This window comes from Paenibacillus glycanilyticus NBRC 16618 (genome assembly GCF_004000805.1).
GTDB lineage: Bacteria > Bacillota > Bacilli > Paenibacillales > Paenibacillaceae > Pristimantibacillus > Pristimantibacillus glycanilyticus.
Map to the genome: position 1 here is coordinate 1 of NZ_BILY01000018.1, position 56,334 is coordinate 56,334.

The 56,334-nt window shown below is 51.0% G+C and carries 61 protein-coding genes and 1 other annotated feature (1 of these 62 only partly in view); of the genes, 20 read left to right on the forward strand and 41 right to left on the reverse strand.

What is annotated here, in order from left to right; translation table 11 throughout:
* The 4 genes from PGL01S_RS15740 to PGL01S_RS15755 form a co-directional block, all read right to left on the reverse strand.
* Positions 1-947 (reverse strand): FtsX-like permease family protein (locus PGL01S_RS15740; RefSeq protein WP_127495557.1); only part of this gene is annotated, 947 nt, incomplete at its 3' end.
* Entirely contained in the window at positions 922-1,698 is a 777-nt protein-coding gene (locus PGL01S_RS15745) for an ABC transporter ATP-binding protein (protein ID WP_127495558.1), read from the reverse strand. The genes PGL01S_RS15745 and PGL01S_RS15740, both read right to left, overlap by 26 nt.
* Positions 1,699-1,843: 145 nt before the next feature.
* A complete protein-coding gene (locus PGL01S_RS15750) occupies positions 1,844-2,902 on the reverse strand; it encodes a sensor histidine kinase (RefSeq protein ID WP_127495559.1) in 1,059 nt (352 codons plus the stop codon).
* Positions 2,899-3,621: a response regulator transcription factor gene (locus PGL01S_RS15755; RefSeq protein ID WP_127495560.1), complete on the reverse strand. Its 723-nt coding sequence runs from the start codon at positions 3,619-3,621 to the stop codon at positions 2,899-2,901. The genes PGL01S_RS15750 and PGL01S_RS15755 overlap by 4 nt, the downstream gene beginning before the upstream one ends.
* Positions 3,622-3,869: 248 nt before the next feature.
* Between PGL01S_RS15755 and PGL01S_RS15760 the strand changes: the two genes are divergently transcribed.
* The 4 genes from PGL01S_RS15760 (at position 3,870) to pstA (ending at position 8,050) form a co-directional block, all read left to right on the forward strand.
* The gene (locus PGL01S_RS15760; protein WP_127495561.1) at positions 3,870-5,201 is read left to right on the forward strand and encodes a TolB family protein; all 1,332 of its coding nucleotides are present in this window, start codon (positions 3,870-3,872) and stop codon (positions 5,199-5,201) included.
* 39 nt (positions 5,202-5,240) lie between these two features.
* A complete protein-coding gene (locus PGL01S_RS15765; protein WP_127495562.1) occupies positions 5,241-6,107 on the forward strand; it encodes a phosphate ABC transporter substrate-binding protein in 867 nt (288 codons plus the stop codon).
* A gap of 87 nt (positions 6,108-6,194) precedes the next feature.
* Positions 6,195-7,145, forward strand: coding sequence for a phosphate ABC transporter permease subunit PstC (gene pstC, locus PGL01S_RS15770; RefSeq protein ID WP_127495563.1), 951 nt, complete (start codon positions 6,195-6,197; stop codon positions 7,143-7,145).
* Positions 7,145-8,050: a phosphate ABC transporter permease PstA gene (gene pstA, locus PGL01S_RS15775; RefSeq protein ID WP_127495564.1), complete on the forward strand. Its 906-nt coding sequence runs from the start codon at positions 7,145-7,147 to the stop codon at positions 8,048-8,050. Before pstC ends, pstA begins: the two co-directional genes overlap by 1 nt.
* A gap of 496 nt (positions 8,051-8,546) precedes the next feature.
* Here pstA and erpA read toward each other — a convergent pair whose 3' ends face one another.
* Complete coding sequence (gene erpA / locus PGL01S_RS15780; protein ID WP_127495565.1) at positions 8,547-8,903, reverse strand: iron-sulfur cluster insertion protein ErpA; 357 nt, start codon at positions 8,901-8,903, stop codon at positions 8,547-8,549.
* 297 nt (positions 8,904-9,200) lie between these two features.
* Between erpA and mqnE the strand changes: the two genes are divergently transcribed.
* A complete protein-coding gene (gene mqnE / locus PGL01S_RS15785; RefSeq protein WP_127495566.1) occupies positions 9,201-10,304 on the forward strand; it encodes an aminofutalosine synthase MqnE in 1,104 nt (367 codons plus the stop codon).
* A gap of 71 nt (positions 10,305-10,375) precedes the next feature.
* Entirely contained in the window at positions 10,376-11,443 is a 1,068-nt protein-coding gene (locus PGL01S_RS15790; RefSeq protein ID WP_127495567.1) for an NAD(P)/FAD-dependent oxidoreductase, read from the forward strand.
* Here the strand turns inward: PGL01S_RS15790 and PGL01S_RS15795 are convergent.
* On the reverse strand, positions 11,440-11,676 hold the full coding sequence (locus PGL01S_RS15795; protein ID WP_127495568.1) for a YuzB family protein: 237 nt from the start codon (positions 11,674-11,676) through the stop codon (positions 11,440-11,442). The genes PGL01S_RS15790 and PGL01S_RS15795 overlap by 4 nt on opposite strands.
* Before the next feature lie 87 nt (positions 11,677-11,763).
* On the opposite strand from PGL01S_RS15795, the gene PGL01S_RS15800 reads away from it, so the two are divergent.
* The gene (locus PGL01S_RS15800) at positions 11,764-12,006 is read left to right on the forward strand and encodes a NifU family protein (RefSeq protein WP_015846404.1); all 243 of its coding nucleotides are present in this window, start codon (positions 11,764-11,766) and stop codon (positions 12,004-12,006) included.
* Positions 12,007-12,056: 50 nt separating this feature from the next.
* On the opposite strand, the gene PGL01S_RS15805 is transcribed toward PGL01S_RS15800, so the two are convergent.
* The 17 genes from PGL01S_RS15805 to PGL01S_RS15885 all read right to left on the reverse strand — a co-directional run bounded on the left by PGL01S_RS15805 (position 12,057) and on the right by PGL01S_RS15885 (position 30,197).
* On the reverse strand, positions 12,057-12,842 hold the full coding sequence (locus tag PGL01S_RS15805; protein ID WP_283094707.1) for an SDR family oxidoreductase: 786 nt from the start codon (positions 12,840-12,842) through the stop codon (positions 12,057-12,059).
* A gap of 19 nt (positions 12,843-12,861) precedes the next feature.
* On the reverse strand, positions 12,862-13,569 hold the full coding sequence (locus PGL01S_RS15810) for a Cthe_2314 family HEPN domain-containing protein (protein ID WP_127495570.1): 708 nt from the start codon (positions 13,567-13,569) through the stop codon (positions 12,862-12,864).
* 26 nt (positions 13,570-13,595) lie between these two features.
* Positions 13,596-15,362: a UbiD family decarboxylase gene (locus tag PGL01S_RS15815; protein ID WP_127495571.1), complete on the reverse strand. Its 1,767-nt coding sequence runs from the start codon at positions 15,360-15,362 to the stop codon at positions 13,596-13,598.
* Entirely contained in the window at positions 15,359-16,291 is a 933-nt protein-coding gene (locus tag PGL01S_RS15820; RefSeq protein ID WP_127495572.1) for a COX15/CtaA family protein, read from the reverse strand. The genes PGL01S_RS15815 and PGL01S_RS15820 overlap by 4 nt, the downstream gene beginning before the upstream one ends.
* Before the next feature lie 174 nt (positions 16,292-16,465).
* Positions 16,466-16,813 (reverse strand): thioredoxin family protein, encoded by a 348-nt coding sequence (locus tag PGL01S_RS15825; RefSeq protein ID WP_127495668.1) that lies wholly within the window; start codon positions 16,811-16,813, stop codon positions 16,466-16,468.
* 32 nt (positions 16,814-16,845) lie between these two features.
* A complete protein-coding gene (locus PGL01S_RS15830; protein WP_127495573.1) occupies positions 16,846-18,423 on the reverse strand; it encodes a copper amine oxidase N-terminal domain-containing protein in 1,578 nt (525 codons plus the stop codon).
* A gap of 107 nt (positions 18,424-18,530) precedes the next feature.
* Positions 18,531-20,168, reverse strand: coding sequence for a putative polysaccharide biosynthesis protein (locus tag PGL01S_RS15835; protein WP_127495574.1), 1,638 nt, complete (start codon positions 20,166-20,168; stop codon positions 18,531-18,533).
* Between the two features lie 40 nt (positions 20,169-20,208).
* Positions 20,209-20,934 carry a ThuA domain-containing protein gene (locus PGL01S_RS15840; protein ID WP_127495575.1) on the reverse strand — a complete coding sequence of 242 codons (726 nt, stop codon included), beginning with the start codon at positions 20,932-20,934 and terminating at the stop codon, positions 20,209-20,211.
* A 13-nt stretch (positions 20,935-20,947) separates the two neighbouring features.
* Positions 20,948-21,433 (reverse strand): DUF456 domain-containing protein, encoded by a 486-nt coding sequence (locus PGL01S_RS15845; RefSeq protein ID WP_127495576.1) that lies wholly within the window; start codon positions 21,431-21,433, stop codon positions 20,948-20,950.
* Positions 21,434-21,440: 7 nt separating this feature from the next.
* On the reverse strand, positions 21,441-22,193 hold the full coding sequence (locus PGL01S_RS15850) for a Cof-type HAD-IIB family hydrolase (RefSeq protein WP_127495577.1): 753 nt from the start codon (positions 22,191-22,193) through the stop codon (positions 21,441-21,443).
* Positions 22,194-22,613: 420 nt separating this feature from the next.
* Complete coding sequence (locus tag PGL01S_RS15855) at positions 22,614-23,486, reverse strand: metal ABC transporter permease (RefSeq protein ID WP_127495578.1); 873 nt, start codon at positions 23,484-23,486, stop codon at positions 22,614-22,616.
* A complete protein-coding gene (locus tag PGL01S_RS15860; RefSeq protein WP_127495579.1) occupies positions 23,483-24,439 on the reverse strand; it encodes a metal ABC transporter permease in 957 nt (318 codons plus the stop codon). Before PGL01S_RS15860 ends, PGL01S_RS15855 begins: the two co-directional genes overlap by 4 nt.
* 10 nt (positions 24,440-24,449) lie before the next feature.
* Positions 24,450-25,262 carry a metal ABC transporter ATP-binding protein gene (locus tag PGL01S_RS15865; protein WP_127495580.1) on the reverse strand — a complete coding sequence of 271 codons (813 nt, stop codon included), beginning with the start codon at positions 25,260-25,262 and terminating at the stop codon, positions 24,450-24,452.
* Positions 25,263-25,286: 24 nt separating this feature from the next.
* On the reverse strand, positions 25,287-26,252 hold the full coding sequence (locus PGL01S_RS15870) for a metal ABC transporter solute-binding protein, Zn/Mn family (RefSeq protein ID WP_127495581.1): 966 nt from the start codon (positions 26,250-26,252) through the stop codon (positions 25,287-25,289).
* A gap of 197 nt (positions 26,253-26,449) precedes the next feature.
* Positions 26,450-28,501, reverse strand: coding sequence for a peptidoglycan D,D-transpeptidase FtsI family protein (locus PGL01S_RS15875; protein ID WP_127495582.1), 2,052 nt, complete (start codon positions 28,499-28,501; stop codon positions 26,450-26,452).
* A 27-nt stretch (positions 28,502-28,528) separates the two neighbouring features.
* Positions 28,529-29,686: a transglutaminase domain-containing protein gene (locus PGL01S_RS15880; protein WP_127495583.1), complete on the reverse strand. Its 1,158-nt coding sequence runs from the start codon at positions 29,684-29,686 to the stop codon at positions 28,529-28,531.
* A 52-nt stretch (positions 29,687-29,738) separates the two neighbouring features.
* Positions 29,739-30,197: a hypothetical protein gene (locus PGL01S_RS15885; RefSeq protein WP_127495584.1), complete on the reverse strand. Its 459-nt coding sequence runs from the start codon at positions 30,195-30,197 to the stop codon at positions 29,739-29,741.
* A gap of 268 nt (positions 30,198-30,465) precedes the next feature.
* On the opposite strand from PGL01S_RS15885, the gene PGL01S_RS15890 reads away from it, so the two are divergent.
* The 3 genes from PGL01S_RS15890 (at position 30,466) to PGL01S_RS15895 (ending at position 32,382) form a co-directional block, all read left to right on the forward strand.
* On the forward strand, positions 30,466-31,626 hold the full coding sequence (locus tag PGL01S_RS15890; protein WP_127495585.1) for an MFS transporter: 1,161 nt from the start codon (positions 30,466-30,468) through the stop codon (positions 31,624-31,626).
* Positions 31,627-31,755: 129 nt separating this feature from the next.
* Positions 31,756-31,887 carry a hypothetical protein gene (locus PGL01S_RS31460; RefSeq protein WP_280525713.1) on the forward strand — a complete coding sequence of 44 codons (132 nt, stop codon included), beginning with the start codon at positions 31,756-31,758 and terminating at the stop codon, positions 31,885-31,887.
* Between the two features lie 141 nt (positions 31,888-32,028).
* Entirely contained in the window at positions 32,029-32,382 is a 354-nt protein-coding gene (locus tag PGL01S_RS15895; RefSeq protein ID WP_127495586.1) for a toprim domain-containing protein, read from the forward strand.
* On the opposite strand, the gene PGL01S_RS15900 is transcribed toward PGL01S_RS15895, so the two are convergent.
* From PGL01S_RS15900 to cyoE, 3 genes are read right to left on the reverse strand one after another with little or no spacing between them, the layout of a single operon-like run.
* Positions 32,360-33,298: an AEC family transporter gene (locus PGL01S_RS15900; protein ID WP_127495587.1), complete on the reverse strand. Its 939-nt coding sequence runs from the start codon at positions 33,296-33,298 to the stop codon at positions 32,360-32,362. The two genes, PGL01S_RS15895 and PGL01S_RS15900, sit on opposite strands and share 23 nt — an antisense overlap.
* A 3-nt stretch (positions 33,299-33,301) precedes the next feature.
* On the reverse strand, positions 33,302-33,931 hold the full coding sequence (locus PGL01S_RS15905; protein ID WP_127495588.1) for an SCO family protein: 630 nt from the start codon (positions 33,929-33,931) through the stop codon (positions 33,302-33,304).
* Positions 33,932-33,976: 45 nt separating this feature from the next.
* Complete coding sequence (gene cyoE / locus PGL01S_RS15910; protein ID WP_280525715.1) at positions 33,977-34,852, reverse strand: heme o synthase; 876 nt, start codon at positions 34,850-34,852, stop codon at positions 33,977-33,979.
* 394 nt (positions 34,853-35,246) lie between these two features.
* Between cyoE and gerQ the strand changes: the two genes are divergently transcribed.
* A complete protein-coding gene (gene gerQ / locus PGL01S_RS15915; RefSeq protein WP_127495590.1) occupies positions 35,247-35,813 on the forward strand; it encodes a spore coat protein GerQ in 567 nt (188 codons plus the stop codon).
* Between the two features lie 3 nt (positions 35,814-35,816).
* On the opposite strand, the gene PGL01S_RS15920 is transcribed toward gerQ, so the two are convergent.
* Entirely contained in the window at positions 35,817-36,149 is a 333-nt protein-coding gene (locus PGL01S_RS15920) for a hypothetical protein (RefSeq protein ID WP_244935615.1), read from the reverse strand.
* Between the two features lie 78 nt (positions 36,150-36,227).
* On the opposite strand from PGL01S_RS15920, the gene PGL01S_RS15925 reads away from it, so the two are divergent.
* Entirely contained in the window at positions 36,228-37,214 is a 987-nt protein-coding gene (locus tag PGL01S_RS15925; protein WP_127495591.1) for a metal-dependent hydrolase, read from the forward strand.
* Positions 37,215-37,368: 154 nt separating this feature from the next.
* Here the strand turns inward: PGL01S_RS15925 and PGL01S_RS15930 are convergent, their stop codons facing one another.
* Complete coding sequence (locus tag PGL01S_RS15930; RefSeq protein WP_127495592.1) at positions 37,369-37,590, reverse strand: alpha/beta-type small acid-soluble spore protein; 222 nt, start codon at positions 37,588-37,590, stop codon at positions 37,369-37,371.
* A 130-nt stretch (positions 37,591-37,720) separates the two neighbouring features.
* On the opposite strand from PGL01S_RS15930, the gene PGL01S_RS15935 reads away from it, so the two are divergent.
* Complete coding sequence (locus PGL01S_RS15935; protein ID WP_127495593.1) at positions 37,721-37,903, forward strand: DUF5325 family protein; 183 nt, start codon at positions 37,721-37,723, stop codon at positions 37,901-37,903.
* Positions 37,904-37,934: 31 nt separating this feature from the next.
* On the opposite strand, the gene trpS is transcribed toward PGL01S_RS15935, so the two are convergent.
* Positions 37,935-38,924: a tryptophan--tRNA ligase gene (gene trpS / locus PGL01S_RS15940; RefSeq protein WP_127495594.1), complete on the reverse strand. Its 990-nt coding sequence runs from the start codon at positions 38,922-38,924 to the stop codon at positions 37,935-37,937.
* A 69-nt stretch (positions 38,925-38,993) separates the two neighbouring features.
* Positions 38,994-39,264 (reverse strand) — a binding site (T-box leader).
* Positions 39,265-39,396: 132 nt separating this feature from the next.
* Between trpS and PGL01S_RS15945 the strand changes: the two genes are divergently transcribed.
* On the forward strand, positions 39,397-40,479 hold the full coding sequence (locus PGL01S_RS15945) for a permease (RefSeq protein ID WP_127495595.1): 1,083 nt from the start codon (positions 39,397-39,399) through the stop codon (positions 40,477-40,479).
* Positions 40,476-40,889 (forward strand): DUF1980 domain-containing protein, encoded by a 414-nt coding sequence (locus PGL01S_RS15950; protein ID WP_164775491.1) that lies wholly within the window; start codon positions 40,476-40,478, stop codon positions 40,887-40,889. The genes PGL01S_RS15945 and PGL01S_RS15950 overlap by 4 nt, the downstream gene beginning before the upstream one ends.
* Positions 40,890-40,954: 65 nt before the next feature.
* Here the strand turns inward: PGL01S_RS15950 and PGL01S_RS15955 are convergent, their stop codons facing one another.
* Positions 40,955-41,389 carry an O-methyltransferase gene (locus PGL01S_RS15955; protein ID WP_127495597.1) on the reverse strand — a complete coding sequence of 145 codons (435 nt, stop codon included), beginning with the start codon at positions 41,387-41,389 and terminating at the stop codon, positions 40,955-40,957.
* Between the two features lie 240 nt (positions 41,390-41,629).
* On the opposite strand from PGL01S_RS15955, the gene PGL01S_RS15960 reads away from it, so the two are divergent.
* Together PGL01S_RS15960 and PGL01S_RS15965 are read left to right on the forward strand one after the other, a co-directional pair.
* Complete coding sequence (locus PGL01S_RS15960) at positions 41,630-42,895, forward strand: methyl-accepting chemotaxis protein (protein WP_127495598.1); 1,266 nt, start codon at positions 41,630-41,632, stop codon at positions 42,893-42,895.
* Between the two features lie 124 nt (positions 42,896-43,019).
* The gene (locus tag PGL01S_RS15965; RefSeq protein WP_127495599.1) at positions 43,020-43,823 is read left to right on the forward strand and encodes a polysaccharide deacetylase family protein; all 804 of its coding nucleotides are present in this window, start codon (positions 43,020-43,022) and stop codon (positions 43,821-43,823) included.
* Positions 43,824-43,853: 30 nt separating this feature from the next.
* On the opposite strand, the gene PGL01S_RS15970 is transcribed toward PGL01S_RS15965, so the two are convergent.
* The 4 genes from PGL01S_RS15970 to PGL01S_RS15985 form a co-directional block, all read right to left on the reverse strand.
* Entirely contained in the window at positions 43,854-44,498 is a 645-nt protein-coding gene (locus PGL01S_RS15970; protein ID WP_127495600.1) for a 3D domain-containing protein, read from the reverse strand.
* A 134-nt stretch (positions 44,499-44,632) separates the two neighbouring features.
* On the reverse strand, positions 44,633-45,445 hold the full coding sequence (locus PGL01S_RS15975) for a CAP domain-containing protein (protein WP_127495601.1): 813 nt from the start codon (positions 45,443-45,445) through the stop codon (positions 44,633-44,635).
* Between the two features lie 397 nt (positions 45,446-45,842).
* Positions 45,843-46,862: a Gfo/Idh/MocA family protein gene (locus PGL01S_RS15980; RefSeq protein WP_127495602.1), complete on the reverse strand. Its 1,020-nt coding sequence runs from the start codon at positions 46,860-46,862 to the stop codon at positions 45,843-45,845.
* Between the two features lie 38 nt (positions 46,863-46,900).
* Positions 46,901-47,671, reverse strand: coding sequence for a sugar phosphate isomerase/epimerase family protein (locus PGL01S_RS15985; protein ID WP_127495603.1), 771 nt, complete (start codon positions 47,669-47,671; stop codon positions 46,901-46,903).
* A 419-nt stretch (positions 47,672-48,090) separates the two neighbouring features.
* Between PGL01S_RS15985 and PGL01S_RS15990 the strand changes: the two genes are divergently transcribed.
* Positions 48,091-48,318, forward strand: a complete 228-nt coding sequence (locus tag PGL01S_RS15990; protein ID WP_015846443.1) for a hypothetical protein — start codon at positions 48,091-48,093, stop codon at positions 48,316-48,318.
* 121 nt (positions 48,319-48,439) lie between these two features.
* Here PGL01S_RS15990 and PGL01S_RS15995 read toward each other — a convergent pair whose 3' ends face one another.
* The 4 genes from PGL01S_RS15995 to PGL01S_RS16010 all read right to left on the reverse strand — a co-directional run bounded on the left by PGL01S_RS15995 (position 48,440) and on the right by PGL01S_RS16010 (position 52,428).
* Entirely contained in the window at positions 48,440-49,126 is a 687-nt protein-coding gene (locus PGL01S_RS15995; protein ID WP_127495604.1) for a hypothetical protein, read from the reverse strand.
* Positions 49,127-49,262: 136 nt separating this feature from the next.
* Complete coding sequence (locus PGL01S_RS16000; RefSeq protein WP_127495605.1) at positions 49,263-50,504, reverse strand: MFS transporter; 1,242 nt, start codon at positions 50,502-50,504, stop codon at positions 49,263-49,265.
* A gap of 145 nt (positions 50,505-50,649) precedes the next feature.
* The gene (locus PGL01S_RS16005; protein WP_127495606.1) at positions 50,650-50,991 is read right to left on the reverse strand and encodes a hypothetical protein; all 342 of its coding nucleotides are present in this window, start codon (positions 50,989-50,991) and stop codon (positions 50,650-50,652) included.
* Between the two features lie 156 nt (positions 50,992-51,147).
* Positions 51,148-52,428, reverse strand: coding sequence for a glucuronate isomerase (locus PGL01S_RS16010; protein WP_174806570.1), 1,281 nt, complete (start codon positions 52,426-52,428; stop codon positions 51,148-51,150).
* A 167-nt stretch (positions 52,429-52,595) separates the two neighbouring features.
* Between PGL01S_RS16010 and PGL01S_RS16015 the strand changes: the two genes are divergently transcribed.
* Entirely contained in the window at positions 52,596-53,447 is an 852-nt protein-coding gene (locus PGL01S_RS16015; protein WP_127495607.1) for an AraC family transcriptional regulator, read from the forward strand.
* A 25-nt stretch (positions 53,448-53,472) separates the two neighbouring features.
* Here PGL01S_RS16015 and PGL01S_RS16020 read toward each other — a convergent pair whose 3' ends face one another.
* From PGL01S_RS16020 to PGL01S_RS16030, 3 genes are all read right to left on the reverse strand, one after another.
* Positions 53,473-54,048 carry a TetR/AcrR family transcriptional regulator gene (locus tag PGL01S_RS16020; RefSeq protein ID WP_127495608.1) on the reverse strand — a complete coding sequence of 192 codons (576 nt, stop codon included), beginning with the start codon at positions 54,046-54,048 and terminating at the stop codon, positions 53,473-53,475.
* 26 nt (positions 54,049-54,074) lie between these two features.
* Positions 54,075-54,803 carry an MBL fold metallo-hydrolase gene (locus tag PGL01S_RS16025; RefSeq protein WP_127495609.1) on the reverse strand — a complete coding sequence of 243 codons (729 nt, stop codon included), beginning with the start codon at positions 54,801-54,803 and terminating at the stop codon, positions 54,075-54,077.
* A 282-nt stretch (positions 54,804-55,085) separates the two neighbouring features.
* On the reverse strand, positions 55,086-56,039 hold the full coding sequence (locus PGL01S_RS16030; RefSeq protein WP_218032372.1) for an NADP-dependent oxidoreductase: 954 nt from the start codon (positions 56,037-56,039) through the stop codon (positions 55,086-55,088).
* Between the two features lie 178 nt (positions 56,040-56,217).
* On the opposite strand from PGL01S_RS16030, the gene PGL01S_RS16035 reads away from it, so the two are divergent.
* Positions 56,218-56,334, forward strand: partial view of a TetR/AcrR family transcriptional regulator gene (locus PGL01S_RS16035; protein ID WP_127495610.1) — the beginning only. Its footprint extends 483 nt past the window's final position; 117 of the gene's 600 nt are visible here — the first part of the coding sequence; it begins with the start codon at positions 56,218-56,220; its stop codon lies beyond the right edge, outside the window.

Sequence of the window (56,334 nt, forward strand, 5' to 3'; positions counted from 1 at the left end):
TATTGGTAAATTTGATGCTTCGCACTGATCTGCATCAGATAAAACGTACCTGATGCGGTCAGAATAACCGCGCTCATAATCGAAACCATAAACAGAATACGCGCGTTATCCTTCAGCTTGTAGCCCAGCTGAGACAGAACCACCATATTCGTACGGTTATAAAAGAAAGAATGGCGTTTCTGCAGGAAACGGATCAGCAGCACGCTGAACTGCGTGAATAAGAAATAGGTACCGACCGTCACCGTTACAAGAATGAGCAGGGCCATATAAAAGAAGTTAAACGAATTTAACATAATCGCCATGACATAGCCGGAGCCCAGCGACAAAAGAGCGAGCGCAACAAGCCATGGCGAGTACAAAAGCGTCCCTTTTGGCTTGCGGCCGGCCTTAAAGAGCTCGATCAGCTCGGCTTTGCCGATCCGAAGCGAGGTAAGGACCGCGATCGCGACAAACAGAACAAAAAATCCAAGCCCCGTCATTCCGACCGCCTTCAGGGGCGCGGCGAACGGGATCGGGTCCGTGACCTTCAAAAACACCGATAAAGCCATAAAGAACAGCTTGCTGAATAACATGCCTAGTCCGATTCCGACGCCGATGGACAAAATGGCCAAGGCAATGCTTTCATAAATAACGAGCTTTCTCAGCTGCGCTTTGGTCATCCCGAATAAGGACAATAAACCAAATTCCTGCTTCCTTGTTTTAAGAAAAGCCGAGTTGGAGTACAGGACAAACAGGAAGGAGAAGATCCCGATAATGTACAGGCAGAACAACATTCCTCTTCTTACCTTCGCCGCCTGCTCAATATGCCCGTTTACCACATCCGGATGAAAAATAAACGACGAATACATATAGAAGATCAGTACGGAAAATACGCAGCTTAGGAAAAAGGCGCTGTAGGAACGCCAATTTCCTTTCATATTGCTAAGCGCGAGCGAACGGAACGTCATCGAAATTACCTCCCAGTACACTCAAAGAATCCAGAATCTGCTGGAAGAACGCCTGACGGTTCGTTCCTCTCCGGATCTCGCTGAACAGCTTGCCGTCCTTGATAAAGACAATGCGTTTGCAATAGCTTGCCGAGAACGGATCATGCGTTACCATCAGAACCGTCGCGCCTAGGCGCTCGTTCATATTTTTCAGCGCGTCCATAACATCCTTCGCCGCTTTGGAATCGAGATTGCCGGTGAGTTCGTCGGCAAGCACCAGCGCGGGCTGATGAATGATTGCCCGGGCAATAGCGGCACGCTGCTTCTGTCCGCCGGACACCTCATAGGTTCGCTTGTCCAGAATTTGATGGATATTAAGCATAATCGCAAGCGGCTTCAGCTTCTCTTCAATAACACGCGGCGCTACGCCTTCCAGCACCAGCGGCAAAATAATGTTTTCCTTAATCGTCATCGTGTCCAGCAGGTTAAAGTCCTGAAACACAAACCCAAGCTCCCTGCGGCGGAACAACGCCAGCTTCTTGTCGCTCAGCTTGCCGGGCTGTATGCCGTTAATCTCCAGCTCGCCGGATGTCGGACGGTCAATCGTGGCCAGGAGGTTGAGAAGCGTTGTTTTCCCGCTGCCGGAAGGCCCCATGACGCCAACAAACTCTCCCGCTTCAATATTAAGATCGATATCCTCAAGTGCCCGATAGGACATATTCCCTTTTGAGTGATAAATCTTTCCAATCCCTTTCGTACGCAATACACTCATCGTAACTGCCTCCCCAAGACTTTCTCATTTGTTTTGATTATGGACTCAGTATAGCTCCATCAGCCCTTATCAACCCATCGATTTACCTTTCAATTGGAGGCTTTGAACCTTACGATTTTGTCATGTTTCGATCGCATTTGCGTATTTAACGCAACAAATGGATCCCTTCAGGTCGAAACACAACCGTAACCTTCGTACCGGAACCAACCTCTGATTCGGCATGCAGCTCAAGACCGAGATTGCCGCATACCTTCTTCGCCAAGTAAAGCCCCATCCCCGTTGACTCCTCAACCGCACGTCCATTCTCTCCGGTGAAAAACGGATCGAAAATCCTTGGCAGGTCATGCGCCTCAATCCCGATTCCTTCATCTATAACTGACAGCCTGACGGCACTTAAATCGGGCTCCTTCTCAATGCTGACAATCAGCTTCTTCGAGCCCGACTTGCGCTTTGAATATTTAATTGCATTGCCGATCAGCTGGTTCAAAATAAACGTCAGCCATTTCTCGTCGGTCTCCACCACCGCTTCCCCGTCAATTCTCGGGAATATAGCATGCCGGATGCACAGCTGCTTATGCGCGTTTATGACGCTGCGGGCCGCTTCATGCAGGGGAACCGAACGGGGATGCAGATCAAACTCGATCTTGTCGAGCCTCGCCGTATGCAGCATCATATCGAGTCCCCTTGTCATTCTGCCGGTCTCCTCGCGAATGCTTTGCAGTCTTTCCGTATGGGCAGGCGGAGCATCCTGTTCCTGCAGCGCCTCCTGGACAAGCAGATCAATAACCGACACCGGAGTCTTCATATGATGCACCCATTGCAGGACGAAATGATTATGCTGCTCCTGCTGCCGGCGGTATTGGCTAAGCTCGGTCAAGTATGCGCCGTATTGCGCGGCCAATAGCTTTTGCACGGCAATCTGTTCATTGGTGATCCCGGAAGTAATCACCATCGAAGCCTTGAGCTCCGTTCCGTGTTCAATCGCATCCCGAAGCTGCTTATAGTAGCTGCGCTGACGAAGGAAGTCAACGGCTAGTCCAATAACCAGCAGGAAGCCCGCAAGCTCGGCGTAATAATAGACAAGGCCCGCGTCCGCTCTCTCATAACGAAGCTTATCGAGAGAAAACATCGCGCAAGCCAGAATGGAGCCTAACAGGTAGGTTGCGATTAGAACTTTACGGTCCCAGAGATAAGCACGAATCATGCTTGGGCCTCCCGCAAGGCGTCGGCGCTCAGCCGGTAACCTTGTCCGCGTACCGTCTCAATCGCTTTTATGATGCCGATTTCTTCGAGCTTCTTGCGCAGCCGGGTTACATTAACGGTCAGCGTATTGTCATCCACAAACTGAACATCATCCCATAACGCCTCGAGCAGCTGCTCTCTTGCCACGATTTCATCCGGTTTCTTCATAAAAGCTTCGGCCAGCAGCCGTTCGTTCTTCGTCAGCTCGGTCCGCTCTCCCTGCCATTCCAGCTCGTTGCGGCTAAGATTAAGGCGCAGTCCGTACAATTCGAGCTCCGAGGATGCCGCTGCCGAAGCGGCGGAAGCCGCGGCATATTCCCCGTAAGCCCGGCGCAGAGCTCCCTTTACCTTCGCGAGCAGCAGATCAAGATGTATAGGCTTCGAAAGATAGTCGTCCCCGCCATTTTCGATAGCCATCACCTGATCCATCTCCCCTTCGCGGGCTGATATAAACAGAATCGGGACGTTAGACCTTGTCCGAATCTGTCTGCACCAATAAAAGCCGTCGAAATAAGGCAGATTGATGTCCAGCAGCACAAGATGCGGATCATAGGACGCAAACTCCCCCAGCAAATCCTTGAACTGAGCAGCCCTTTCCGCTTCAAACCCGTATTTCTCCATCGTTGATTTCAGTATAGCTCCTATTTTGTCATCGTCCTCGATGATAAATATCCGATACATTCCGACATTCCTCCTCTTGTCATTTTTAGGATAGCAATTTCGACATTCCCTATCAACTTAGGTCTTTCTTCACAAAATCATTACAATTTCTAAATAATGGGATAATAATCCGCTGTTAGACTAGCTTTGAAATCGAAATAGTTCCGACGCGGCTTGACGGGGGGAGAAATCAAGGCCATTCATACATACCGGCGTAGTGCCGTCGGACCTAGCAACTATTCGAAAATAAGAAAGGTGACGAACTACAAATGAAAAAAGCAGTAGTCATTTCCGTGCTCGCAACAGCAATTGGAGCAGCAGCCGTTACACCAGTAATGGCGCAATCGGCCGTACAAACGGCACAAGCGGTTCAAGTCGGTTCCATTACCGTCTCCATCAACGGCAATTCCGTCGCAATCCGCACGATTGACGCGCAAGGCGTAACGCTCGCTTCCGTTCGCGACCTGGCGAAAGCTCTTGAAGCTTCCCTGAACGTTACAGGCAGCACCATTACCGTTCAATTGAACCACAATGTTGTTAAGCTGAGCGATGCCGTGACTGTAAACGGTACAGCATTCGTTGAACCGGTAAGCTTCCTTGGCAAACTGGGCGTAGGCTACTCCAACGGCAACATCACTTCGGTCAAATTCCTCGAGAATGTCGATCAAGTGACATGGGTAAACGCTTCGAAGCTGATCGCATCGATTTCTGGCGAGAACGGCCGCGAAGATTACCTGGTTGACGCTGCGACAGGCAAAAATGAACTGCTGCTTACTTCGTCGGATACATCCGAGCTGATCGTATCCCCGGACGGTTCGAAAGCCGCTTATTCCGAAGAAGACGGCACGGTTAACGTTATCGATCTGAGCACGAAACAATCGACAAAAGTAAGCACGGATACTTCGATTAAAAACGAAATGGTATTCTCGGCTGACGGAAGCTCGATCTTCTTCTTCCAAGGCGACAAAAACTCCGTTATCTGCAAGCTCAGCCTGGCTGACGGCAGCGTAACGAAAGTTCTGGAAGATAAAGTCGACTACAAAGCTAACCTTACGGTATCCGCTGACGGCACTAAAGTCGCTTACTTCCAAATCAAACAACCTGTTGTTAAAAATGACGCTACGGACGTAAGCAAGGACGATGTTACGATCGACCCAACAGGTACGGAAACGCAAGCTTTCTTCTACGACTCGGCTAAAGGCGACAACAAACCGGTTCAACTGACGAAAGACGCAAGCGACAAAGCGTTCCTGGAACTGTCCGCTGACGGTTCGAAAGCTTACTACGTAAGCATCAAAGACGATAACACGGGAAGCGTTGCTTCGGTAAACACGGCTTCTCTTGAAGCGGCATCCGTCTACAGCGCTGAAGACGTGTTCCAAATGAACCAAGCTGACGGCAAATTGATCGTCTTGACCGCAAAAGGCGATGCAAACAGCATCAGCGCCATCGATCCTGCAACAGGTACGGCAAGCAAGCTGTACAGCGTATCGGATGCGGTATCCGAGCTGATCGTATCCGGCAAAGGCGACATCGCCGCAATCAGCAACTACCAGCTGGCTGTTCCGGTTAACGGCAAATTCACAACGATTACTCGCTAATCGGCAAAAACTTAACATCTTTTTAGGAGGATAAATGAAATGAAATTGAAATGGCTTAAAGTGGCTACGGTAGCCGCTCTTATCGCAACCATCGGCTTTGGCTCCGTTCAAGCCCCTACTAAGACAGAAGCAGCCAGCAAGCTGTCCGGTAAAATCGTAATCAACGGCTCGTCCGCCCTTCTTCCGCTTACTCTTCAAGCGGCTAACGAATTCAAAAAGCTGAATCCGAAAGTTAAAATCTCCGCTTCGGCCGCCGGTTCCATCACGGGTCCTCAATCCGTGCGCAAAGGTATCGCCGATATCGGTGCGGTTGACTGGGACGCTACGAAAGCCGTTCCAGGCTTCGAAGCCTTCACTGGCCAAGTCGCTAACAAAGTAGCGGTTACTCCGTTCGCTGCGGTAGTTAACAAAAGCGTTACGGCAACAAACCTGACTACGAAACAGCTGCAAGACATTTTCTCCGGCAAAGTAACGAACTGGAAAGAAGTTGGCGGCAAAGATGCCGATATCATCGTCGTGAACCGCGCGTTTGGTTCCGGTACCCGCGTTAACTTCCAACAAAAAGCGCTGAACGGTACGGACTTTATGACAAAAGGCTCCAACTACAAAGAAGTTAAAACAAGCGGCGACATGAAAACAGCCGTTGAGTCGACTCCGGGCGCAATCGGTTACCTCGACTTCGCTTATATCACTACAAAAATGACTGGCGTAAGCATCAACGGCGTTGCTCCAACCGTAGACAACGTAATCAACGGTAAATACAAAGTCTGGGGCTACGGCTACTACATGACGAAAGGCCAACCTACAGGCGTTGTTAAAGAATTCATCAAATACGTGCAAAGCGCGAAGTTCCAAAACGGTTCGCTGAAAAAGCTGAAGTTCATCCCGCTTTCCGCAATGAAATAATCCAAGTTAATCGAATATAGGTAACGGCGGCCGTCTTTCGCGAAGCGACAGGCGGCTGCTTGCTACCGAAGGAGCCGATCAATCCATATGTTAGATACCTCACCCACTGCGGGCCAGATCGATCTGGGCGGCAGTCTTTTGACGGGAAGCGGAAAGCCGTTTGACCGCAGGAAGCGCCTGTTCGTGATGAACCGCCTGTTCCGTTACGTTTGCATTGCCTGCGCCGGTTTTGTGTGTCTTATTCTTTTCCTTATCCTTGCGCTTATGTTCCGCACCGGCGTGTTGACCTTTGGCGACGTGTCTTTCTCCGAATTTTTCTTATCCACCGAATGGAGTCCGGAGACCGAACAATACGGCGGACTGTTATTCATTTTCGGCACGTTTGCCCTTACTTTGCTGACTTTGATTATTTCCGTTCCGCTCTCGCTCCTGATCGCGGTCTTTCTGTCAACCTTCGTACCGGCCTGGCTGAAAAACGTGCTTCGTCCGGTTATGGATCTTCTCGTCGGCATCCCGTCCGTTGTTTACGGCTACCTGGGCCTCACGGTTCTTATTCCGCTGATCCGAAACGTTACCGGCACGGGCATGGGTGACGGCCTGCTTGCGGCGTCTCTCGTATTGACCATCATGGTCCTGCCTACGATCAGCCGGATCAGCGATGACTCGATCACGGCCGTACCGAAGAAATTCAGCGATGCATCCTATGCCCTTGGCGCTACCCGTTTCCAAACCGTCGTAAAGGTGCTTATTCCTTCCGCCCGCAGCGGTATTATGTACGCGGTTATTCTCGGCATGGCCCGCGCAATCGGCGAAACCATGGCGGTTGTCATGGTGATCGGCAATACCCCGCAAATCGCGGACAGCCTGCTTAAGCCTACGTCGGTATTAACGAGTAACATCGTTATGCAGATCGCTAACGTTCCGTTCGATTCCACCTGGAACTATGCGCTGTACCTGATGGGCTTCCTGCTGCTTGCCATCTCGCTTCTGATGATTGTAGGCGTACGCTGGCTGCAACGGAGAGGAGTTCAACAATAATGAGCAACGTAAACACCGCAGTAAACACAACCAATCCTTTCCGCGGCAAAAAAGGAATCAACAGCTTTAATAACCGTCTGTTTACGATTCTGGTCTGGACCGTTGGCATTGCCATCGTACTCTTTATTCTCGGCCTCCTGTTCCTTATTCTGAAGGACGGCCTGCCAAAGCTCTCTTGGGACTTCCTGTTCGGCCTGCCGAGCGAGATTGAAGAAGGCGGCGGTATCGGGCCTGCCCTGCTGAACTCCTTCTATATCCTGTTCCTGTCGCTTGTTATCGCTATTCCGCTCGGGATGGCCGCGGGTATTTATCTCGCCGAATTTGCGCCGGACAACAAGCTGATCTCGTTCGTGCGGATTTGCGTAGAGGGGCTTGCTTCCGTCCCTTCGATCATCTTTGGTTTGTTTGGTATCGCTCTGTTCGTTGAGATGTTCCAGCTTGGCCTTACGATTCTCGGCGGCGCTGTCAGCCTGGCGTTCTTGAACCTGCCGGTTCTGACCCGCGTAACGGAAGAATCGATTCGTGCCGTGCCGAAGGAACTGAAAAATGCCTCCTTCGCGCTGGGAGCCACACATTTACAGACGATCGTTCGCGTCTTGATCCCTGCAGCCATGAACGGAATTATTACGGGGATCTGTCTTGTAGCGGGCCGCGCCTTTGGCGAAAGCGCCGTTATCATCCTGACGGCCGGTGTTACAACCTCCGGCGAAATGTGGGATTTCAGCCTCTTCTCGCCGGGCGAGACGCTTGCCGTTCACCTGTGGTATGTCCAGTCCGAGGCTATCGTTCCGGACGCCCAGGATATCGCCCAGAAGTCGGCGGCGGTACTCGTGTTCTTCGTTTTGCTCATCAACCTGGTGTTCCGTATTCCTCTTTGGATGAATTCTCGGAAAATGACGAGGTAGGGCTTGATTGTCGGTTGGTGGCCACTGCGTAAGTGAACGCTCTTTCGACCGCTGTTGTATTCGGATTGTTTGAACAAGGTTTCAAGGTTACAATCCGAATACAAAGGCGGACGCTGCGCTTCTCAAGAGCATTCACTTCCTCCGTTCCACCGTCGACTTCTTTTTTAAGACCAAAACGGCGTAACAGGTAAGTATACCTCGTTACGCCGTTTATGTTATTTAGACAGGTTGATTATCCAACCTGTCTAAACAGGTCAAAAAAAGACTGGCTGCGCCAATCTTTTGCGAATGCCTTATTGTTTGATTCGCCAAACAGGCGGAGCAAAAGAATGTTCTGGAGAAACGGAGTGCTCGCTTTTGTTACCGGATCCCATCTATCCAATTTGATTCAAAGTGGATCCGGTAGCAATGGCGATTGGAAGAACATTCTTTTGCGCAGCCTGCCCCGGCCATCAAAAAAAAATGGCTGAGCACAGAATGCTCAGCCATCCACAAATCAGCAGTCGCTATCCGGTTTCCCAGCTGCCGCAGCGGTACGGAAGCTCGAGCCGCAGCCGCATGTAGCGGTTGCGTTAGGATTTTCGATCGTAAAGCCGCCGCCCATAGCCGACTCTTTCCAATCGATGATTAGACCGTATAAATACTTCAAGCTTTCGTCGTCTACGACTACTTTCAGGTCCGCGACTTCCATCGACTTGTCGTTCTCGTTCTCTTCATCGTCGAAGCCCATGCCGTAGGAGAAGCCCGTGCAGCCGCCTTCCTTCACGCCAATGCGCAGGAACAGCCCGGGTGTGCCTTCCTCCTCGAGCATTTCTTTAATTTTGTCAGATGCCGATTCACTAATCGTGATCATGCTTCTTCCCTCCTCTATATAAATAAAAATAAATGTACCGTTATAGTTACAGTATACTCCTCTTCCTCCGCTTCCTCAAGAGATGAGAGCCTTCCTATTGGAACGAGTTGAAGACTTTAGGTGTTGCCGCCTTTTGCGTACGGGTTTATAATAATGGAAGCTTTCTTAATCGGATGAGCAAGTTATTTTTTTCACAAAGGCATAGCCTGAATTTATTCCACTCTTCCTTGAACGGTAAATGGCAGCATGCCGCAGCACTACGCATAACTAACTTTTGAGAAAAAGGAGGTTGCCAAGATGAACATCGCCATTCCATCTGATAACAAGCAAATGCAGTCGATTATCGACAAAGTCCGTAACGGGGAACGCCTTACGCTTGAAGACGGTGTATTCCTGTATCAATCGGATGATCTGCTTACGATTGGGCAACTAGCTAATGAAGTAAACCTTCGCAAGAACGGTAAAAAAGTTTATTTTATCGAAAACATGAGCTTGTACTTTACGAACGTCTGCGAAGCGCATTGCGCATTCTGTAACTTCCGTAAAGACGAAGGCGCACCAGGCGCCTATACCTTATCCGGTCAAGAAATGATTGAGTACGTTGAACAGCATTTCCACCCTGGTGTACGAGAATTCCATATTGTAGGCGGGCATAACCCACATGTTCCGTTCCAATATTACGTCGATTCCCTGAAGGCATTAAACGAGCGCTTCCCAGAAGTAACGCTTAAAGCCTACACCGCTGCGGAAATCGACTTTTTCTCGCGTATTAGTGGCTTAAGCTACAAGGAAGTATTGGAAGAGCTTATGAAGGTCGGCCTCAAATCGCTGACAGGTGGAGGCGCAGAAATATTATCCGATCATTACCGCAAAAAAATGCGCGTCGATAAAGCCGACGTCAGCCAATATTTAGAGGTGCACCGCACCGCTCATAATCTTGGCCTGCGCACGCATACAACGATGCTGTACGGCTCGATCGAATCGCATGAGGACCGTATTCGCCACATGATGCAGATCCGCGAGCTGCAAGACGAAACAAACGGTTTCCAGGTATTCATTCCGCTTTCTATGCAGCCGATTAACCCGAAAGCCGGTATCCGTCGCCGCAACTCGGCATTCGAGGATCTGAAGACGATCGCGATCAGCCGCCTGATGCTGGACAACATTCAGCATATTAAAGCTTACTTCATCAACATCGGCACGCAGCTGACTCAGGTCGCTCTGACGATGGGCGCATCCGATGCTCACGGTACCATTGTAAAAGAAAAAATCAGTCATGCGGCGGGCGCTCTTACGCCGGAAGGCATTACGCGTGAGGATCTCTTATGGCTCATTAAAGGAGCCGGACGTATCCCAGTGGAGAGAGATACGTTCTATAACGAAATTAAAGTATATGAGTAATCACGCGGCTAGACGCACATATTAGGCACACAACAAGTCATTCATCATTATGGAGTTGGGTAGGGAATCATATGAGAAAATTTGTTATTTTGGGCGGCGGTTACGGCGGCCAGGCTATCGCGGCAGACGTGATCGAGAAACAGCTGCCAATCGACGTTGAAGTCATCCTCGTGGACCGCATGCCTTATCAAGGCCTTAAAACAGAATATTACGCACTTGCAGCCGGAACGGTTTCAGATTTGGATATCCGCGTAAAATTTCCGCAGGACCCGCGTCTGACAACCCGGTTTGGGGAAGTTGTAGATATCGATCTGGACAAAAAGCTTGTTTATCTGGAAGGTCAAGATCCAATCGATTACGAGTGGCTCGTAATCGGACTTGGCTGTACGGATAATTACCACGGCATCGAAGGCGCGGAAGAGTTCTCAAACAGCATTCAAACTCTTTCGAATGCACGCAAAACTTACCAGATGCTGAACGACGTGAAGCCTTACGGCCAAGTGTCGATCATCGGCGGCGGCCTTAGCGGCGTGGAAGTGGCTGCAGAGCTGCGCGAAGCCCGTTCCGACCTGAACATCCGCATCATTGACCGCGGACCAAGCGTCATGTCGGCCTTCCCTGGCTCGCTGCAGAAGTTTGTGGCTTCCTGGTTCAGAGAGCATGAAGTTGAGATGCTCAGCCATATTTCGCTCTGCCGCATTGAGCAAGGCGCATTGCACGACGCGAATGCGAATCAAACGATCCTTACCGACGTAACGGTATGGACAGCCGGCATTCAGCCGATTGAGATTGTACAGCGCATGAATCTGCCGAAGGACAAACAAGGCCGGCTTATCATCAATGAGTTCCATCAGCTGCCGGATTACACCGATGTGTTTGTTTGCGGCGACTGCGCGTCTCTGCCATTCTCCCCTAGCGGGCAAGCGGCCGGCGCGCAAGGCAAGCAAATCGCGGAAGCTATCCATGCCATTTGGAACAACAAAACGCCTAAGCTTGGCAAAATCAAGCTGAAGGGCGTTATGGGCTCCCTTGGCAAGAAGAGCGGCTTCGGACTCATGGGCAGCACGCCAATGATGGGTAAAATCCCGCGTTTGATCAAGAGCGGAATTCTCTGGAAATCGAAACGCCACTTTGGTTAATTTTGCTTTAAACTGATGGCTTCGCGAATGCGGCGTTCCAGATCCTCTATGGATTCGGCAGCGATAATGCTGCCGTCAACTAACGCGAATGGCTTTAAATAACATTCTCCGCAGTTGCCAAGACAACCGTATTCGACCACCTTCAGCCGATCGTCTAGTTCATACTGCTTCATAAGAGCTTCCGTTCCGTGATGCATGTTGCCGTTGCAGAACTCGATAAGCGGTTTTGACAATTTTTAGATCACCTGGCCTTAACGGTTGATATCCATTTTCATTCCTCGCACTTTGTACTATAATAGGGGAGAAAGGAGATGATTGCAATGAGTCAAGCACAAGATACAATGTACGACGAAGTATTGGACGTACTGGATAAATTGCGTCCGTTCCTGCAACGCGACGGCGGTGACGTAGAACTGGTAGACGTAGAGGACGGTATCGTTAAACTTCGTCTGATGGGTGCATGCGGAAGCTGCCCAAGTTCCACGATTACACTGAAAGCCGGTATCGAGCGCGCGCTGCTCGAGGAAGTTGAAGGCGTACAGGAAGTTGTTCAAGTATTCTAAAATGCAAGAGTCTTGCCCGCTTTAAGCAGGCAAGACTCTTTTTTTGTTCCTTATAATCCGATTATGTTTGAACGAATCGCATCGAAACCGCCGGTTACGTTTATAACGCTGCCGGTCAAATAATCCGATCTCGATTGGCAAAGGAATCCGATTACCCTCGCGATATCTTCACCGGTTCCCGGTCTGCCGACCGGCGACTCGAATTCCCTCTCGCACGCCGCCTCGTCAATCGTCCGCTCCTTGTTAAGGCCTCTAATATCGCCGGGTGCTATCATATTGACGGTAATGCCGGAGGGCGCCTCTTCGACCGCTAGCGATTTGGTGAACGAGACGAGACCGGTCTTCGCCGCCGCATATACGGCCCTGTGAGGCCATGCCCTGGCTTCATCCGCATGTCCGAAGCCAAGATGGATAATACGCCCCCAGCCGCGCTTACGCATGCCTGGAAGCAGCTTATGGTCCAGCAGCATTACGCCAAGCAAATTACCGTTTAGAAGTTGAATGATAGCGTCCTCATGATAATCCGCGAACAAGCGCCGCTCGCGTATAAACGGGCCTGCGTTGTTCACCAGGATATCGATGCCGCCATTCCAGGCTTCCGCTTCGGCTGCCAGCTGCGCTACCCCTGCCGGAACGGATATATCGCCTTGTATGGCGGTTGCTCTTACGCCAAGCCGCTCGATCTCGCGCTGAAGCTCCAGCGCTTCCTGCCTGCTCTCCAGATAGTTTAACACGATGCTGCAGCCAAGACTTGCGAGCTGCAATGCAGTCCGTTTGCCAAGCCCTTTGGCGCTTCCGGTTACAAGCGCCGTTCTGCCCATCAGCTCCACGAGCATTCCTCCTCGCGATTAAAGCCTACCTGGTTCGTATTAGTCCGCAAGCATAGTCAAAGGTTAGGCGTAATGATCCTGTCACCATCTGCAGTCCATGCTGGAGATCGTCCGATTGTGCCGCTATATTTTCTAATTGTACTTCCTGTCCGTACATTTTATGAGCCTGCGCAAGATCGTCCTGCATCTCCGTATTCATGTAATGAATCTCGGTATTGCGGCGCTTCCGCAGCCGTCCCATCGGTTCCTTCAGGCTCTCTTTGATGTCGTTAAGCTTCCAGGTCAGTTCCGGATGCGCCTTCTTGTCGCGCATATTGCGCAGAACGGTAAAGTAGGAGAAATGGGGCTTGATCTTCTCCGTCTTTAAATCAAGGATGTCATTCAGAAAAATGCTCAGCTTATCCAGCAGGGCAAAAATGCGGATAAACGCGTTTTTGTCAAAATAAACGTAGCGCTGGTAATTAAGCTCTTCCTCTTCCGACATCTGACTGACGGAAGGCGACTTGATCTTCTCCTTAAACCGCCTAGCCGCGTAGCAGCTTTGCTCGATTTCGTTCAAGGAAGCGACCAAGCCCTTCGTCCATACCTCATACGTACGAAGCTTATGGTCGTTGTCTTTGCCCGCTTCAATCTTCTCGTGCAGAATGGCGACGAACTGATTCATCAGCTGTAACGTGTCTGCAAGGCGGCCTTGCGGCTCCCTTTCCGGTTCGTCAAATAGAAAACGCAGCATCGGCCATCCCCGCCTCTCTTCGCAACTTAGGATTTGAAGTACTCGTTCCATCTGCTGTCAACCAGCTTGGTAATATCCTCGCGCGTGAACAGCTCTGCCGGATAGCCCGGCTTCATTCTCGCGTCGATAACGATCGGCAGCTTGTAGCCGAAATGATGGCGGCGAATTTCGGCATTCGCGTAAATATCGTCCGCCGGATTAAACCGCGTGAACACCGTCCACAAGAAGGACGTTTGCCCATGCGCAACGTTTGCGTCGTCCACAAGAATAACAAGCGGCCATTCCGTCCCGCGCTCCGCCAGCCTTGTCAGCAGACGCTCCGCAAGCTGCGGCTCTGCTTCATAGGATGCTCCGGATACAACAAGGCATCCGCGGCAATAGACCTGAGCGTTCGTAATTTCCTCGATCACGCCTTCTTCATAGCGGGAAGGCAGCTCTCTGACAGGCTTTCCGACGCCAAGCATAACCGCTTTGCTGCCGTGGTTGAATTTACCGCTCGTATAATCCAGCGTATCATGGGAGGTTTCATCGAATACAAACAGATCCGTCTGCGGCTGGAACCGCTCAAGCACCGTCTCAAGCAATACGTCAAACCGCGACAGGTCAATCGGCTGGTCCGTCAGCATCAGGAACTTGGTCAAGGTAAGCTGGCCTTGGCCCAGAATACTGAAGGCAGTCGACAGCGCCTCACGGGAATAGGATTCCCGGACAACGGCTGCGGCAAGCGCGTGTACGCCCGCTTCCGCATATGCCCACAATTCGTGTACGCCCGGCATTACCATTGGGAAGGCCGGTGCCAGAAGGCGCTGCAAATACTCGCCCAAATAGTAATCTTCCTGACGAGGCTTGCCCACAATCGTCGCCGGATAGATCGCATCCTTGCGGTGCCAGACATGATTTACGTTAAAGACCGGGAAATCATGGATAAGCGAGTAATAGCCAAAATGATCGCCAAACGGACCTTCCGGACGGCGGAGATGCGGCGGTACCTGTCCGCTGATGACAAATTCGGCTTCCGCCGGAATGCGGTGCTTGCTGTGCGGATCGGATACAACCGGCAGCTTGCCGCCTAGGATAAGCGAAGCCATTAAGAGCTCCGGCAGATGCTCCGGAAGCGGCGCAATGGCCGAAGCGATCAATGCCGGAGGTCCGCCAAGGAAGACGGATACCGGCAGCGCTTCGTTCTTCTGCTCAGCCTCATGATAGTGGAAGCCGCCGCCCTTATGTATTTGCCAATGCATGCCGGTCGTTGAATCGTCAAAAATTTGCATACGGTACATCCCTAGATTATGCGCTTTGCGAGATTTTAAGCTCTCCGTATAGACAAGAGGCAATGTAATAAACGGACCGCCATCCTCCTGCCAGCTTGTTACGCGCGGTAAGCCGGCCAGCGGATTCTGACGCTTCAGTACTTGCAGAATAGGCGCCGTGCCGCTCGGCACTTCCTTCATGCCTACCTTCATCATGTCCCAAATCAGCTTTTTCTCGCCCCAAATCGCTTTTGGCGTTGGCGGCATAATACGGTCCGCAGCACCAACGATCTGCTTCATGATTTCTTCCGGGCGCGTACCAAACGCAAGGTCAACCCGGCGGCTTGTCCCGAACATATTCGTCAGAACGGGAAAAGGACTGCCCTTCACGTTCGTGAAAAGCAGTGCCGGCCCTTCCTCTTCGATAACGCGGCGGTGAATTTCCGCCAGCTCCAGATAAGGATCTACTTGCGCGTCGATAACGAGCAGATCATTCTCCTTTTTTAATACCTCTACAAATTCACGCAGGTTCTGAAAACTCAAGCGTTCTCCCGTCCTTCCCGCAGCCGCCAGGAACGTATCAGCATATCGCACAATATCCCAAACAAGCCCGTTATAATCAAATTATGAAGCAGGTTCGTAAACAGGAACCAATCATCGTTGCCGATTGTCTCCGTCAGAAGCGCACCGCTCAGGATTTGAGCGATCACCAGAACGAGAGCCCAGCCGGCGGATTTCGTAAGACCTTTGCCTTTTCCGCTGATTTTGCGGACGTGGATATATAAACCAACTAGAGCAAGACCAAAAATAAGTGCACCTAAACGATGGATAAAAACAGCAGCCGTCGCCCCTTGAAGCTCAGGCACAACCTCGCCGTTGCATAAAGGCCAGCCTAGACAGCCGCCTGCCGACTCGGTATGCCGGATAAACGCGCCGAGATAAACCACGATATAACAGAAGATCGTTACGGCCAGCATCCGGGGATAAATAGCGCGGGGCACTGTAAATTCCACCGGCTTGCCATTCTTCGTACGGTAAGACCATACGACAAGAAGCAAAGTAAAGGCAAAAGCAATTAAGGAAATACCAAAATGAATAGCCATTACTGCATCAGACTGATACCATTTAACAGCTGCCGCGCCCATTAACGCTTGAATAACCGTGAAGAGCAGAGCTCCGCTCGCATAAATAAGCGGTTCTTTATAATCCGCATTGTTTTTGCGGAACAGCAGGTATATGGCGATAAAGGCTGCCACAACGAGCAAACCTTCAAATCCGGTAATCAGACGATGGGAAAATTCGATTGCGGTTTCCATTGTATACGCAGGAATAAATTTACCGTTGCAAAGCGGCCAATCATCACCGCATCCGCGTCCGGATCCGGTATTTGTAACGAGTGCTCCGGCAAGGAGAACAAAAAGCATTCCGATGCACGATGCGAGAGCAAGCGCGCGAAAACGGCCGGTAACCATAATAAAATCACCTTATTTCGGGTTTTGTTGTCACCTCATTATAGCCATTATAGGGGTCAAAAGCCATGTTGAAAATGTGACACTTCCTAGGGTGTGACAGTTCCGTGGCAATGATGCGCGGGCATAAAAAAGTGCGGCTCAGGAGGAGTTCCTAAGCCGCACGATTGCCGTTTATTAACCTTGGGGTAATGCGTCCGACACCTGCACCGCGCGGTCCAGAAACTGTTCGATTTCTTCCCGCGTCTTGCGCAGCTTGTTCACGTACCGGATTAGCTCTTTGCCGTTACGGAAGGCAATAAAGCTCGGAATGCCAAGAATGTTCAGCTCGGAGCAAAGATCGGGCAGTTCATCCCGGTCGATCTCATAGAACGAGATTTTGCCTCCGTATTGCTGCTCTACATCCGGCATAAACGGATCGATGTAGTGACAATCCGCGCACCATGTCGTTTTGAATACGACTACCGTAATCCCATCGCCTTGGACGGCTTCCCGGAAGGCTGCGTCCGTTGTCAGTTTGTTCATCATTGTCATCCTCCCTGCTCTTGCAAAATAAATTAATGGACTACGCGCTCGATGACAAAGGTGTCGCTGCCCCAGCTGTCATCCCAATGAACCTTCGCTCCAAGCGCGTTTGCGAAATCGCGTCCTGCTGCATACAAGGTACCGTCAACGGTTTTGGCTACAAACGACCATGTCGCTGCTTTGCCATTTACCGTTACGCGGTCAGAACCTTCCTTCAGGACGATCGTCGTATTGGTCGCCTCGTCATAGACTGTTACATTCTTCTTCTTTTTATCATATTTCACCGAAGCGCCAAGCTGTTCGGCCACTACGCGCACCGGAACAATCGTTACGTACTTAGGAGTAACAATGGCCGGATAAAGGCTAGAGTCCACGGACAGCTCAACCGTCTGCTCTCCGATGCCCAGCTTATCGAGCAGAGAATAGGCAGCCGATTGCTTGTCGAACATGCGAAGGAATTGATAACCCTGCATGGAATCGAGCTGGTCGGAATGGATAGCTTGAGCAGGGATCACCGGCGCGTCAGCCTCTACCTTGCCGTTAACGTTCCACAGCTCGCTCTCCATGCGTAGCGAGAGACCGTCAAGCGGGAACAAGGCTTGATCGCTTGGTTTAAGCGTAACGTCGATGACCTGTTTGCGGATATCCATCTTGCTGTCTACGTAAAGCTCCGCTTTAATCGATGAATCATCGTTGAAGATGGCCTTAAGATCCTCGCCGCCCTCTTCTTCCATCGCCTTCAGCTCTTCCTGGAGCGAAGCAAAGGTAGCTTCCAGCTCGTCCGTCATTTCCTTAATCATGTCATCGGTTGTAGGCATATCCAGTCCGGTTTGCTCGAACGGATTCACGCCCATCTCTTCCCAGAACTCCGGATGGCTGCTCATGATCGCTACGATTTCCTTCACGAACGTTTCAAGGCCATCCCGGTCGCTTGCAAGAACATCGACGTATTTTTTGACCCAAGCCCAGATTTCGGTACCGCTCATCTCTGCCTTCACATGGAATAGCGATGTGTTAACGCCATTGATTGGCTCCTGAACCGCGTTTACCGAAATTTTGTCCGGATTAGGCAGATTGTCGATAAAGAAGGACGTTGCGCTGTCCAATACCTCTTTGCCGATTGCCGTTACCGATTCGTCATCGGAGCCTGCAGCCTTTTCGCCAAGCTCGGCTGTACCCAACATCGAGCCAATGCCCGCTCCCGTTACGTCAAGCACGATTGGAAGCTTAGCGCCTTCCACCTCGATAACCGCAGTTGTATCCGATTGCTTGATCGAGAAACCAATGCTGACGTTATCGCCGAAAATCAGTTTGCCCGCGTAGGACACATGGCTTGCATCCTGTACCTTCACGCTATCCAACTGCAGCTTCATGTTAGAGAATAATTTCATGAGAGCAATATCTTCTTCAGGCATTCCTTCATACGCTTCTTCATTCATAAGAAGCTTCAGCTCTACCGACTGTTTGCTTTCCGCGGAGGTCACTTTAAGCGTGTTTTTCAATACGGTGTTGAAATCCACGCCCTGAATCGCCTGACAGCCTGCAACGATGACAAGCGCAAGCGCCAAAATCAGGATGATCCCCTTCTTGAATCTTTTCAGACTTTTCAATTCACAAATCTCCCTTCACAGCCAGTAATAGATAGATTAATAGACCTATAACTCTATCTATTGTACCTGACGCTCAGGGAGGTTGTAAATGTATGGAATTTCTGTCGTTATTTCTGCGTTTGCGTGCGTCCAAGCGCCTTCAGAAGCAGGACAAACAGCTTACGCAGCGGCCCCGGGAAGGACTTCGCATCCTCCATGGTAACGACGCGGAGCAGCACAAGCAGGAACAGGTACAGGACTCCGATCACTGCGCCGGCAGCGGCTGCGGAGACCAGATACGTCAGCTTGTCCGGCCAGCTGCCAAGCAGATGGCGGATCCCCGTCTCGGTTCCCCAGCCTGCCGCAACGGATACGACGATCGTTACCAGGTAAGAAGGCCAGCGGCTTCCAAGCACCGTGAACTTTACTTCCCTGCGGATCGCCTCGATGTTCATCCATGTCATAACGACAAAGCAGACGCTTGTCGCCACAATAACGCCGTAAACGCCGTAAATCGGGGCAAGCGCGTAGCTGCACAGGATTTTCAGCCCGATTCCTACGAAAGTATTCATCATAGGGATGCGAGCTTTCCCAAGCCCGAACAAAATCGAGTTGCTTGTCATCATCGTAATCTGGAAAATCGTTCCTGCCGTCAAGGCGGCAACGATGCCGTAACCTCTTGGCCCCGTGAAAATAAGTCCGGTTACCGAATACGATGCCGCGGCAAGCGTTAAGGCTGCCGGCACGCCGGTGAACAAGACGATCCGCATAACGAGGGAGGTCTGACGCTCCACCTCGGCCATATTCCGCAAGGAATACGCAGACGAGATGACCGGAATAATCGACGTGCTGAGCGCGATGGCCAGAATCGGCGGAATGCCCGCAACCGTCTGCGCCTTGAAGCTGAGATCTCTCAATACGAGCAGCGCGTCATGATAGCCGTAATACGATTCCGTTAAACGTACGAATAAGGACGAGTCGAACGTATAAATAATTTGCACGGTCATCGCCGTAATGACAATCGGAATGGACATCGTGAAAATCTCGCGGTAAATGGACCGGAAAGGAATCTTGGCAGCGGCCTTGACCGCTGCGATATCCACCGACGGCCGCTCTGCGAGGTCGCCCCGGCGCAGCTTTGCCGCATAATACAGCATCACAAGCAAAGCGCCTACGCCGCCAATCACGTTGCCGAACGATGCTGCGGCCGCGCCCCATTTTTCGCCCCAGTCAATCGAGACGACATAATAAGCGAGCGCCACGCCTACGATAACGCGCAAGATTTGCTCCACGATCTGAGACATGCCGCCCGCCATCATGAATTGACGGCCTTGGAAGTAACCCCGCATCATCGCGATAATCGGGAAAATAAGCAGCGTTGGCGCAACCGCGCGGATCGCAACCTCCGCACCTGGCGTTTTGGCGATATGCACGGCATAATACGGAGCCGCGAAGTAAAGGGCAATCGTCAGGATAACGCCGGTTATGACGCCAAAGAGCAGCGCAGCCTGGTAGACCCGTTTCGCCTCATGCTCACGGCCCAGCGCATATCTCTCCGATACCATCTTGCTGATGGCACTAGGGAGACCGCCCGTCGCCACGACAAGCAGCGTCAAGTACACGTTGTTCGCGACTGCAAAATAAAGCCCGCCGTTCTCGGTCAGGATATGATCAAGCGGAACCCGTTGAAAAATCCCCAGAAAACGGGCAATCAGCGCGGCTGCCGCCAGTATTAACGTACCTTTTATAAGCGAATCTTTTTTCATGTTGTCCTTCTCTTTCTTTAATGACTTGCCGGATTGCAGGTTAAGCTTGGCCTTTGATTGGCTCCAGAGGCTGATGGTTGCCGCGGACCGGCTTGCCTGCCTGGGAAGGAGCTGCCCACTTCACGCCGTTCTGGATAATTTGCAGCACCTGCGGATGATAGTAAGTCGGATGCGTCTCATGACCCGGACGGAAGTAGAAAATCTTGCCTTGCCCGCGGAAGAAGGTGCAGCCGCTGCGGAACACCTCTCCGCCTTCGAACCAGCTCACGAAGACCAGCTCGTCCGGAGCCGGAATGTCGAAATGCTCGCCGTACATTTCCTCGTGGTCGATCGTCACGTATTCCGGAATGCCCGCGGCAATCGGATGGGCCGGATTAACGGTCCAGATCCGTTCTTTCTCGCCGGCTTCGCGCCATTTCAGATCGCAGCCCGTACCCATCAGCTTTTTGAAAATTTTCGAGAAATGGCCGGAGTGGAGGACAATCAGCCCCATGCCGTCCATTACGCGTTGATGTACCCGCTCCACGATCGCATCGTCTACGCGGTCATGACCCATATGTCCCCACCAGATCAGAACGTCGGTGTTGTTCAGCTTTTCTTCCGTAAGGCCATGCTCCGGCTCTTCCAGCGTTGCGGTTTGAACCTCGATGCCCTCCGAGCGGATACCTTCGGCAAGCGCGTTATGAATGCCGTCCGGATATACCGCTTTTACCTCTTCATGCTCTTTCTCGTGCAGAAACTCGTTCCATACTGTTACCTTTACCATTTGCTCCATCTCCTTAGTTGGCCATTAACCAAATAATAAATAACGCGATCATTGCTGCCTGAAGAATGATTTTGACAACGACGCTGGTCAATAATCCAACCAACGAGCCGATGCCAACCTTAAACGATTTCTCGATATTGGAGCCCACCGCGAGTTCCCCGATAACGGCGCCGGCGAACGGCCCAATAATAAGGCCAAAGGCAGGAATAACGAATGGACCTAGTATAAGCCCTATCGTACTTCCGATGATAGAGGCCTTGGAACCCCCGAACCGGTGAACCCCCCACGCGCTGACCGCATGGTCGGCTATGACCAGAACGATGAGAATCAAGGTCTGCACCGTCCAGAACACCCAGCCAAACGGCTTGAACGAGAAGAAAAAGCCGTATACGAAAAAAGCGCCGTATATCGCGAAAACTCCCGGCAGAATCGGCCAGACCGCCCCGGCCATGCCAACCACGAATAAAATGACAACCAGCGACCAGCCTAAAATATCCACTTAGGCATCAACCTTTCAATACATATTGTTTGATGATCTCGGCGACGCCGTTCTCGTTGTTGGTGAGCGTCACTACATCGGCCGCGTCTTTGACTGCCTGCTGGGCATTGCCCATCGCTACGCCAAGTCCCGCTTCGCGGATCGCGGCAATATCATTCAAGCTGTCCCCCGCCGCAACAACCTGCGACATCTCGATGCCAAGCATGACGCATAGTTCGCGGAGCGCGCTGGCCTTCGTAATGCCTTTCGGGTTAAGCTCCAGGTTCTCCGTGGAGGAATTCGTAATTTCAAGCGCGTCCCATTCGGTTATCTCCTCGAGAATGCGATTACGGACAACATCATCCTCCGTGTAATAACCAAACTTCAGCCAATGGTGGTCTTCATACGTCGTTGACGGGTCAATCCACTTCTCCAGGTTGTAAATACCCGTTGTCGAGTACGCCCAGAACCAGGTTCCCGCATGCCTCAGCGCCAGCTCGTGCAGCTGCTTGACGTAGACCGGGCTCATCAATGTGCGTTTATGCAGCACATGCGGCTTTTGCCAGATCTCGCTGCCATTGGCCGTAATCATCGGAGTCTCCAGCTTCAGCTGCTCCGCGAACGGAAGCGCCCCCCGGAAGCCCCGGCCCGTGGAAAAACTGACGGTAATGCCGGCATCCAGCGCCCGCTGGATCCATTCCGCGTTCTCCTCGCTGATCTCGCTCTGGTCATTCAGCAGCGTTCCATCCATGTCGAGTGCGACTAATTTGTAATTCCCCATGCTCGGTATCCTCCTGCCTGTTTCTACTATGCAATATTTTAGCACAGATTAAGGAGATTCCAAACGAAGCTATCGATATTGTTCTAAACGTTGGGACATGCGCGAAGGGTTCAATTAATTGAATAGTCCTTCGGAAGTTTTTTAGCCAAATTCATTCTCCACCCCGACGTCGACACGTCGACATGCTTGTAACACGGTTTTTCCGTCTTATTCGGCCAGTTTCATGATCCATCTCACTGCCGACCGCGCTGCAACACGGTTTTTCCGTCTTATTTGACTGATTTCGTGTCCCCTCCCTCCGCCAGCCCCGCTGTAACACGGTTTTTCCGTCTTATTCGACCAGCTTCATTCCGCTGCCGTGATTCCGAAAAAAAATCCCCTTCCTCGGTTTATGAGGAAAGGGGATCTATACTCAACTTATTAAGCCGCGAGCTTGCGGAGGCGGAGCTTCTTGGCGACGATGCCATGCGAAGGCGAGAACAGGAAGGCCAGCACGAACAGCACGGCTGCCGCGCATACGATGCAGCCCGCAATGGAGGCATCAAGCATGACGGCGGCAGCGTAACCGCCAAAGACGCTAAGGATGCCTACGCCTACGCTGAGCACAATCATGCGGCCCAGCCTGTCGGTCAGCAGATAGGCGGTAGCGGCCGGGATGATCAGCATCCCGACAACGAGAATGGCGCCTACGCTTTCGAAGGAGCTGACGGTTGCCATCGATACCATGCCCATCAAGAGGTAATGGAACAGCGCTACCGGAATGCCGCAGGCTGCAGCCAGCGCGGGGTCGAAGGAGCAAAGCTTGAACTGCTTGTAGAACAAGCTGATCACCGTCACTATGATAATCAGCGTTATGCCAAGCAGCCACACCGCTTTTGGCCCAAGGTCTATGCCGTTTACGACCCAGGTGTTCCAGTGCACATAAGCGATTTCGCCGTACAAAATAGCATCCTGGTCCAGATGGACCTGTCTCGCGAACAGACTGACCAGAAGGACGCCTATCGCAAACAAGGCGGTAAACACGACCCCGATCGAGGCATCCGCCTGCACCCCCTTGTTCTGAAAAAGCTGAATGAGGAAGACGGCGAACAATCCGCAGGCCATTGCGGCAACCATCATCAGAATCGAGTCTCGCGAGCCGCTGAGCAGGAACGCGATCACGATCCCCGGCATGACGGAATGGCTGATGGCATCGCCGATCATGGCCATTTTGCGCAGAACGAGGAAGGCACCCAGTATACCGCTGCAGCTTGCCACCAGCATCCCGGTTAACAGAATCCAGAAGTCACTCATAACGACGCCTCCTTATTCAAGCGGTCGTCCACGGAAGCCGTTGCCGCCTGTTCCTCATAGCCATAACCAAGCGACCGCTTCATCCTTTGCTGCACCATTCTCCGGACAAGAATCCCCCGCTTGGAACCAAACAACAGCGATAGAAGAAACAGCAAGGTTGCGGCTAACACCGTAAGAGGACCGGTCGGCAGGCTGTCTCCCGTCGAGCTGACAATCGCCCCCGAAGCCCCGCTAATGGCGCCGAACAGGCCGGATACGACCACCATGACGCCAAGCCGGTCCGTCCAATACCTGGCGGATACCGCAGGGGTAATGATCAAGGAGGCAACCAGGATAACCCCAACCGCCTGAATTCCTACGACAACCGCCACAACCATAAGGAACATAAGAAGCTGTTCGAGCATCGCAACAGGATAGCCGATTCCTTTGGCAAAGCCCGGGTCGAAGGATACCAGCTTGAACTGCTTGAACAGGAAGTAACAGATCGTAACCAGCAGCAGACTGACAATCGACAGAGTAAGAACATCCGAGCCCACCATGGAAGCCGCCTGACCGAATAAAAACTTATCCAGCCCCGCCTGATTTCCGTAGCCTCCATGCTGGACAAGGGTTAACAACACGATACCCAGGCCGAAGAAAGAGGATAATACGATTCCCATCGCCGCATCGTGCTTAACGCGTGAATGCCGCGTAATCCAGCCGATCCCGAAGGTTGCCGCTACGCCGGCGAGACCTGCTCCGATAAGGAAGTACAGAATGGACTTGGTACCGGTCAGCATAAAAGCAATACAGATACCCGGTAAGGCGGCATGCGCGAGCGTATCGCCCATCAGGCTTTGCTTCCGCAAATAGGAGAAGCAGCCGATAATGCCGCTGCTCAGCCCAAGAAGCGTACAGCTGAGCAGAATCCACTGCATGTTGGGGTCCCGCAGAAGCGTCCATAACGTATTCATATCCGTTCACTCACCCTTCCGCGCTATCCGTCTTAGACAGGCTGTTCCGGTCCAGGAAAGCCAATCGGCCGCCATACGTGCGTTGCAGCAATTGCTGATTGAAAACCTCTTTTGTCTTGCCGTAAGCAACAAGCTCTACGTTTAACAGCAGCACGGAATCAAAATATTCCTCCACCGTGGCAAGGTCGTGATGAACGACAATAACGGTCTTCCCTTGCAGCTTCAGCTCCTGGAGCAGCGTAATAATAGCCTTCTCCGTAGCGGCATCCACACCGGCGAACGGTTCATCCATAAAGTACAGGCTGGCATCCTGAGCAAGCGCACGGGCGAGAAATACCCGCTGCTGCTGCCCGCCGGACAGCTGGCTGATCTGGCGGGAGGCAAAGTCCGCCATGCCAACCTTGGCCAGGCATTCCATCGCAATCGCGCGCTCCTTCGCTCCCGGGCGTCCGAACAAACCCAGATGACCGTATCTCCCCATCATCACGACATCCAGTGCATTCGTGGGGAAATCCCAATCGACGGATTCCCGCTGCGGCACGTAGCCAACCAGCTTGCGCTGCTGTTTATAAGGCTTGCCGTAGACGAGCACCTCGCCGCCAAGGCGGGGAATAAGGCCAAGCGCAGCCTTCATCATCGTTGATTTGCCGGCGCCGTTAGGGCCGATAACCCCAATCAGCTCCCCTTCCGTTACAGTGAAGGAGACTCCGCGCAAAACAGGCTTTTTCTGATAGGCTGCGCTAAGCCCTCTAATCGTTAACGGAGGCGCAGCACCCTCCCGCTCCCTTGCGGTTGCCGCAGACTTTACTTTTGCTTCCGACATGACTAACACTCCCTTTCCCTTCGTTTATCTCAATGCCTGAACAATGGTATCCACGTTATGTCTGACCATCCCGATATACGTTCCTTCCACGGTGCCGGCTTCCCCCATCGCATCGGAGAACAGCTCGCCGCCAATCGTTACCTCATGTCCCATCGAACGCGCGCCTTGAATGACCGATTCAATCGCTTTCTTTGGCACGCTGGATTCGATAAAGACCGCTTTGATCTTGTTTTCCACCAAAAAATCACGCAGGGAGCTGACATCCCTCGAGCCGTATTCCGACATTGTGTTCATCCCCTGCAGCCCCGTTACCTCAAGTCCATACTCATCGCCAAAATAACCAAACGCATCATGAGCGGTTACGAGTATTCTTCTCTCCTCGGGTATCGCCCTGATCTGCTCGGTCGTATATCGGTCCAGCTCCTCCAGCTTCCCGATATATGCCGCAGCACGCGCTTGATAGCCCTCCGCATGAACCGGATCCTTCTCGATCAGGGAGTCCCGGATCACCTCCGCGGCCGATATCCACATCTTCACGTTGAACCAGATATGAGGGTCATGCGACTGGCTCCCTCCGCCCGGGAACGACCGCAAATCCGACTCCGGTATCCGCGAAGAGATCGCAACGGTAGGCTTGCGCTTCTCCAGCTTCTCGAACATCTCCGCCATTTTCCCTTCCAAATGCAGCCCGTTATAAAAAATAATGTCCGCCCGGTCCAGCTTCTTCACATCGCCGTAGGACGCCTTATACAAATGCGGGTCAACGCCCGAGCCCATCAGTCCGGTAACTGCGACATCCTCTCCGCCTATTTCCTGAGCCACGTCGGCAATCATCCCGGTTGTAGCCGTTACCTTCAGCTTGCCTTTGCCCGCAAGTCCGTCGTTCTCCCCGGTCCCGCAGCCCGTCACCAGTAAAGCACTTACCGCCAGAAATAAAAGGGTCATTATAAACCGCTTAATCGCGGAGTTTGGCTTTTTCGAAAACCGCATATCCTTTCCCCCATCCATGAGTTATCCCGTGTTTTGCCTGGACGAACATTAGTTAGCTTAACGCCTCTTTGTTTATACTATTCAAAAATGTTTCTCTGATGCAACATTTCTTACGAAATTTGTCTATAAAAAGTTTCAAAAAAAAGCTGCTCCCGAAGATTCTTTTTTCGAATCTCCGGAAACAGCTTTTCAGCATCTTATTGGGTTTTACCCGGTGTACCGTTAGTACCCGCGTTAGCCGTATTATTCGCTTGATCCTTCGTCTTGCCCGGCGTACCGTTCAAGCCAACCTCGTAATCGTAAGCGTCGAAAATCTTCCGCGCGATTGGAGCTGCGCCCCAGCCGCCAAACTCACCGTCCGGAATAACAACCGCTACGGCCAGCTTCGGATTTTCTCTTGGCGCATAAGCGATAAATACCGCGTTATCCGCACGGCGGCCGGCTACGTCGGACTGTGCCGTACCGGTTTTTCTCTCGTACGTGTACGTAACGCCATCAAAGCCCTGCACGTTAACCCGGGACATGCCGTCCTCGATTTCCTTCCAATACGAATCGGGGAAATCAACCGTGTTCAGTACTTCCGGCTTAAACGTCTGAACGACATTGCCGTCCGCGTCTTTAATCTGGTTGACGAATTGCGGCTTCATCCGTTTGCCGTGGTTCGCGAGCATGGACGCGTACTGCACGAGCTGCAGCGGCGTATAACGCGCTTGCTGGCCGAACGCTGCCCGCACCAATGCGGATTGGGAACTGGCCGTTTGCTGCTCGTGGTAGTAGTCGATCGTACCTTTGGATTCGCCTCTCAGACCGCTGCCGGTCAAGACGCCTAGCCCGAATTGCTTCATGTACTCATCCCACACATCGACGCCTTTTTTTCCGTATTTCTCATACAGGTTGTTGCCCACCATCTTCGCCATAAACGGGTTGGAGGAATGGGCAATCGCCGATGCCGGGTCCAGCAAGCCGTAAGCATGGTTCGAGGCGTTGCCGATCCGTACTTCATGACCCTTGGCACCAAAGAAGTAAGCGCCGTTATCATAATAAGTGCTGGTTGTGGTAAAGAGTTTTTCGTTCAAACCGATCAGAATGGATAAAGGCTTCATCGTCGAGCCCGGAGGAACCAGGGACGACGGATGCTGATTCCGCTCTTTGTCGGTTTCGTAGTGAGGGAATACCTCTCTGATCGTTCCGTTGTTTAGAACAGACGAAAAGTTTTTGTAGTCTTCGTTGCTGATCTTGCCGCCTGCCCAAATATTCGGGTCGTAATCCGGCATGCTCGCCATAGCGACGACTTTACCGGTGTTTACTTCCATCGCGACGGCGAAGCCGATCTTCGCGTATTCGGCACGCTCCGCCTTGTTGGTCGACGTGCTGATTTTTTTGATCTGGTCGACAATCGCCTGCTCCGTCGTTAATTGCACGTTGCGGTTGATGGTCAGGTACAGGTCATCGCCCTTTTGCGGGTTGGTAATCTGTACGGGACCTATGATCCGCTCTGCGTTATTAACCGGATAAGTTTTCAGGCCGTTTTTGCCGCGCAAAATATCCTGGTACATATATTCAAGTCCGTCAAAACCAACGTCCTCGTCATCCAGATATTGAAGCTGCGGATCGTCTTCATTCCCTTTATCCTTGTAGAAATCAAGCGATTCGCGTACGCCTTTGAATTTCTTCAAGTAGCCGACCAGCTGCACGGCTACCGTATCATTCGTATAATTACGTACGCTTTCCTCGACGATATCGATCCCTTTGAATTCCGACTTGTGCTCGCTGAAGTAGGCAATCTCGTCCTCCGTTAAGCCGGTTTTTATCCGCCGCGGGGTAGAAATCGTATTCCGGCGGAAATCCAAGTCCATCTGACGGATAATATCTTCCACCGTCATTTGTTTTTCAGGAGCTTTATCCCCTTTTTCTTTAAATATGGCAGCCAGCTTTGCGGCAATCGCTTCCGCATCCCCGTCCTTGAAATCAGGCGAAATCGTAAAATAGAGCGATTGCGTTGATGTCGAATAAGCAATCGCATTGCCTGACGAATCGTAAATATTGCCGCGGATCGGCGCGATCTTAACGCTTCTGGTGCTCTTCTGGCTACCTTGCGCGCTCAGCTTCGGACCTTCGACGAACTGCAAGATAGCAAGCTGAATAATAAGAACGCTAAATAGTCCAAATACGATAAAGAAGAAAAAGTTCAAACGAAACGAAAAATGACGCCGATTCGTTATTTCCCGTTTCTGCGGATCATCATGCAACCTGTTCACCTCTTGTCCAATTCTAACTTAAACGGCCCGGATATGAGTCTTGTCGAAATCAACCGGGTTGAACCAATCGCCGGAGGATGCCCATGTCGCATCGAGCGGAATCCAGGTACCGCCGTCTCCGCCTATTTTCACTTCATTCCAGGCATGCGGCCCGGAGCCTCCGCGGCCGTCCAGCCCCGTGCCGGTAACAACCTTCACGTCAAGTCCCGACGCACGGGCCATCACGGCGTACAGTCTGGCTACGTCGATACATACGCCTTTGCGGGTAGCAAACGTCTCCTCCGGGTTCTGTTCCTTCCATACTCCGTTGTCTACGTAGTTATTAGCCTTGTCCCAGTCATAGGCAATACGGCTGCCCAGCCAATCATACAAAGCCCTTGCCTTGTCTTCGTCGCTGCTCTTGTCCTTCGTAATCTGCAGAGCTGCCTGCTCAATATCCGTCGGGATATTGTAATCGATAATCTCGTATTTGCGCTGCAGCACATTCTGGAACTCTTCCTGCACGGCTTCCGCCAGTACGGGTCCGCGTCCGGCCAGCATATCTCCGGCAACCGGCTCAAGAACATCCGATGCCTTCATGTATAACGGAGATTGCTGAATCAATCCGGTCCAAAGTCCGTTTGGCGCGAGCGAAACATAAATAAACAAGGCGGCTACGAATACGAATGCCCTCCCGGCACCGTGAACCGTGCCAAAAACAGCTCCCGCCGCGCGGCTTGCCGCTCTTCCGCCCGGAAGGCGCTCCATGCTCTCGTGTCTGCCGCGCTGCTGTCTGCTGGCAAACAAAGTCTCCAGCAGCGGCGCAAGAAAGGATGCGGCCAGCCGTAGCAGCAAATACGAGAGCAAAAACAGGATGCCGTACCGGAGCAGGGCGAAATCGCGCAGGCTTGTTATAAACGTATACCAAGCCTGGGAGGTTGCACCCATTTCCTTCTGCGGCACGTTTACATGCCCGCTCAGCCAGTCCGCCGCAAGCGGGGACAAGCTGCCTGCAATTTTCCCCGCAAGCACAAGACACACAATCAACAGAATGCCGTCCCATACAAAAAAGAAAAGGCGCCTCGCTGAACCCGACGCGCCTCTTCTCATTCCTTGCAGCAGCGAAACCAGCAGAAGGAGAAGAACGATAAGCGAGACCGGTTCCCAGGCCGTCCCTGCGCGTATCCATTCCATCATCATTACCCCTCCTTGCCTCTACCTGTATTGCATTGTTGTACTTGTTCTCTATCTATACTTTACCATTGGCCTTCGCTTGATCGATAAGCGCCTGAATGGTTGAATCTATTTTCATCGTACCAACCGATTTGCCGCGGAATTTTACGTTCACTTCACCGGAGCCGGGAACACCTGTCAATTCCAGATTCTCGGTCTTCACCGTGAAGGTTCCGTCGGAATTCGAGGTAAACGTTGCTTTATCCACTTCTCCTGCCATAGCCGATACGGCTTCCTGCTTCAGGCTGTCAATCGCCTGCGTGCCAATGGACTTCACGTCGTCCAGCGTATAGCCGCTGTAAGCGACAATGCCGACAACAATGACGAGCACCAGCGCCCATTTCACGAATGTTTTAACGACTCTGATTATAAAGAGCAGAACAACAAGCGCAATGACAAGCACCAGCCAATGATCCTGCAGGAAAGTGCTCCACGCATCCCAATCGTAGCCGGAAAAATCAAAGTAATTTTTCAACAAACAATCCCCCTAAAAAGAATGATCACACAAATAGGGAAACTACTGCCTACTGTGGTAACAAGCAGGCGGGATTTTGCTTACTGAGGTCATTCTTGCTTCGTAAGCAGTAGCCCTATTATAACTCGCGCAATGTCCCATTATCAAACATTATAACCCACCCAGAATATGCCGTAAACGTAAGGCGGCATATCTGCGCCGGAAGACATATCCTGTCCATCTTTCACGTACAAGTAAATTAAGAGGATATGCAAGGAGGAAGTAGCCGTTGAAAACCGCAATCTGGCTTTATCTATTTCTGTTCGTCGCTTTCTTTGATCTGCATGCGCAGTACCCGATCCTAACGCCCTTCGCCATCTCCCTTGGCGCGGCACCCTCCTTCATCGGGCTGATGATGGGCATGTACTCCATCACTCACCTGCCGGGCAATATTATGGCCGGATACGGGGTTGACCGGTTCGGAAGCAGATTGTTTATCGTATTCAGCCTGATGGGCGCGGGCGTTGTCCTGCTGTTCCAATCCAAAGTAACCGATCCGTGGCAGCTGCTGGTGCTCCGCTCGATCAGCGGATTCGTGCTGGCCTTTCTGTCTCCTGCCTGCCTTGCACTGCTAGCCCGAATTTCGAGCGATGTGACCAAACAAGGCAAGTTTATGGCCGGTAACGGACTCGTGCATACGCTGGCCACGGTTGTCTCTCCCGCAGCGGGCGCGTATCTGGTTGCGAGGATCGGGTTTACGACCGCTTTTTATTTACTGGGCTGGGTGCTCATTATAACCGCAATCTGCGCCTTGTTCTTTATTCGGGATATAAAGGCAGCGCCGGCCGTGGAGATTGAACCGGCACCAAGCAGCACGAAACCCGTCCTAGCCGAAGGAACTCCTATCCCTTGGCTGGTGTTCCTGCTTCCGATTGCCATGAGCTGCGCGCAGGGTATTCTGTCGTTTGAGCTGCCCCTGATGGCGACGTCCTCGGAAGGGATGATGGAGACCGGCATTTTGTTCTCCGTCGTCAGCATCGGCGCTTTGATTACGCTGAGCATGCTTTTCCTAAATAAGCTTTCGTCTTATTACCGGACCTTGTGGGGGGCGCTTGGACTTGCTCTCGTCTATTTTACGATTGCTGCCCAACCCCCGCTGCCGTTCTTTATGCTTCTATTATTCGTCGGGATGGGTAAGGGCATCGTTCTCCCCGCTATTTCAACGCTGCTTATCGAGCTGAGCGGCGGCGCCAAGTACGGTCGTACCTTCTCGGTTCTGTCCATTGCCTACTCGGTTGGCGCCTTCCTTGGGCCGATGCTTGCCGGCCATCTGCGGGACAATCTGTCCCCTTACTACCTAGCTTTTCTTGGACTAATGATCGGGGTCTGCGTCTTGCCGTTTCACCGCAGAAAAACTACGCTCACACCCATTTTTCCCAAGTCTAGGTGAATGCACAAGGCCATTCGCTCACCCGGGCATATAATGCACTATGTCAGGTGGCCACGAAGGACAGTTGCTCCGGAAGGAACATTGCCCGGTCGACATGACGTTGAAGCTTGCTAGAGAGGGGTGACTTAGATGTCTGAAATTCATGTTTCACCTGTAGGCGATCATCGCGGTGGCGGCTTTAACCATATGGGGTCCATCCTCGTATTGTTCATCCTGCTCGTTATCATCGTCTGCACCATTTGCGGCGGCGGATTATACTAAGAAACTCTTTATGAATATGAAAAGGGACGGAGCTCAAGTGGCTCCGTCCCTTTTCCATTAGGAATCTTTTTCTTGCCCGCGGCTTGTGAATATCGCTACACTACATGTAAGAAGCTACAGAATAAAAGGCTGGTGACTGCTATGGATATCGCCATTATCGTAGAAGGCAAAAACGACAAAAGCCGGCTTCGCCGCGTACTTGATGAATCCGTCCCCATCTTCTGCACCTTTGGTACGCCGGGTACCGTCCAGCTGGAGAAGCTGCGCAAGCAGATTGGAGACAAGGACGTCTATATTTTCACCGACAATGATTCCTCAGGCAAGCGGATCCGCGGCATCCTCCGCGATTTATTCCCTGACGCCGAGCATATCTACACCCGCCGCGGCTACCCGGGAGTAGAGCATACCCCGGAGGATTATCTGATCGAGCAATTGGAGAAGGCTGGTCTGGAATCATTCATCCAATACCCCGTTAAATATGAAGAAGGAAAATAACGACCGCCACCGTAATAATGCTGATCACGGTCGAGAGAAATACGGCCTGCGAGGCGAATTCCGGTTCGTTATCGAACTCGACGGCAAGCAGTACGCTGCTGAGCGAGGTGGGCACGGATGACGATACGATAAGCGCCGCCGCCATCATATGGTCGATGGTCATAAAGAATCCAAGCACCCAAACGACCAATGCGGCCAGAGCCGGACCGCCTATCAGGCGCAATCCGTTCGCAAGCAAAACGTTTTTGATCAGGACGGGATTAAGCTCCCACTTCATATTGCCAAGCTGTACGCCCAGCGTAACCAGGGCCGTCCCGATAAAGGCATTCGACAAATACGTAATAGGCGTCTCGACGGATTGCGGCAGCTGCACCTGAAAGCCGTGAAGCAGAAAGGCAATCGGGATGACGTAAATAATCGGCTGTGACAGTATGGTACGAAGCGTGGAACGGAAGCTCATCCTATGCGCGTTAACGCTGTATATGCCGAATGTATTCGGAAGCAGAGACTGCGTAACCATTACGATAATCTGAATCGACAGCGTATAAGGGTTCGCCGAGAAAGCAAGCTGATTTAGCGGAATCCCGTAATTGGCGCTGTTGTAGAACAGGACGCTGTTCCGCATCGCCCCGCGCATGCCCCCCTCCAGCCCGCGCAGCCGGACGGCTGCTTCCACGCAAGAAGCCTGCAGGGTCATAAACAGAATGACGAACAATAAGACTTGACCGATCAGGGCTGCCGAGATATCCGTTGTATAGAGCAAATTAAAAATGACGGATGGAGAAAATACATAAAAGTTCAGCTTCGACAAGGTTTTGATATCCAAAGAAAAAAGCCGCTGCATTGTGAAGCCAACAGCTATCATCAATGTGAGCGGCAGGACATTGCTCCATAATATGTGCCAAAATATGTCCATCGCTTATTCCTTCGCGAGCTGCTTTAAATCCGACACCAAGCTCTCGGGCGTAAGGGATTCATCGCTGCCGTTAATCCATTTGCGTATTTGGCCCTTCTTGTCAACGAGCGTAATGACATTCATATGTATAAATGAATTGTTGGCCTCATCCTTCTTCACGCTGACGCCAAAATCTCTTGCCAGCTTGATCGAAGCTTCCTCATCATCGCCGCGCAGAAAGTCCCAGCCCCCTTCATCCAGCTGCGCAAAGTTGCGGGTTGCGAAGTCTCGAATGACATCAGGCGTATCATGAGCCGGATCGAAAGTAATCGAGATCAGCTCGGCTTTCGTGCCGAGAAGCCCTGCTTCACGGAGTTGGTCCTCTGCCTCGGAGATCATAAACGTTGTTGGAGGGCATACATCCGGACAGCTTGCCCAATAGAAGTAGACCAGCCTCGCTTTTCCGTTAGTGGAATCCAGCGAAACCTCATTGCCGTTAATATCTTTCAATGCAAATGACGGAGCAGCCATTTGAACGGGCATTTTACTGCCGCCGCTCGACTGCGAGTAGTTCGTAATGAATAAATAAATGCCCATTGCCAAGCAAAGCGCCAGTACAGCGAATTTGAAGCTGTGCTTTTTGAGAAATGCCATTTCGGTTCTCGTCCTCCCTAAAAGGAATCATCCTGGCTAAACAGATTACTTCACGGTATTTGCCATCATTACAATAAAGACAACCATCAAATAGTTAACGGAAATAAGGAAGTTAACCTTCGCCCATTTCTCGGTATTTTCCGCTTTTATGCCTCGAATCGTATGAACAGCCCAAACAACCCCGGCAATCACAGACAGGATCAGAAATACAATGCCCGTGTATCCGTAGGTGTATAGCAGTACACAGGTTGGAATCAGAAGGACGACATAAGGAATCATTTGCAGCTTCGTCCGTTTAATCCCTTTCACCACCGGCAGCAGCGGGAAACCGGCTGTACGGTATTCCTCTACCCGGCGGATAGCAAGCGACCAGAAATGCGCCGGCTGCCACAGGAACAAGAAGGCAAACAGCAGCCATGCTCCCATATCCACTTCATTTGTCACCGCGCAATAGCCAAGCACCGGAGGCATTGCCCCGGAAATACCGCCAATCGACGTGCTCCAGGTGGACGTGCGTTTCAACCAGATTGTATAGATGAAGATATAAACAAACCAGCCTAAAAAACCAAGCCAGCCCGTAACCGGATTTACCAAAACAAACAATATCGCAAGGCCGATGATGCCAAGAACGATGCCGTAACCGAGCACAAAGCCAGGCTGGAGACGGCCCTTTGGCAATGCGCGGTCTTTCGTGCGCTCCATCTTCTCATCAAGCTCTCGATCCCAATAGTTATTAATGACGCAAGCCGAGCCTATCGTAACCGCTGAGCCAATGACGACCCACAGCAATGTCAGCCAGTCAATATGCCATTTGGAAGCGACCCAGAAACCGCCAATTGCGGCAAATACATTAAGCCGGAGCAGCCGTGGTTTGGTTAATGCAATTAAATCTTTCAACACGAAGCGAGCCTCCCGAGTTATGCAACAAGGCACGCAAGCACGCGCGCCTATACATTTTCATTGATGAATCGTTCTTAATCATACAGAAAAATAGATGCCATGACAACGTTAGGAGCCATTGTTCATCAATTCGCCATTCAAATTGTGACAATAAATGTGTAACCCTTTTGACCGCCCTTCAATACTATAGGTATGTAGTCAAGTGCCCAGCTCTGTATAGGTTGAAGGGGAGCAAAAGAGCCCGAACATACGGCAGTCGTCAGCATTAGAATCCCGGAGGCTTTGAGGCTACGCAAGCAAAAAAGGTTTCTTTTAACAGAGCGCACGCGACAAGGAATAACCAGAAAGAAGAATTTGTCCACGAGTGTATGGATCAATCAACAAATTTCAAAGATTGAAAGCGAGGATCAACAGCATGTCTTACGGTTATGGTTACAAAAATGCAGTAAGTCCGGCTAGCACTGGCGGTTACGGTGGAGTAAGCCCATTTGCAGGCGGCGGTTACGGCGGCTTCCCAACCGGCGTGTCTCCTGCCGCAACAATGCCTAATATGGCAATGCCTATGCCTGCTATGCCAGGTATGCAAGGTATGCCAGGTATGCCAACTCAAACGCTTGGAGCGCAATCGCCTCCGCAGGTGCCTAGCGGTTCGTTCATTACGCCAACAGGTGGAAACATTGTAACAGTGGGTGTGGAAGAATCTTATGTAGAGAACATTTTGCGCCTTAACCGCGGCAAAATGGCTACTTTCTACATGACTTACGAGAACAACCGCGAATGGAACGCCAAAGTATTCCGCGGCATTATTGAAGCAGCCGGCCGCGACCATATTATTATTAGCGATCCTTCCACCGGCATGCGTTACCTGCTGCTCACTTTGAACCTGGATTATGTAACGTTTGAAGGCGAAATCGCGTATGAGTATCCGTTCCAAGGCGGTACCATTACGAATACGACACCGCTGACGAACCGCCAAGGCTAAGCGCTACCCTGCATTTGAGCCAGCCCCTGCCGGCTTAAATGTCCATACATGCATTTTGTCCGCACCGCCGGGAATCCATTCGGCTACCCGGTACCAAGAAGAACGCTCATCGCAGCGTTCTTTTTTTATGGCTTCGGCTTCGTCTTCGGTTGCGGCCGTCCAGATCTCCACAAACAAGTTGAATTGATCGGTTCCTTCATATATTTGGACGCTGCGCCCCGATTCCTTCATTAATGTATTTACATAGGCTAAATAAACATCCCTCTCGCCCGCCGCGATTTTATATTCCGCAAAGCAAATGTACATGATCGTCATTAACCCCTTTCTATTTACCATTGATAAAGTAAAGCTCCTCCGTTGATACTACAGCTAATTGAATCAAAGCCCCCGCAATCATTTTTAGGAGGTCTTGCCGTGGACACAGGAACGCATCTTGTTATGGGGATCGGACTCGCCGGACTGGCTTGCGTCGATCCCGTTGTCGCCAACAACCCATCCATCTTCGCCGCTGTATTGGTCGGAACCATCATCGGCTCGCAGGCTCCGGACTTTGACACCTTTCTGAAGCTGAAAGGAAATGCCAGCTATATCCGGAATCATCGAGGCATCTCGCATTCCTTGCCGGCTATCGCCATCTGGACGATCCTAATTACGGGATTGCTTCAGCTCGTTTACCGGGGCAGCCTTCCATGGCTGCATGTCGGGTCCTGGGTGCTGTTAGCCGTCTGCCTTCACGTATTCACCGATTTGTTTAACGCTTACGGAACCCAAGCCATGCGGCCGTTTACCGAGAAATGGATTTCATGGAATATCATCCATATCTTTGACCCGGTTATCTTCGCTACTCATGTCATTGCGATATTGATTTGGGCGTTTGGCCTTGCTAGTCCCATTGCCATCTTTCCGGTTTTGTACCTGTTTACCATCATCTATTATACATGGCGGACGCTGGCTCACAGAAGTACGCTTCGCAGGCTCCATTCCCTAGACCCTGAACCGGATGGAACACAAGGCTATATCGCCATTCCAACGATCTCGCTGTCGCATTGGAATATCGTAAAGCGAGCTACCGACGGCAGCTTTGTTATCGGGGACCTTCGCGGCAACAAGCTCAGATGGCTGGACAATGTCCGCTGCTCCGATCATCCTGCCGTAGCTAAATCCAGAAACGACAACGCGATTCGCAGCTTTTTGTATTTCACCAAATTTGCTTGCGCCGAAGTGAAGGAGCATCCCTGGGGTTATGAAGTCCGCTGGTCGGATGTCCGTTACCGGCACCGCAAGCAATTTCCGTTTGTTGCCGTACTGCTCATGAACAAGGAATACGAAACGGTTGGCTCGTATGTCGGTTGGTTAAGCGACGACCGCTTAACGAAACGGCTGCGCATGAACTCTTATTAACGACTCGACTTGACTTGACGAAGGAAGGCCCCTGACGCACAATAAGAAGGGGCTTTTTTTTGTGATCATGCTGGCTTGGTGCACATGGAAAAAGCTCAAGGTTTTACCCTTGAGCTTCTTGGCTTCCATTGAAGCGTTGTGTATTTATAAACGTTTAGCGGAAGCTGCCGCCGGACAATTGTTGTTCAGCGATTTGGACAAGTTTCTTAGTAATGTAACCACCCAACGCACCTGTTTCACGAGATGTAACGTTACCGTAGTAACCGTCGGCTGGAATTTGTACGCCAAGCTCCGAAGCTGCTTCAACTTTCATTTGGTTAAGAGCGGCTTGTGCTTGTGGAACCACCAATTGATTGCTCGATCTGTTGCTAGCCATGCTGATAATCTCCCTTCAGTTAAGAGCTGTGATGTTTTGCAAGCTTGCAAGCTTATTATGAGCATGTTGACGCAAAATATGCTAAGCTCAAAAAAATATTATTAAGCATCCGTAAAGGAGAGTTAACACCTTGTCTAAACCATTGTCTTTGTTCTTCGCCATCGTCTCTGTGCTGCTTATGTGCGCTACCGCGATTTCGATATCTTTTAACGCCTGGCTGGCCATACTGTTTGCGATTCTCACTCTGTGCATGATTGGCGGAGGTTTTGTTGTAAAAGCAAGAATCCGGCGCCGTAACGAAAATAAAGGCTGACGCTTAATAGCGCCAGCCTTTTGTTTTATGATTATCCGCGCGGTGCAAGGAAGCCCATTTTTTCTTTGACGCCGGCAAGCGTGCGGTCCGCAAGCTCCGATGCGCGCTCTGCGCCTTGCTTCAGGATCGCATGGATCTCGCCGGATTCGCGGATCGCTTTGTATTTCTGCTGCAGAGGCTCAAGAACATTGACGACCTGCTCGGCCAGATCCTTCTTGAACGGCCCATAGCCCTGACCTTCGTAACGGGCTTCTACCTCGGTGATTGTCATGTTCGCGCAATGCGAGTAAATGCTGATCAGGTTGCTGATCTCCGGTTTGTTCGCCGGATCGTATTTCACCTCGCGGCCGGAGTCCGTAGTGGCGCGGCTGATTTTTTTGCGAATGACGCTTGGCTCGTCAAGAAGAGCAATATAGCTGCCGGCATTCGGATTACTCTTGCTCATCTTCTTGCTCGCGTCGTCAAGCGACATGATTCTTGCGCCAATCTTCGGAATATAAGGCTCCGGAACCGTGAAGTATTCTCCGAACCTTGAATTGAAGCGGCTTGCCAGGTCGCGGGTAAGCTCCAGATGCTGCTTTTGATCGTCGCCTACCGGCACAAGGTCCGCATTGTACACGAGAATGTCAGCGGCCATAAGCGAAGGATAAACGAACAACCCCGCGCCAACCGATTCTTTGCCAGCCGACTTGTCTTTGAATTGCGTCATGCGCTCAAGCTCGCCCATACCGGTAAGAGTCGTCATAATCCAGCCCAGCTCGGCATGCGCGCGCACGTGTGACTGCACGAAAATGTTTGATCTAGCCGGGTCGAGGCCCGCAGCGATAAACAATGCCGCAACCGATTCGATCTGCTCACGGAACATAGCCGGCTCCTGAGGCACGGTAATCGCATGAAGATCCACGACCATAAAGAAGCATTCTTCCGTTTCCTGAAGCTTCACGAAGTTCTGCATGGCGCCGATATAGTTGCCAAGCGTAAGCTGTCCGCTCGGCTGAATGCCAGAAAGTACTTTTTTCATAAAAGTTCGTCCCCTTCTCTTCTTCTAATCCGTTACTAATGCGTATGTGAACGCAAAAAATCCCCCGCCGCAAGGGACGAGGGAACCGTGGTGCCACCCTAATTTACTCGTTGCTTCCCGCGGATATCCGATATTCATCGGGGCGGGCTAAAGACAACAAGCCTTCATTGTTCCGTAACGGGGAACGGCCGGATAAGCATAGACAGCACTTCAATAGTCTGTGTTCCGCTATCGGCTCCGGGATCCATTCAGCAATCAGGCTTGCACTGGCTTGCACCGTCCGCCAGCTCTCTGTTACGCATTAACCCCTGTGCTTACTTATTCCCTTCATCGCCTTTCGTACCCTGATTATAGCGCAAGTGTCTACCGCCATGTCAAGCCCGGCCTTCAAAAGTTGTCCTATAGCGGCCAAGCCCAGCATAAGCTGGTTACTAGCGTAATCATTTCCTGGTAAACAAAGAGAGGTTGGCTCATGCTGAACATGTTATTCCGATTCGGGACCCCGCTGCTGGGTATCGGATGTCTTGCGATGGTATGCCTAATACTGGCAGGACAACCCTGGTCCCTCGCTCTGCTCGAGTCCGATGGTGCGCAAGAGTTCAAAATTGTGTTTTTAAGCATTATATTAGAAGCTTTTCCATTCATCCTGCTTGGCGTTATTTTCTCTGCCCTGCTCCAGGTGTTCGTGACCGACGAGATGATCCGGAGACTGACGCCCAAGCACCACATGGTCGGTATTCTTTTTGGCGCGCTGCTTGGTCTCGTATTCCCGTTATGCGAGTGCGGGATGATTCCCGTCGTGCGGCGCTTAATCCGGAAAGGCATGCCCGCTTATATCGGAATTGTGTACTTGCTGGCCGGCCCCATTATTAATCCGATTGTCTTTACTTCGACTTATGCCGCTTTCCGCTTGGAGCCGCAAATGGCCTACGACCGCCTAATCATCGCTTTTATCGTTACCGTTATTATCGGCCTTCTCCTTCACCGGTTCATGAAAGGCAGCCCTCTTAAAGAATCATCCGGCAACATCCCTGCGCATCGCCATGAGCATGAACATAATCATCACCATGACCATCATGACCATCATGACCATCATGACCATCACGACCATCATGACCATCATGAGCATGCTCCCAACCCGGTTAAAAAAAGCCGGCGGCTGTCAGCAACGCTTAGCCATGCTTCGGACGAGTTTTTTGACATGGGCAAATATTTGATCTTTGGCGCACTGCTTACGGCCGTTATCCAGTCTTTTATTGACCGTCAGGCATTTGAAGCCGTTGCGGATCAGCCCGTTCTCTCCTATTTCTTCATGATGGGGCTTGCCTTCCTGCTGTCCATCTGCTCCACCTCGGATGCTTTTATCGCCGCATCGTTTGGAGGAATGTTCGATCATGGTCCGCTGCTCGCCTTTCTTGTGTTCGGCCCTATGATTGATTTGAAAAATACGATGATGATGCTGTCCGCGTTCCGCGCGCGGATCGTTCTTTCGATTACGCTGCTGACCTTTGCCCTTGTGCTGGCCAGCGTATGGCTCCTGGAGGTGCTGCGATGAATCATAACTGGATACGGGCAGGCTTTCTCGCGGGATTCGCCTTCCTCATCATTTACCTCGAACGTTTAGGTCAGCTGCCGCTGTATGTAGCCCCCCGGATGGAGCTTTATGTCAAGCTGTCGGCCATCGTCCTGAACGCCGCCGCCATTCACCAAGCCATGCTCGCAATGCAGCGTAAGCCCCATGCGGATTGCGAGGAATGCGGCCATGATCATTCCCATCATGATCACGACCATAGCCACGATCATGATCATGACCATTCCATGTCTCCTCTAAAAAGCCTTCTTGTCTACGGACTGTTCCTTCTTCCGTTATTGCTTGGTTTCCTGCTCCCCGCGGCCGCACAGGAACATGAGGTCAACAGCGGCGGAATTCCCCATCTGCATTCCGGAAGCCATGAGGTTAAATAACGGGCAATAAAATTCAGCCGTGCAGGAAACCCTGCACGGCTGTTCGAATGGATAATGGCTATCGCCTAAAAATCAAAACCGGTATGATCGCTATTCTTTTCCCGCAGCATTTGATGCTTCGGCTGCTGGTAACGATAATTCCAGTTGGCTGTATTATAATTAGATTCGTAACAGATGCTAGCCGACCAGGTGCCCGCGTTCTGCCGGACAGCGAAATCGTACATAATTTCGCCATGCGTCCAATTCCTTCTCAATTTCAAAGCATCAATCGCGAGTTTGCGAAACGCCTGGACCTGGGTTGGTGTCATTCCACCTTCACCTTCTTGCTCCAGCTTGCCGTTCCTAGTCTCAATCGGATTATGCCGAAGGCCGAATTTGCCTACCGCATTGTTCCGGATGTGAATATGAACCGTCCCTCCAACCGCATTTGTAAGTTCCTCTTCTAATTGGCGAAAAACAAAATCAACTTGCCGTGCCAATGGCATAGCATCTATATTCATATAATTTCTCCTCCTTTCTACCCTTAAAATATTGAAAATAGTTGATTCCAACTAGTTCTCAGGTCTGATTATAGAATCTTTTCAATAAATTTACAATATAGTAAATTATAATTTTTTACAATTATCGCGCAATTACATCTATTCTTGACAATCAATTTCTCGATCTTATTCGACATTTATAGACCAATTTCACCGCTGATGCTATAATATGGTTATTCTATAAAAAGGAGCGCTTACATAATGAGCCAATGGTACTATTCCTTATCCGTTAGAAGTAAGCTGATGACCTCCATTTATTTAAATTTGGTCCTAGTTGCAATCGCGCTGAACCTGGTAATTTTATTCAGTGGGGGCTCCATCCTGGCCGGCCTTATCGTAACGGTGGTACTGGCGATTCTCGCTTACCCGACTGTCGGCTTTATCGAGAAGGCTTTAAACTCCTCCTTTGAAGAGATGTCAAACGCGGCGTTCCGGATCTCCAAAGGCGATTTCACGCAACGAATCGATACGGCTGCAAATGCGTCTCTTGGCGAAGTGGGCCATGCCTTCAACAGCATGGTGGACAAGCTGCGCGATATTTTGACCGAAACCTCCAATATTACAAGGCATGTATCCGAAACAAGCCGCAATATTTTTGATAAAAACAACCATATTCAGATCGCGATGGAGCAAGTCGCCGCCTCTTCGAACGAGCTGGCTACGGGCGCTAACGAAATTTCCGAGGATGTTGCGGACATGAGCGAATCCATTGCCGAGATCGAGAAGAAAGTCGCGAATTATGCCCATGCGACCAAAGAGATGAACGAACGCTCCGAATTCACCTTGAGTCTCGTTGACAAAGGACGAGGAGCGCTGGAAGCGCAATCCGAAGGGATGCGCCGCAACGTGGAAGCCACGGAGAAGGTATCCGAGACGATCACCGATCTGGCCCGCAAGGCGCAGGGCATTACGGCAATGACTACGGCCATTTCCGATATTGCCGAACAGACCAACCTGCTCTCGCTTAACGCCTCCATCGAGGCTGCCCGTGCCGGAGAACATGGCCGCGGCTTTGCGGTAGTCGCCCAGGAAGTCCGCAAGCTTTCCGAAGAAGCCACGGTTTCCACGAAGGAAGTATTCAGCCTTGTGAAAAGTATCGATCAAGGCATTAAACAAACGATCAATCACATGAAGGTTAATGAAGAGGTCGTTAAGCTTCAGACGGAGCGGATCCGCGAATCCGAGATGGTATTTGCCGAGATCGTTCAAAGCGTTCAATTCATTACGCAGCAGATTGCGGCATTCGCCAGCGAAAGCGATCAAATGCTGGAGAGCGCACGCAAGATTTCGGACGCCATCCAAAATATTTCCGCGATTACGGAGGAATCCGCAGCCGGCACCCAGCAGGTATCCGCGTCAATGAATGAGCAGATTTCTTCCGTGCAAGGTGTTGTGCAAGAGACGGAGCGAATGCTCAATATGGCTACCCAGCTTCAACGCACGATTCAAGTATTCAAGATGAAGTAAGACAATTATGACGAACAGCCGCATCCGGCTTACCGGATGCGGCTGTTTTTATTAAACGCATGTTCTCTCTTTTATCGGGGAAAAATAACTTGGCGACTACATAAGAAACGGAGGCTATAAACGAATGAAGGGAATGCCGACTTTGTCCGGCAGTTTCAGACGATGGCTTGCTTTAGCGCTTACCATCGTCTTGCTGTTTGCTTCCGCAGAGCAAACCTATGCCTCTGCACCCGCAAAGCAAAAAAAGAAAAAGACGGCGGATATGTCCTGGGTAAGGATGCATAAGCAGTTTCCCAATACGTTTATCCTGAGCGGTCCAAGAAACGCCAAGCAAATAGCCCTAACTTTTGATGACGCGCCTGACCCAAGGTTTACGCCTCAAATTCTGGATGTATTAGCCAGCTATGATGTTTGCGCAACCTTTTTTGTTGTTGGATCCCGCGCGGTCAAACATCCGGCCCTAGTCCGGCGTATCCATCGCGAGGGGCATGTCATAGGAAATCATTCTTACAATCATGCCGTCTTGTCACAGCTTAATTCCCGGGAATTCCATACCCAGATCTGGCGGACGGATGCGATCGTAAGCAACATTATCGGGTATCACCCCCGATTCGTACGTCCTCCTTACGGAGAGATGCGCCCGGATCAAGTGGCATGGTCGGGCAAAAGCGGATATACCGTCGTCAATTGGGATGTAGACTCCGTTGATTGGCGCAACAATCCCAATAGCAGCATCGTTCTGCATAATATCAAGAAGACTCTGCAGCCGGGCTCCATTGTCCTGCAGCATGCAGGAGGCGGATACGGACAGGATCTGTCCGGGACAATCGAAGCTTTGCCCGTTCTTATCACGCAGCTTAGAAAAAAGGGCTACAAATTTGTCACGCTTCCTGAACTGCTGAACAAATCCGCCGATAAAACGAAATAACCGGCAGCCTCTCGGCTGCCGGTTACCTTACTACTTCAGAACATATACTTTTACGTTTTGAATGCCGAAATTGCTTACCTCTGCAGGCGTGCCCGGCAAATAAATATCAATGCGGTTGCCTTTAATCGCGCCGCCAACATCGGATGCAGTCGCGATCATTCCGCCTGTTGGCAGGCCATCGGAATTATAACCCGTAACGTAAAGCTTTGTGCCAAGCGGAATAACCTTAGGGTCAACCGCAACCGTGCCTACCTTCAGCTTATTGCCGAAGTAGTCGAGGCCCGCCCAGCCGCCGTTCTCGGAAGCATCGCCGCTGTAAGCCGTTGCTTGAATGCTAAGCTGCTTGCTGAACGTATGGATCGTGCCCGCTTGGTCCGTAACGCTTTGCGCGGTAACCGTAGTTGCTTTTGCAGCTGCAGCCTTGGCAGTTGTCGTTTTTGCTGCAGTTGTTGTTGTCGGGATAACGATCTTAAGACCAGCGTAAATATTCAAAGGATTAATCTTTGCATTCGCTTTCATGAGTTTATCAACCGACACGCTGTATTTCTGCGAGAGCTTCCAGAATGTATCGCCCTCAACCGCCGTATGCGTTTTGCTGGCCGCATGAACCGATCCTGTGGCAAAAATAAGAGATAAGCCGAGTACCGCCGTTGTCATCATCGAAGCTTTCTTCATTTGTGTTGTCCCCCTGGTTTCTGCGTATTTAAGTACGGATGCCTTGCTTATGTGAAGAAAAGAAAAGCGTCAGGCGGAACCGCCTGACGCTTGGTTCTTCCGGTTTACATGACTTCAATAACCTTATTGAAGGTTTAGCCCGTGAATTCTTGTACCCACTCGCCATTCACGTAAGCTACGCCGATTTTCGTGTAGTTTGCGTTCAGAATGTTAGCGCGGTGACCGGCACTGTTCATCCAAGCAGTCATAACTTCAGTTGGCGATTTTTGACCCATAGCGATGTTCTCGCCAGCGTAGTTGTAAGTCACGCCGAACGATTTCATCATGTCAAACGGCGAACCGTAAGTTGGAGAGTTATGGTCAAAGTAGTTGTTTTGGTACATGTCTTGTGCTTTAGCCGTAGCCACTTTAGTCAAAAGAGCGTCAGATGTCAAAGGTTTCAGACCCGCATTAGCACGCTCTTTGTTAACAAGCGTTACAACTTGGGATGCGAACTCGCTTTGCGATACTGTACCGCTGCCAGTGTTGCCTGTACCTGTGCTTGGTGTTGTTGGCTTAGCTGGTGTTGTTGGTGTTGTTGGTGTTGTTGGTGTTGTTGGCTTTGTAGTGTTGCCAGTGTTACCGGAACCCGTGCTTGGTTTGGATGGTGTAGTTGGTTTCGACGGTGTTGTTGGCGTTGTTGGCGTCGTTGTGTTGCCAGTACCCGTGCTCGGCTGCGTTACTTCCGTAGGCAATTTAATTGTAATGCCGCCGAAAGTGATTTTGCTAAGGTCGATACCGTATTGCTGAGCGATTTGATTAATTGTATCCATCGAAACATTATTGCAATTTGTGGAGTACGTCTTCACAGCTGGTGCTGCACCTGCAGTTGGAGTCGTTACACCTATGCTGATCAAAGCCGCTGCTGCTAAGCTAGTGACACCCACTCGTAATGTTTGCATCTTCATGATTTCATCCTCCTAAAATTGTATGTGGTATAAATGTTGTTGGCTTGTAACTTGTTAACTTGTTAATCACTTGCCCTCCGACGCCACTTATCGTAACATGTGTTTCGAACTTGTTTCATGGCACAAAAACTGGTAAGTTACGCGTTTTCACTGTAAAAACAGGCGGTTGAGCGTCTTTATGAGAATGTGCTCATTTCTCGCCAAAACCGCAAATTCAGGCGGCTGTTGGCGATTCCCCGCAGCTGTCAGAATATTTCAACTCTAGGAGATCGAAACATTAGAATCCTTTAAGAAAGCGGTTTCAAAAAGACGGATAACAAACAAGAAACTCCTCAAGAAGCCGCCTTTTCGGGCAGTCTCTTGAGGAGTTTCTTCAATATATAGCGATATATAGCGATTAGTTTACTTTGATGAATTGGCCTGTTGCTTGGGATTCAAATGCGCTCAGGATAACTTTAAGCGATTTGCGGCCTTCTTCGCCCGGAATTGCCGGTACCGTGTCGTTAACGATCGAATCGATGAATGCATCCACCACGCCGCTGGACAGCTGTTTCGTGTTTGTGGAGATTTCGCCGACTTTATGCTTTTCAACGGATCCGTCGCGAAGCTCAACGATAACTTGATCTTCAGGATGCGTGCCGATCTTCATAACGCCTTTTTCGCACCACAGAACCGTGCTGTTGTCTTCGCCTTTGTAGTACGTCCAGCTTGCAACCAGGGAACCGATTGCGCCGCTTTGCATGCGTACAACAACGTTAGCGTTATCGTCTACGTCGCCTGCTTTGTCGATTGTACCGATAAATGCTGCAACTTCGGATACTTCATCGTTCAACAGGTAACGGATCAGGTCGGATTTATGCACGCCAAGGTCACCCATTGCGCCCATGATAGCTTCAGGCTTGCGGAAGAACCAGCTTCCCGCGCCGTCGATGCTCCAGCCGTCCGGACCAGGGTGGCCAAACGATGTACGGAAAGTCAGAACGCGGCCCAGAACGCCGGATTCAAGAATTTGTTTTGCTTTTACGTGCGGAGGCATCAGACGTTGGTTATGTCCCACCATCAGCTTCACGCCGTTTTTCGCAGCAGCTTCGATCATTGCGGCCGCTTCTTCGTCCGTTACTGCCATCGGCTTCTCAACCAGGACATGCGCCCCAGCGTTAGCTGCCGCAATCGACATGGAAGCATGCAGGTAGTTAGGCGTACATACGCTTACCGCATCCGGCTTAACTTCAGCCAGCATGGTTTCGTAATCGGCATAAGCTTTGCCGCCATGTTTTGCGGCATACTCTTCCGCGCGCTCGATTACCGGATCAACGAATGCAACCAATTCTACATTTTCGTTGCCAGCATACTCAGGAATATGACGATGTTTGGAGATGGAACCGCAACCGATTACTGCTACTCTTACTTTGCTCATTATTTTCCCCTGCCTCTTCTATAGTCAAAAGTCGAATATTATTGGTTCAAATAGTTCGTTTTCAGCCAGTTGATGCTTTCTTCAACGGATTGAAGCGGCGGATTCGCGCAGCGGTCCTGCTCAACGATCAGCCATTTTACGTCTGCTTGCTCCGATTGCTTGATAAGCGGAAGCAGATCCAGATCGCCGCGGCCAAGTTCAACTGTGTCGATTTCAGCTTTTTCCGTATTTTTAACGAAGTCCTTCAAGTGAACAAGCGGCAGTCTGCCGGCATATTTCGAGATATATTCAAGCACATCGCGGCCTGCATATTGCACCCAGCCAAGATCCATCTCGACTTGCAGCAGGTCAGCGCCTACTGTTTCGTACAGCTTGTCGAATACGACTTGTCCATCGATCTCAACTTCGAATTCGAATTCATGGTTATGGTAGCAGAAAACAATGCCTGCTTCTTGGAATCGCTTACCGTATTCCGCGAAGTTTACAAGATGCTTCTTCCAGGCATCCGCATCGCGGACTTCAGCAGGAAGCCATGGGCAGATCGCATATTTCGCACCGATTGTAGTCAAATAAGCAATTTCCTCATCGATCTTTGTTTCAAGGTTCACGAGAGGTACGTGATTGCCGATTGCAACCAGATTAAGCTCATCTAGCAGCGCTTTCATTTGTTCGGCAGGAATATCTCCGTAACCGGCAAATTCGACGCCTTCATAACCCATTGCCGCAACTTTGCGCAATGTACCTTCAAAATCTTGAGCTGTTTCTTCACGAAGCGTATACATTTGTAAACCGATACCCGGACGTGTCATTTGACAAGCACTCCTTTATCATTCAATTCCTTGTAACCGTCTATTTTTCATAATCTTTACGATTCTCATTATACGGGTTGCGGTGAACAAAAAAACAGTTGTCTTATTACTCTTTTTTTATGCGATTTTGCCATTTCTTCCGTTTGAGCCGCTTATCTTGTCCTCATTTGCATCCTCGCGGCCGCAGATTCCTTGAATTGTAAAGAAATCATAACCATTTTTTAAGATTATCTTAATCTTTGTCGCTTAAAATAAGATCATTAGTTAACTTCTAGCGAATGCAAGCGACCCGTCTATAGTCCAGATTTATCGCCAAAGTAGTAAAAAAGTAAGCTAATTAAAATTCGGGCGAAACCTTCTGCAGGTTTTATCCGTATATGTTATATCAAAGTCTATTAATGGAATGGAGGCATTCCCCTATGAAAACAATGATTCTCTTTAATAACCGCACAATTCCCGTTTATTTAACCGATACGAATAAAAAAGCAATCGAAAAGTTGTCTGATGTCCTGAACCGCAAGGTTACAACGGGTAAAAATGCCTTGAAAAACTGTATCCGATCGCTGATCAGCGTCGAAATCGTCGGCAGTGAAGCTACGCTCCACTCGTTGTACGAGAAAGATACTTTAACGATCTCATTGTATTAAACCGACTACGGAAACATTACAATAGCATGTCCCAAAGCCGGCTGTTATCATACGATGCAGCGGGCTTTGTTGTTTTTCATACGCAGCAAAAAGAAGCCCTGCCGGGCTTCTTTTTTTGTTTTTACTTCGTTGTTGTCTGCTGATCGGCCTGCTGCCCGTTCTGGGCTCCGCCGCCATTCCGGAATTGACCGCCGCGTCCGCCTCCGCCGAATCCTCCGCCGCCAAAACCGCCTAGGCGAATGGACTCCGCTTCCTGCGTATCGTCCTTCAATTGTACCGTAATAATATCATCGGCCTTCAGATCAGCCAGCGTCTTGTCTGTTTCCGTCATTTTCCCGTCGGCGAAGGATGTCGACACGATCTTGGTTGCATCCGTTACCGTAATGTCCATTGTCTCGTCGGAGAACATATTCTCCATATTTCGCTGGCGTCCGCCGCCGGAGTTCTGGCCTTCGCCCGCTTGCGGCGCAGAGCCAGCATCGCCTTGAGGGGGATTGCCCGAAGGAGGATTGCCGTTTGGCGCATCTCCTTGCGCTGCATCGCCCTGAGGAGGCTGCCCGCCACCTTCCGGTCTATGGAATGAAGATTTATAAATCGTAATGGTCTGGCCATTAATCGATTTAATTTTGCCGATTGTGCCCATCATGGCTCTGCCTTGGAAATCGCCTTGCTGCCCTTGATTTTGCTGCTGCTGAGCTTGTCCGGTTGTTCCATTTGCGGCAGTGCTCGATTCATCCGACTTCGAGCCGCAGCCTGCCAAAGCAACCGAGATTGCGACAGCGCTTAGTGCAATTTTCCAGTTGTTCATCTCTCGTATTCCCCTTTTATGGCCTTTTGTCTGCATTGTAGCAGACCATTATGAACGAGAAATGAACAATCCGAACCCGAATGCCAAGCACACAAAAAAGGGACCTGTATTCAGGCCCCTTCCCTTATTATTCTCGTTACCGCAAGGGCCCGGAGGCTCCTTCCTGATGCAAAGCTTTTCGGTTGCCAGCCAGGAACAGCGCCGTTCCAATCCAGCCGAAAAGAGATGCAATGACAAGCAGCATCGTTAACGATACGCTGTCCGACAAGCCCGCTCCAAGCAGCGGTCCCAACGTGCCGCGCACGCCAAACAGCATAAGATGCACGCCGAACACGGCCGCTTCCCTTCCCGGGGCAAGTCTGGAAACAAAGGCAAGGATGCCGATATCCCAAATAGCCTCGCCTACGCCTTGAATCCCGTTCCCTACGATAACAGCCGTATAGGTTCCCCATACTCCGTATAACATGGGTACGATCGCGTACGCGCTAATCCCGCATAACAGGACATGTTTAATATCGATCCGGTCAATCAATCGCCCGGCGATCAAGTAAGTTAGCAAAAGACCTGCGTAATAAGACACACGGGCAAATCCGATCTGCACGTTGCTCAGCTCAAGCACCTGCACTTGAATAATCTGGTAGAGCGGATTGGACAGCATATTGCCGAAGCCGGAAAAGGTAGTCGCAGCCAAAAATACGGCCAGCTTGCGGTTCCCCGATACAAGCGTCCACTGGTCGCGAAACGAGAACTTCGCGCTTGCTCTGGAAGGCGCATGAAGGGCCTGCTTCGGAAGCCGAAGCGAGTTAAATAAGATAATGGATGCTACTCCAAATATGGAAGCCGTAATTAGCGGACCCGATGGTCCCGAGGCGTCAGCCCAGGAGCCAACGACGTATGCAAGGGGAATCATTAATGCTCCGCTTGCCACCCGCACATACCCCATCAGCCTGCCTCTCACATCGGCCGGATACATCCGCGCGACTAGAGAAGCGTAAGCCGGAGCCTGTATCCCCATCAGGATCTGAAAGACCAGAGCGGTTGCAACGTAAACGGATGGATAAGCAAACAAGGCCGGAAAAATAATGAGCAGTCTGCCAATGAGGTTCGGAACAATAACAAACGGTTTCGGATTGCCCGACCTTTCAATCCATGCCGCCCAGATCGGCGAGAACAGAAGACCTACTGCCGGCGCCGCGGACAAAAGCCCCACCTGCAGGTTGGTAGCCCCTTCGCGAATCGCGAACGGCATAAAAAATTGATTCAATACCACGTTAAAAATACTAAATAATAAAGTCGCGCTGAAATCGATTCGCGCATTAAACCAGACGCGCGGCATCATCTGCATGCCGAGCTTATAGACACTGCCCTTTGTTTCCATCCCGCTGCAATCCTTTCGCTCCGCTATCCGTTACTATTTTGCAAGTCATACCCATTAGAGCAGAGATTTCCCGAAAGCGCAATAAACATTTTTGCCGGAGCTTGTCATCCCCAAAAAAACGGTCCTTACCGGACCGGAAGAACCGTTACACCAGTATGAACAGCAAGCCGAAGCAAGCGGCGGATACGCCGGTATAACACCAGGCTGCCGCCCGGCTGCAATCACGGAGACGCCAAATCCGAATAAGATACCCGATGGTAAACAGGACGGAGACAATCATAATTCCCATCATAATGCCGTCCATAAATGGATCGTTCATCATGCCGTTCATCCCGCCGCCATGATGCTGCATATTGGACCATTCCATTGCGCTTATGCCGCCCGTAAGGAGCACCGGAAGAAGCAAATGTATGCCATGCACAATGATTGGAAATAACATGCCGCCTATCGAAAGAAGGGAGCTTCGCGGCAAACGTTTATCGGTCACGTAGAGTCGCCTCCATCCCTGTTGCGTTACAACAGTATATGGCGCATCCACGCATAGATTCGTTTTTTTTGGCGGACCGTGATGTTGTACTGGCAACAAAGTGAAACAATTGGAATTCGCAAAAAAGAAGCAGGCATCGCCTGCTTCTCCTCACGGCTATTCCGGTTGTTCCTTGCCGAGGAAGCGCCAGAAGTTCCGGTTGAACAAGTCGTCAAGATCCCGCTTGATCTCATCCTCCGTTACCTTCCAGCCGCTGTTGTACAAACGCTCGTACTTCGAGGCCAGCACTTGCCCGATAATGCGGCGCGAGTGCTCCCACTTGTAAATCAGCTGTTCAAATACCCGGCAGTCCGAGTGCTGCGGGATGACGGAAGTGCCCAGCAGTTCGAGACGGAACTTTGTCATCTCCTCTACCATCGATTCAATGTGAAGGAACCACCAGCAGCCAAATACCATTAGATTGCGGAACTTCCGCGCAAGCACGGTCAGCTCATGCTGATTGCTGCGGGCCAGCATCGTGATAAGAAATTTTTGCTTCGGATAATTGCGGCATAAAGCTTCAACCGCGGAAACATCCGAATCCATGCTCATGTCGCCCGCAAGACGAAGCTCCGGATTCACGCGGCGGCGAACGCCAATCATGAGGGCAAACGGAATGCCATGCTTCTGGCAGACAGGCACCATCGCTTCGTCAATCATGCGAGTGCGGTGATCTTCAGCCGGATAGACGAAATCGCCCGGCATCGATACCGCCAGATACAAAGCGTCCATGCGAACAATCCATTCGGACAGGAAACGGCGTACTTCTTCCTTTGTCTTCTCCGTCCACTCCTCGGAAGCATCGTAACCAAGGGAGCGGAGCTGAACGACCGCATTAGGCCAGTCATTCAGAAGGGTGTCTACCCGCAGGGCAGCGGAGAACCGGGAATCCGTATTGCCGCCGCGGTTCAGCCATACTTCACGCTCTTCCGGGTCGAACGGATCATTGGTCATGAGGACATGCTTCACGTTCGAGATCCGGAGAACCTCGTCCACCTGCTCAGCCGTCGTACGGCTGGCAAGCGCCTCGCGGTAATCGTTCAGATTACGCGAGGAAACATCAAGACCGAGACGGTGCAATATCGTAATAAAGCCGTTTGCCGCTTCGCTGATCGGCGAATGCTCGATAAAGAGCTTGTTCCAGATCCAATCCGCCTGCTCCCGTTTCGACATGGCCCAGAAGGCGTCATACGACTCCCGGTCATCCGCCCAGCGGAACGACTCCGAAATTAGATAATGATATATAAGCAGTTCATCGATTCCCCATAGCAGCAAATTGCCGAAATCGGCGGAAAATAAATGGGTATGCATATCCGTTACCGGCATCGTCATCGCAAGACGCCCAACGGTTTCTTTCATCGCACTGACGGATTCTATGGCCAGTTGTTCCTTGATCATAATCGATTATCCTCCTCAACTTGTCCTAATCACATCGTACCACCGCCGGGGGGCGTACCGCTTCTATCCGGTTATCGTTCATCGCAGGCCCATTTATATGTGGTTGGTGTAATTAAATGCCAAGCAGTATAATAAAACAACAGCTATTTCATCCGTGGAGGAATCTCATGAGCGTTCAAGAGCGATACCCGCTTCCCATTGAAGCGATGTACAATACATCCCAGATTCCAACCGACTTTCATTCCCATCTGGAATATGAAATTTATTATTTTCACAGCGGCAAATGCAAGCTTCTAATCGGCGACAGCATCTATGAGCTGGCTCCAGGCAACCTTATTCTGATGAACGGGATGACTCTTCATTATCCGTCCATCGATAACCGCTACGAATATTGCAGGACGGTCGTCCATTTTGACCCCGCGTTTGCTTCAGGCTTGTTTCAGCCGCCTTTTCTGATCCCCCTGCTGCTCCCCTTCGAGAGACAGACGAATCGCCTGATCTCCCTGAGAGCCGAGGAGCAAGCAAGGATTGAGCCGTTGCTGGAACGGTTATGCCTGCTACGCCAAAGCGATGATCCGCTGTCGCATGACCGGTTAATCCTCTGCTTCCAAGAGCTGCTGCTGCTTATTTATGAATTCGCCCATATGCCTAGTTACGGGCAAGCCTCTGCGCCCGGCAGCATTAAGCAACAGAACGTCCAGAAGCTGATCGCTTATATCGAGGAGCATTACCGGGAGGATCTTGAGCTGGACGATATCGCCGATTATATGCATCTTAATAAGCATTACCTGGTGAAGATCTTCAAGGAAACGACCGGCATCACCTTGTTCCATTACCTGTATCAGCGGCGAATCAATCAGGCTAAAATGTTGTTTACGATGAACCCGGATCGTTCCATCACGGAAACCGCCTTTGAGATTGGCTTCAAATACGTCTCGCATTTCAGCCAAACGTTCAAAAAATTTACCGGACAATCCCCCGATGATTATCGGAAGGGGATCGCCCGGCCTCTTGAGTAAACGGATATTCGGATTATAGGTTGATTCAAGTACGGAATTGCTCCCGAATGCCGGCCAAATAAACCTTAAGCACAACCTGAATACTCTCGTCCAGATTTACCGGCAGTCCAAAGCCTCCGCTTCTCTCCAGCGTTGCGAAGCCATGCATAAAGCTTCGGAAGCCTCTGACGAGATGGATCGTATCCTCCTGCTTCATCTTATAAGCATAGTCCATCACCGTAATAATGAGCTGAATCAATTCTTCGCTTACTTTGATCAGCTCCGCGTCTTCCGTCTGCTGGGCCGGAAGCGTTGCCTCGTACAACCCCGGATGCTCTCTCGCGAATCCGATATAAGCTAGCCCTATGGCAAAGACGGCATCATCGCCCGATCTTCCGGCCACGGCGCGGAGCAGCCGGTCATGCAGATTTTTGAGCCCGTATAAGGCAAGCTTCTCCTTAAGTCCGCTTAATCCGTCCACATGGTTATATAAAGAAGGAGAACGGATGCCAAGCTTCTGGGATAACGAGGCGAGGGTAACGGATTCGAGTCCGTTCTCGTCCGCCAGCTCGGCAGCCTTTTGTATGATGGTTGGCAGGTCCAATCCTATTCTTGGTGACATGGTCTATTCTCCCTTTCTAATGCTTACTAATGAACAATTACGGCATCAAGCTTGCGCGAAGCATCCTGAATGGCCAACTCCATCATCGCTTCCGGCTGAACAATCAAATCCCCATGACCAACGGCCAGCAAGGATGGCTTCAGCTTCAGCAGCTTCATTGCGCTGCGGAGCGATTCGATCTTATTCCAGGTCGCCATCGCGGGAAAAGGGAACTTCCACCGCACCTGCCCGCTTACCGCTATTCCACCGCGCACCTGAAAAGCATCTCCGGCAATCAGTGCATGGCTCCGCGAGTCGAGAAAGGACATCGAGCCCGGCGTATGGCCCGACGTCGTTATCGCCAGCAGGGAACCTACGCGGTCTCCATCCTGCAGTAGCACATCCGGGCGCGTTGCGATTTTGCCCGGCTTAGGCACGCCGCCCCGAATTGGCGTTTCCGGCTCATTCGCGTCAAGCGAGCGGTCACCGCTAAGCAGTCTGGAATCACGGGCGGAAATATATACCGTCACATCGGTCAATTGCTTCCTCAGCGCATCCAAAGCTCCAATGTGGTCGCTATGGGCATGGGTCAGAACAATACGCGTAATCGGTTTGCCGATCTGCTTTGCCGCTTTCAGAATAGCTTCGGTATTGCCCGGCATCGCGGCATCGATTAGCGTCAAGCTCTTCTCTTCCTCCACCAAATAACAATTCACCGGAAACATTTTTGGCATAAAAGTAAGCTGGTAAACTTGTTCATGACGTGTCATTCTCATTTTAATTAACCACCTTCGCCCATAAACTAATATCGTTAGTTTTATAATAACTAATATCATTAGTTTTTGCAAGAGGCAAATTGAAAAAAGGGCAGCACATATCGATCATAGTACAGCGACAAGAAACTCCCTTTTAAATTTTGAACAAATACTTGCTCATAAATACAACGTAAGCAGCCGGCATTATTAATCGGCTGCTCCACTGTCTCATTCAACTAACGTATCCCGTTTAGCTTAAAACATTGACCTTATTTTGAAATGTAGAAACCTTTGTCTTCACCACTACAGCACGCGGATGACGATTTTACCACGCGCTCGGCGGCTCTCACTTTTTTCATGTGCCTTGGCAGTTTCCTCTAAGGGAAACACAGAGTCGATCGTTATGTTCAATTGTCCGCCGTTAACTAGGCGGGTCAATTCGTCTAGATAAGCAGTAGCGATCGGCGGGAACTGCACCTCCTGGACTGTTACAGACGCCTTTGCCGCGTTATCGAACGAATAGCGCCCCCGCGTAATCGGTACGAGGCGACCTCCCGGCTTCAGGGTATTCAGAAGCCAGTCTACGTTTTCTCCTCCCGCTGTATCGAGGACAATGTCCACGCTACGTTCGATCTCTGCCGGTACACTGGCTGTATAGTCGACAAACGCATCTACGCCCAGATCGAGCAAGTATGACTCGTTACGGGCAGAAGCGGCTCCGATGACGCGCGCCCCCTTCCATCGGGCGAGTTGGACCGCAAGGTGGCCGACTCCCCCGGCGGCGCCGTTGATCAGTACCGTTTGTCCCGTCTCTAGTTTTCCTTGTACGAACAACGCATGCCAAGCGGTAAAGCCAGACTGAGGCAAAGCCGCAGCCTCGACGAAATCAATTGATTCAGGTTTGAGAGCCAAATGCCCGGCCGGTACAATGACATATTCCGCGCAACCCCCACTGTTGACGGTCATCCCGTAAACGGCATCGCCCGGACGAAAGCTTGTTACTCCAGCCCCCACACTGGCAACCACTCCCGAAACATCCCAGCCAGGAATATAAGGAAGTTTAAATCGATCGCCAGCTAAGCCCGAACGGATCTGCCAATCGCCTGGATTGACGCCGACTGCATGAACGCGGACGAGAACCTCGTTTTCACCTGCCTCTGGAACGTGCACTTCCTCGCAACGCAACACGTCTGCCCCTCCGTAAGTAAAATAACGGATCGCTCTCATTTTCTGAGGTATTTCCATCGCCATGATCATTTATCCCTCTTTCCTTTCATTGAATAAACGGGCCACGTTCATTACAATAGTAATAAAATCGAAGACTGGTAACAACGGACAATACAGCCCGCAAGTCGTTTACCTGACAAATCGACGATTTTGTTGGGGCTGTCGGCTCTTGAGCTCCGTTGACGTCAAGCGAGGAGCGTTATAAACGATGGAAACGGAGAGGAATGAAGCCGATAGACGACGGAGGCGGTCGCAGTTACTGCTGAAGCAATCGTTCGCGGAACTGATGCGGGAAAAGGGATTTACCGCGATGACAATCCAGGAT

Excerpts from the sequence above, each read along its gene's own strand:
- PGL01S_RS15980 (WP_127495602.1), bottom strand. The coding sequence starts at position 46,862 with ATGAGCAAAGTAAGAGTAGCAGTAATCGGTTGCGGTTCCATCTCCAAA.
- PGL01S_RS15755 (WP_127495560.1), bottom strand. The coding sequence starts at position 3,621 with ATGTATCGGATATTTATCATCGAGGACGATGACAAAATAGGAGCTATA.
- PGL01S_RS15835 (WP_127495574.1), bottom strand. The coding sequence starts at position 20,168 with ATGAAAAAAGATTCGCTTATAAAAGGTACGTTAATACTGGCGGCAGCC.
- PGL01S_RS15865 (WP_127495580.1), bottom strand. The coding sequence starts at position 25,262 with ATGTCGGAAGCAAAAGTAAAGTCTGCGGCAACCGCAAGGGAGCGGGAG.
- PGL01S_RS15920 (WP_244935615.1), bottom strand. The coding sequence starts at position 36,149 with ATGGTAAATAGAAAGGGGTTAATGACGATCATGTACATTTGCTTTGCG.
- PGL01S_RS16030 (WP_218032372.1), bottom strand. The coding sequence starts at position 56,039 with ATGATCATGGCGATGGAAATACCTCAGAAAATGAGAGCGATCCGTTAT.
- PGL01S_RS15945 (WP_127495595.1), top strand. The coding sequence starts at position 39,397 with ATGCTGAACATGTTATTCCGATTCGGGACCCCGCTGCTGGGTATCGGA.
- PGL01S_RS15990 (WP_015846443.1), top strand. The coding sequence starts at position 48,091 with ATGAAAACAATGATTCTCTTTAATAACCGCACAATTCCCGTTTATTTA.
- PGL01S_RS15995 (WP_127495604.1), bottom strand. The coding sequence starts at position 49,126 with ATGAACAACTGGAAAATTGCACTAAGCGCTGTCGCAATCTCGGTTGCT.
- PGL01S_RS15805 (WP_283094707.1), bottom strand. The coding sequence starts at position 12,842 with ATGCTCGTGGAGCTGATGGGCAGAACGGCGCTTGTAACCGGAAGCGCC.
- PGL01S_RS15905 (WP_127495588.1), bottom strand. The coding sequence starts at position 33,931 with ATGGCATTTCTCAAAAAGCACAGCTTCAAATTCGCTGTACTGGCGCTT.
- erpA (WP_127495565.1), bottom strand. The coding sequence starts at position 8,903 with ATGATCACGATTAGTGAATCGGCATCTGACAAAATTAAAGAAATGCTC.
- PGL01S_RS15800 (WP_015846404.1), top strand. The coding sequence starts at position 11,764 with ATGAGTCAAGCACAAGATACAATGTACGACGAAGTATTGGACGTACTG.
- PGL01S_RS15895 (WP_127495586.1), top strand. The coding sequence starts at position 32,029 with ATGGATATCGCCATTATCGTAGAAGGCAAAAACGACAAAAGCCGGCTT.
- PGL01S_RS16015 (WP_127495607.1), top strand. The coding sequence starts at position 52,596 with ATGAGCGTTCAAGAGCGATACCCGCTTCCCATTGAAGCGATGTACAAT.
- gerQ (WP_127495590.1), top strand. The coding sequence starts at position 35,247 with ATGTCTTACGGTTATGGTTACAAAAATGCAGTAAGTCCGGCTAGCACT.
- PGL01S_RS16020 (WP_127495608.1), bottom strand. The coding sequence starts at position 54,048 with ATGTCACCAAGAATAGGATTGGACCTGCCAACCATCATACAAAAGGCT.
- PGL01S_RS15970 (WP_127495600.1), bottom strand. The coding sequence starts at position 44,498 with ATGAAGAAAGCTTCGATGATGACAACGGCGGTACTCGGCTTATCTCTT.
- PGL01S_RS15840 (WP_127495575.1), bottom strand. The coding sequence starts at position 20,934 with ATGGTAAAGGTAACAGTATGGAACGAGTTTCTGCACGAGAAAGAGCAT.
- PGL01S_RS15870 (WP_127495581.1), bottom strand. The coding sequence starts at position 26,252 with ATGCGGTTTTCGAAAAAGCCAAACTCCGCGATTAAGCGGTTTATAATG.
- PGL01S_RS15855 (WP_127495578.1), bottom strand. The coding sequence starts at position 23,486 with ATGAGTGACTTCTGGATTCTGTTAACCGGGATGCTGGTGGCAAGCTGC.
- PGL01S_RS15985 (WP_127495603.1), bottom strand. The coding sequence starts at position 47,671 with ATGACACGTCCGGGTATCGGTTTACAAATGTATACGCTTCGTGAAGAA.
- PGL01S_RS15930 (WP_127495592.1), bottom strand. The coding sequence starts at position 37,590 with ATGGCTAGCAACAGATCGAGCAATCAATTGGTGGTTCCACAAGCACAA.
- PGL01S_RS16025 (WP_127495609.1), bottom strand. The coding sequence starts at position 54,803 with ATGAGAATGACACGTCATGAACAAGTTTACCAGCTTACTTTTATGCCA.
- PGL01S_RS15860 (WP_127495579.1), bottom strand. The coding sequence starts at position 24,439 with ATGAATACGTTATGGACGCTTCTGCGGGACCCCAACATGCAGTGGATT.
- PGL01S_RS15900 (WP_127495587.1), bottom strand. The coding sequence starts at position 33,298 with ATGGACATATTTTGGCACATATTATGGAGCAATGTCCTGCCGCTCACA.
- PGL01S_RS15745 (WP_127495558.1), bottom strand. The coding sequence starts at position 1,698 with ATGAGTGTATTGCGTACGAAAGGGATTGGAAAGATTTATCACTCAAAA.
- PGL01S_RS15960 (WP_127495598.1), top strand. The coding sequence starts at position 41,630 with ATGAGCCAATGGTACTATTCCTTATCCGTTAGAAGTAAGCTGATGACC.
- pstC (WP_127495563.1), top strand. The coding sequence starts at position 6,195 with ATGTTAGATACCTCACCCACTGCGGGCCAGATCGATCTGGGCGGCAGT.
- mqnE (WP_127495566.1), top strand. The coding sequence starts at position 9,201 with ATGAACATCGCCATTCCATCTGATAACAAGCAAATGCAGTCGATTATC.
- PGL01S_RS15850 (WP_127495577.1), bottom strand. The coding sequence starts at position 22,193 with ATGGGGAATTACAAATTAGTCGCACTCGACATGGATGGAACGCTGCTG.
- PGL01S_RS15810 (WP_127495570.1), bottom strand. The coding sequence starts at position 13,569 with ATGCTGCGTTTTCTATTTGACGAACCGGAAAGGGAGCCGCAAGGCCGC.
- PGL01S_RS15880 (WP_127495583.1), bottom strand. The coding sequence starts at position 29,686 with ATGATGGAATGGATACGCGCAGGGACGGCCTGGGAACCGGTCTCGCTT.
- PGL01S_RS31460 (WP_280525713.1), top strand. The coding sequence starts at position 31,756 with ATGTCTGAAATTCATGTTTCACCTGTAGGCGATCATCGCGGTGGCGGC.
- PGL01S_RS15760 (WP_127495561.1), top strand. The coding sequence starts at position 3,870 with ATGAAAAAAGCAGTAGTCATTTCCGTGCTCGCAACAGCAATTGGAGCA.
- PGL01S_RS16010 (WP_174806570.1), bottom strand. The coding sequence starts at position 52,428 with ATGATCAAGGAACAACTGGCCATAGAATCCGTCAGTGCGATGAAAGAA.
- PGL01S_RS15825 (WP_127495668.1), bottom strand. The coding sequence starts at position 16,813 with ATGAACAAACTGACAACGGACGCAGCCTTCCGGGAAGCCGTCCAAGGC.
- PGL01S_RS15955 (WP_127495597.1), bottom strand. The coding sequence starts at position 41,389 with ATGAATATAGATGCTATGCCATTGGCACGGCAAGTTGATTTTGTTTTT.
- PGL01S_RS16000 (WP_127495605.1), bottom strand. The coding sequence starts at position 50,504 with ATGGAAACAAAGGGCAGTGTCTATAAGCTCGGCATGCAGATGATGCCG.
- PGL01S_RS15950 (WP_164775491.1), top strand. The coding sequence starts at position 40,476 with ATGAATCATAACTGGATACGGGCAGGCTTTCTCGCGGGATTCGCCTTC.
- pstA (WP_127495564.1), top strand. The coding sequence starts at position 7,145 with ATGAGCAACGTAAACACCGCAGTAAACACAACCAATCCTTTCCGCGGC.
- PGL01S_RS15750 (WP_127495559.1), bottom strand. The coding sequence starts at position 2,902 with ATGATTCGTGCTTATCTCTGGGACCGTAAAGTTCTAATCGCAACCTAC.
- PGL01S_RS15975 (WP_127495601.1), bottom strand. The coding sequence starts at position 45,445 with ATGAAGATGCAAACATTACGAGTGGGTGTCACTAGCTTAGCAGCAGCG.
- PGL01S_RS15765 (WP_127495562.1), top strand. The coding sequence starts at position 5,241 with ATGAAATTGAAATGGCTTAAAGTGGCTACGGTAGCCGCTCTTATCGCA.
- trpS (WP_127495594.1), bottom strand. The coding sequence starts at position 38,924 with ATGAAAAAAGTACTTTCTGGCATTCAGCCGAGCGGACAGCTTACGCTT.
- PGL01S_RS15790 (WP_127495567.1), top strand. The coding sequence starts at position 10,376 with ATGAGAAAATTTGTTATTTTGGGCGGCGGTTACGGCGGCCAGGCTATC.
- PGL01S_RS15965 (WP_127495599.1), top strand. The coding sequence starts at position 43,020 with ATGAAGGGAATGCCGACTTTGTCCGGCAGTTTCAGACGATGGCTTGCT.
- PGL01S_RS15820 (WP_127495572.1), bottom strand. The coding sequence starts at position 16,291 with ATGGTTACCGGCCGTTTTCGCGCGCTTGCTCTCGCATCGTGCATCGGA.